The 57,671-nt window shown below is 70.6% G+C and carries 49 protein-coding genes, 1 tRNA gene and 1 pseudogene; 27 read left to right on the top strand and 24 right to left on the bottom strand.

Annotation, left to right across the window (positions count from 1 at the left end):
* Positions 1-15 precede the first annotated feature (15 nt).
* The 4 genes from eccCa (at position 16) to ACZ6TI_RS06965 (ending at position 6,332) form a co-directional block, all read left to right on the top strand.
* On the top strand, positions 16-3,969 hold the full coding sequence (eccCa, locus tag ACZ6TI_RS06980) for a type VII secretion protein EccCa (RefSeq protein ID WP_465344041.1): 3,954 nt from the start codon (positions 16-18) through the stop codon (positions 3,967-3,969).
* Between the two features lie 168 nt (positions 3,970-4,137).
* Entirely contained in the window at positions 4,138-5,415 is a 1,278-nt protein-coding gene (gene mycP / locus ACZ6TI_RS06975; protein ID WP_465344040.1) for a type VII secretion-associated serine protease mycosin, read from the top strand.
* A 66-nt stretch (positions 5,416-5,481) separates the two neighbouring features.
* Positions 5,482-6,069, top strand: coding sequence for a DUF2975 domain-containing protein (locus tag ACZ6TI_RS06970; protein WP_465344039.1), 588 nt, complete (start codon positions 5,482-5,484; stop codon positions 6,067-6,069).
* Positions 6,069-6,332 carry a helix-turn-helix domain-containing protein gene (locus tag ACZ6TI_RS06965; protein ID WP_465344038.1) on the top strand — a complete coding sequence of 88 codons (264 nt, stop codon included), beginning with the start codon at positions 6,069-6,071 and terminating at the stop codon, positions 6,330-6,332. Before ACZ6TI_RS06970 ends, ACZ6TI_RS06965 begins: the two co-directional genes overlap by 1 nt.
* Positions 6,333-6,499: 167 nt before the next feature.
* On the opposite strand, the gene ACZ6TI_RS06960 is transcribed toward ACZ6TI_RS06965, so the two are convergent.
* From ACZ6TI_RS06960 to ACZ6TI_RS06940, 5 genes are all read right to left on the bottom strand, one after another.
* The gene (locus tag ACZ6TI_RS06960; RefSeq protein WP_465344037.1) at positions 6,500-7,678 is read right to left on the bottom strand and encodes a MarP family serine protease; all 1,179 of its coding nucleotides are present in this window, start codon (positions 7,676-7,678) and stop codon (positions 6,500-6,502) included.
* A gap of 31 nt (positions 7,679-7,709) precedes the next feature.
* Positions 7,710-8,393, bottom strand: coding sequence for an NUDIX hydrolase (locus tag ACZ6TI_RS06955; RefSeq protein ID WP_465344036.1), 684 nt, complete (start codon positions 8,391-8,393; stop codon positions 7,710-7,712).
* On the bottom strand, positions 8,390-8,983 hold the full coding sequence (locus ACZ6TI_RS06950; RefSeq protein ID WP_465344035.1) for a TlpA family protein disulfide reductase: 594 nt from the start codon (positions 8,981-8,983) through the stop codon (positions 8,390-8,392). Before ACZ6TI_RS06950 ends, ACZ6TI_RS06955 begins: the two co-directional genes overlap by 4 nt.
* Positions 8,980-9,777, bottom strand: coding sequence for an endonuclease III (gene nth / locus ACZ6TI_RS06945; RefSeq protein WP_465344302.1), 798 nt, complete (start codon positions 9,775-9,777; stop codon positions 8,980-8,982). The genes ACZ6TI_RS06950 and nth overlap by 4 nt, the downstream gene beginning before the upstream one ends.
* A 67-nt stretch (positions 9,778-9,844) precedes the next feature.
* On the bottom strand, positions 9,845-11,038 hold the full coding sequence (locus ACZ6TI_RS06940) for a CapA family protein (RefSeq protein ID WP_465344034.1): 1,194 nt from the start codon (positions 11,036-11,038) through the stop codon (positions 9,845-9,847).
* Positions 11,039-11,241: 203 nt separating this feature from the next.
* On the opposite strand from ACZ6TI_RS06940, the gene ACZ6TI_RS06935 reads away from it, so the two are divergent.
* From ACZ6TI_RS06935 to ACZ6TI_RS06925, 3 genes are all read left to right on the top strand, one after another.
* Positions 11,242-11,919 carry a Crp/Fnr family transcriptional regulator gene (locus ACZ6TI_RS06935; RefSeq protein WP_285686067.1) on the top strand — a complete coding sequence of 226 codons (678 nt, stop codon included), beginning with the start codon at positions 11,242-11,244 and terminating at the stop codon, positions 11,917-11,919.
* A gap of 215 nt (positions 11,920-12,134) precedes the next feature.
* On the top strand, positions 12,135-13,571 hold the full coding sequence (locus tag ACZ6TI_RS06930; RefSeq protein ID WP_465344033.1) for a carboxyl transferase domain-containing protein: 1,437 nt from the start codon (positions 12,135-12,137) through the stop codon (positions 13,569-13,571).
* Between the two features lie 107 nt (positions 13,572-13,678).
* Positions 13,679-15,685, top strand: coding sequence for an acetyl/propionyl/methylcrotonyl-CoA carboxylase subunit alpha (locus ACZ6TI_RS06925; protein ID WP_465344032.1), 2,007 nt, complete (start codon positions 13,679-13,681; stop codon positions 15,683-15,685).
* Here the strand turns inward: ACZ6TI_RS06925 and ACZ6TI_RS06920 are convergent, their stop codons facing one another.
* From ACZ6TI_RS06920 to ACZ6TI_RS06900, 5 genes are all read right to left on the bottom strand, one after another.
* Positions 15,686-16,999, bottom strand: a complete 1,314-nt coding sequence (locus ACZ6TI_RS06920; protein ID WP_465344031.1) for a serine/threonine-protein kinase — start codon at positions 16,997-16,999, stop codon at positions 15,686-15,688.
* A 31-nt stretch (positions 17,000-17,030) separates the two neighbouring features.
* Positions 17,031-20,675 (bottom strand): adenylate/guanylate cyclase domain-containing protein, encoded by a 3,645-nt coding sequence (locus ACZ6TI_RS06915; RefSeq protein WP_465344030.1) that lies wholly within the window; start codon positions 20,673-20,675, stop codon positions 17,031-17,033.
* A complete protein-coding gene (locus ACZ6TI_RS06910; protein ID WP_465344301.1) occupies positions 20,672-21,466 on the bottom strand; it encodes an MBL fold metallo-hydrolase in 795 nt (264 codons plus the stop codon). Before ACZ6TI_RS06910 ends, ACZ6TI_RS06915 begins: the two co-directional genes overlap by 4 nt.
* 104 nt (positions 21,467-21,570) lie before the next feature.
* Complete coding sequence (locus ACZ6TI_RS06905; RefSeq protein WP_465344029.1) at positions 21,571-22,062, bottom strand: RidA family protein; 492 nt, start codon at positions 22,060-22,062, stop codon at positions 21,571-21,573.
* Positions 22,059-22,214, bottom strand: coding sequence for a DUF4177 domain-containing protein (locus ACZ6TI_RS06900; protein WP_185038204.1), 156 nt, complete (start codon positions 22,212-22,214; stop codon positions 22,059-22,061). Before ACZ6TI_RS06900 ends, ACZ6TI_RS06905 begins: the two co-directional genes overlap by 4 nt.
* A 111-nt stretch (positions 22,215-22,325) precedes the next feature.
* Between ACZ6TI_RS06900 and ACZ6TI_RS06895 the strand changes: the two genes are divergently transcribed.
* The 3 genes from ACZ6TI_RS06895 to bagB all read left to right on the top strand — a co-directional run bounded on the left by ACZ6TI_RS06895 (position 22,326) and on the right by bagB (position 25,753).
* Entirely contained in the window at positions 22,326-23,564 is a 1,239-nt protein-coding gene (locus tag ACZ6TI_RS06895) for an Rv0361 family membrane protein (protein ID WP_465344028.1), read from the top strand.
* 67 nt (positions 23,565-23,631) lie between these two features.
* Positions 23,632-24,591: an ATPase BagA gene (bagA, locus tag ACZ6TI_RS06890; protein ID WP_465344027.1), complete on the top strand. Its 960-nt coding sequence runs from the start codon at positions 23,632-23,634 to the stop codon at positions 24,589-24,591.
* Between the two features lie 25 nt (positions 24,592-24,616).
* Positions 24,617-25,753 carry an ATPase BagB gene (bagB, locus tag ACZ6TI_RS06885; protein WP_465344026.1) on the top strand — a complete coding sequence of 379 codons (1,137 nt, stop codon included), beginning with the start codon at positions 24,617-24,619 and terminating at the stop codon, positions 25,751-25,753.
* A 29-nt stretch (positions 25,754-25,782) separates the two neighbouring features.
* Here bagB and ACZ6TI_RS06880 read toward each other — a convergent pair whose 3' ends face one another.
* Positions 25,783-26,085: a WhiB family transcriptional regulator gene (locus ACZ6TI_RS06880; RefSeq protein ID WP_465344025.1), complete on the bottom strand. Its 303-nt coding sequence runs from the start codon at positions 26,083-26,085 to the stop codon at positions 25,783-25,785.
* 319 nt (positions 26,086-26,404) lie between these two features.
* On the opposite strand from ACZ6TI_RS06880, the gene ACZ6TI_RS06875 reads away from it, so the two are divergent.
* Entirely contained in the window at positions 26,405-28,819 is a 2,415-nt protein-coding gene (locus ACZ6TI_RS06875; RefSeq protein WP_465344300.1) for a penicillin-binding protein, read from the top strand.
* 52 nt (positions 28,820-28,871) lie between these two features.
* Here ACZ6TI_RS06875 and ACZ6TI_RS06870 read toward each other — a convergent pair whose 3' ends face one another.
* Positions 28,872-29,324 carry a GatB/YqeY domain-containing protein gene (locus ACZ6TI_RS06870; protein ID WP_465344024.1) on the bottom strand — a complete coding sequence of 151 codons (453 nt, stop codon included), beginning with the start codon at positions 29,322-29,324 and terminating at the stop codon, positions 28,872-28,874.
* Between the two features lie 25 nt (positions 29,325-29,349).
* On the opposite strand from ACZ6TI_RS06870, the gene ACZ6TI_RS06865 reads away from it, so the two are divergent.
* The 5 genes from ACZ6TI_RS06865 (at position 29,350) to cutA (ending at position 32,083) form a co-directional block, all read left to right on the top strand.
* Positions 29,350-30,243 (top strand): metallophosphoesterase, encoded by an 894-nt coding sequence (locus ACZ6TI_RS06865; RefSeq protein WP_465344023.1) that lies wholly within the window; start codon positions 29,350-29,352, stop codon positions 30,241-30,243.
* Positions 30,244-30,317: 74 nt separating this feature from the next.
* Positions 30,318-30,394: transfer RNA gene (locus ACZ6TI_RS06860), tRNA-Pro, on the top strand.
* 60 nt (positions 30,395-30,454) lie between these two features.
* Complete coding sequence (locus ACZ6TI_RS06855) at positions 30,455-30,868, top strand: pyridoxamine 5'-phosphate oxidase family protein (protein WP_465344022.1); 414 nt, start codon at positions 30,455-30,457, stop codon at positions 30,866-30,868.
* 371 nt (positions 30,869-31,239) lie between these two features.
* Positions 31,240-31,743, top strand: a complete 504-nt coding sequence (locus ACZ6TI_RS06850) for a hypothetical protein (protein ID WP_465344021.1) — start codon at positions 31,240-31,242, stop codon at positions 31,741-31,743.
* Between the two features lie 19 nt (positions 31,744-31,762).
* On the top strand, positions 31,763-32,083 hold the full coding sequence (gene cutA / locus ACZ6TI_RS06845) for a divalent-cation tolerance protein CutA (RefSeq protein WP_465344020.1): 321 nt from the start codon (positions 31,763-31,765) through the stop codon (positions 32,081-32,083).
* On the opposite strand, the gene pyrE is transcribed toward cutA, so the two are convergent.
* On the bottom strand, positions 32,073-32,600 hold the full coding sequence (gene pyrE, locus ACZ6TI_RS06840; RefSeq protein ID WP_465344019.1) for an orotate phosphoribosyltransferase: 528 nt from the start codon (positions 32,598-32,600) through the stop codon (positions 32,073-32,075). The two genes, cutA and pyrE, sit on opposite strands and share 11 nt — an antisense overlap.
* A gap of 71 nt (positions 32,601-32,671) precedes the next feature.
* Here pyrE and ACZ6TI_RS06835 point away from each other — a divergent pair, with 71 nt between their 5' ends.
* From ACZ6TI_RS06835 to ACZ6TI_RS06825, 3 genes are all read left to right on the top strand, one after another.
* Entirely contained in the window at positions 32,672-33,841 is a 1,170-nt protein-coding gene (locus ACZ6TI_RS06835) for an FIST signal transduction protein (protein ID WP_465344018.1), read from the top strand.
* A gap of 2 nt (positions 33,842-33,843) precedes the next feature.
* Positions 33,844-36,009: a putative bifunctional diguanylate cyclase/phosphodiesterase gene (locus ACZ6TI_RS06830; RefSeq protein ID WP_465344017.1), complete on the top strand. Its 2,166-nt coding sequence runs from the start codon at positions 33,844-33,846 to the stop codon at positions 36,007-36,009.
* A gap of 72 nt (positions 36,010-36,081) precedes the next feature.
* Positions 36,082-36,381: a hypothetical protein gene (locus ACZ6TI_RS06825; protein ID WP_465344016.1), complete on the top strand. Its 300-nt coding sequence runs from the start codon at positions 36,082-36,084 to the stop codon at positions 36,379-36,381.
* A 70-nt stretch (positions 36,382-36,451) separates the two neighbouring features.
* Here the strand turns inward: ACZ6TI_RS06825 and ACZ6TI_RS06820 are convergent, their stop codons facing one another.
* Positions 36,452-37,456: a glycoside hydrolase family 19 protein gene (locus ACZ6TI_RS06820; RefSeq protein WP_465344015.1), complete on the bottom strand. Its 1,005-nt coding sequence runs from the start codon at positions 37,454-37,456 to the stop codon at positions 36,452-36,454.
* A gap of 292 nt (positions 37,457-37,748) precedes the next feature.
* On the opposite strand from ACZ6TI_RS06820, the gene ACZ6TI_RS06815 reads away from it, so the two are divergent.
* Both ACZ6TI_RS06815 and ACZ6TI_RS06810 read left to right on the top strand, forming a co-directional pair.
* The gene (locus ACZ6TI_RS06815; RefSeq protein WP_465344014.1) at positions 37,749-39,038 is read left to right on the top strand and encodes a methyl-accepting chemotaxis protein; all 1,290 of its coding nucleotides are present in this window, start codon (positions 37,749-37,751) and stop codon (positions 39,036-39,038) included.
* 101 nt (positions 39,039-39,139) lie between these two features.
* On the top strand, positions 39,140-40,300 hold the full coding sequence (locus ACZ6TI_RS06810) for a hypothetical protein (RefSeq protein ID WP_465344013.1): 1,161 nt from the start codon (positions 39,140-39,142) through the stop codon (positions 40,298-40,300).
* Here ACZ6TI_RS06810 and ACZ6TI_RS06805 read toward each other — a convergent pair whose 3' ends face one another.
* Positions 40,301-41,362, bottom strand: a complete 1,062-nt coding sequence (locus ACZ6TI_RS06805; protein WP_465344012.1) for an aspartate-semialdehyde dehydrogenase — start codon at positions 41,360-41,362, stop codon at positions 40,301-40,303.
* Positions 41,363-41,408: 46 nt separating this feature from the next.
* Positions 41,409-42,674 carry an aspartate kinase gene (locus ACZ6TI_RS06800; RefSeq protein ID WP_465344011.1) on the bottom strand — a complete coding sequence of 422 codons (1,266 nt, stop codon included), beginning with the start codon at positions 42,672-42,674 and terminating at the stop codon, positions 41,409-41,411.
* 160 nt (positions 42,675-42,834) lie between these two features.
* On the opposite strand from ACZ6TI_RS06800, the gene ACZ6TI_RS06795 reads away from it, so the two are divergent.
* The 5 genes and pseudogenes from ACZ6TI_RS06795 to ACZ6TI_RS06775 all read left to right on the top strand — a co-directional run bounded on the left by ACZ6TI_RS06795 (position 42,835) and on the right by ACZ6TI_RS06775 (position 48,076).
* Positions 42,835-43,635, top strand: a complete 801-nt coding sequence (locus ACZ6TI_RS06795) for a hypothetical protein (protein WP_465344010.1) — start codon at positions 42,835-42,837, stop codon at positions 43,633-43,635.
* Between the two features lie 186 nt (positions 43,636-43,821).
* Positions 43,822-45,570, top strand: a complete 1,749-nt coding sequence (gene leuA / locus ACZ6TI_RS06790; protein WP_465344009.1) for a 2-isopropylmalate synthase — start codon at positions 43,822-43,824, stop codon at positions 45,568-45,570.
* A gap of 84 nt (positions 45,571-45,654) precedes the next feature.
* Positions 45,655-46,308 carry an HNH endonuclease family protein gene (locus ACZ6TI_RS06785; protein WP_465344008.1) on the top strand — a complete coding sequence of 218 codons (654 nt, stop codon included), beginning with the start codon at positions 45,655-45,657 and terminating at the stop codon, positions 46,306-46,308.
* Positions 46,309-46,313: 5 nt separating this feature from the next.
* Positions 46,314-46,544: pseudogene (locus ACZ6TI_RS06780) on the top strand (hypothetical protein); the annotation flags it as partial.
* A gap of 32 nt (positions 46,545-46,576) precedes the next feature.
* Positions 46,577-48,076, top strand: coding sequence for a family 20 glycosylhydrolase (locus ACZ6TI_RS06775; RefSeq protein WP_465344007.1), 1,500 nt, complete (start codon positions 46,577-46,579; stop codon positions 48,074-48,076).
* Here ACZ6TI_RS06775 and ACZ6TI_RS06770 read toward each other — a convergent pair.
* The 8 genes from ACZ6TI_RS06770 to ACZ6TI_RS06735 all read right to left on the bottom strand — a co-directional run bounded on the left by ACZ6TI_RS06770 (position 48,073) and on the right by ACZ6TI_RS06735 (position 56,884).
* Positions 48,073-49,119 carry an ABC transporter ATP-binding protein gene (locus ACZ6TI_RS06770; protein ID WP_465344006.1) on the bottom strand — a complete coding sequence of 349 codons (1,047 nt, stop codon included), beginning with the start codon at positions 49,117-49,119 and terminating at the stop codon, positions 48,073-48,075. The genes ACZ6TI_RS06775 and ACZ6TI_RS06770 overlap by 4 nt on opposite strands.
* Positions 49,119-50,171 (bottom strand): ABC transporter ATP-binding protein, encoded by a 1,053-nt coding sequence (locus ACZ6TI_RS06765; protein ID WP_465344005.1) that lies wholly within the window; start codon positions 50,169-50,171, stop codon positions 49,119-49,121. Before ACZ6TI_RS06765 ends, ACZ6TI_RS06770 begins: the two co-directional genes overlap by 1 nt.
* Positions 50,171-51,184 (bottom strand): ABC transporter permease, encoded by a 1,014-nt coding sequence (locus ACZ6TI_RS06760; protein ID WP_465344004.1) that lies wholly within the window; start codon positions 51,182-51,184, stop codon positions 50,171-50,173. The genes ACZ6TI_RS06765 and ACZ6TI_RS06760 overlap by 1 nt, the downstream gene beginning before the upstream one ends.
* A gap of 80 nt (positions 51,185-51,264) precedes the next feature.
* On the bottom strand, positions 51,265-53,019 hold the full coding sequence (locus tag ACZ6TI_RS06755; protein WP_465344003.1) for an ABC transporter substrate-binding protein: 1,755 nt from the start codon (positions 53,017-53,019) through the stop codon (positions 51,265-51,267).
* A 78-nt stretch (positions 53,020-53,097) separates the two neighbouring features.
* On the bottom strand, positions 53,098-54,099 hold the full coding sequence (locus ACZ6TI_RS06750) for an ABC transporter permease (RefSeq protein WP_465344002.1): 1,002 nt from the start codon (positions 54,097-54,099) through the stop codon (positions 53,098-53,100).
* A 381-nt stretch (positions 54,100-54,480) separates the two neighbouring features.
* Positions 54,481-55,074: a recombination mediator RecR gene (recR, locus tag ACZ6TI_RS06745; RefSeq protein WP_465344001.1), complete on the bottom strand. Its 594-nt coding sequence runs from the start codon at positions 55,072-55,074 to the stop codon at positions 54,481-54,483.
* Positions 55,075-55,078: 4 nt separating this feature from the next.
* Positions 55,079-55,402 (bottom strand): YbaB/EbfC family nucleoid-associated protein, encoded by a 324-nt coding sequence (locus tag ACZ6TI_RS06740; RefSeq protein ID WP_465344000.1) that lies wholly within the window; start codon positions 55,400-55,402, stop codon positions 55,079-55,081.
* A 54-nt stretch (positions 55,403-55,456) separates the two neighbouring features.
* Positions 55,457-56,884, bottom strand: a complete 1,428-nt coding sequence (locus tag ACZ6TI_RS06735; RefSeq protein ID WP_465343999.1) for an ankyrin repeat domain-containing protein — start codon at positions 56,882-56,884, stop codon at positions 55,457-55,459.
* 147 nt (positions 56,885-57,031) lie between these two features.
* On the opposite strand from ACZ6TI_RS06735, the gene ACZ6TI_RS06730 reads away from it, so the two are divergent.
* On the top strand, positions 57,032-57,628 hold the full coding sequence (locus ACZ6TI_RS06730; protein WP_465343998.1) for a hypothetical protein: 597 nt from the start codon (positions 57,032-57,034) through the stop codon (positions 57,626-57,628).
* Positions 57,629-57,671: the final 43 nt, after the last annotated feature.

Genomic DNA, 57,671 nt, shown 5'->3' with positions numbered 1-57,671 from the left:
AAGGGACAGCTTGTCATGAGTACGACCGTGATCAAGCGGTCCGCCCGTCGTCCGGCACCGGAAATTCCGGCCGGCGAGATCAACGTGGATCCACCACCGGAGATCCCGCAGGACGGTGGGCGGCGCTGGCAGCAGGCCGTGATGGTGCTGCCGATGCTCGGCGGCTCGGTGGCCATGGCGATGATGATGGGCCAGGGCCGCGGCGGCGCTTTCTCCTATGTGGTCGGCGGCCTGTTCGGCGTCTCGTCCCTGGCCATGCTGGCCACCTCGTTCGGCAGCAACGGCTCGCCCAAGAAGGCCGAGATGATGGCCGCCCGGCGGGAATACCTTCGGCATCTGGCCAACCTGCGGCGCCGCGTCCGTGAGACGGCGAGCAAGCAGCGGGTCGGCCTCTATTACCGGCATCCCGAGCCGGGCCAGCTCTGGTCCACCGCGAGCAGCCACCGGGTGTGGGAGCGCCGCCCGGTCGATCCGGACTTCGGGGTGGTCCGCCTCGCGGTCGGCCCGCAGAGCCTGGCCACGCCGCTGATCCCGCCGGTCACCCGGCCGCTGGAGGATCTCGAGCCGATGACCGCGGGGGCGCTGCGGCGGTTCCTGGACGCCTATTCGGTGGTGCCGGATCTGCCGGTCGCGGTGTCGCTGCGCGGCTTCGCGCGGGTCTTCATGCGCGGGCCGGAGGCCGATGCGCGGGCGCTGACCCGCGCGGTCCTGGCCCAGCTCGCGGTCTTCCACGCGCCGGACGATCTGATCATCGCGGTGTGCGCCGGCCCGGAGCGGCGAGCGTCCTGGGAGTGGGTCAAGTGGCTGCCGCACAACCACCACCCGAGTCGCGTCGACGCGCTCGGTCCGGTGCGGCTGGTGGCCAGCTCGGGCCCCGACCTGGAAAAGATGATCGAGGATGTGATCGGCAACCGCCCGCGGTTCAACCCGGCGGCGATCGGCACCAGCCAGCCGCACGTGATCATCGTGCTGGACGGCATCAATCTCGAGGGCGCCACCCAGCTGGACGACGGCATCGACGGCGTGACCGTGCTCGACCTGGACGAACAACCCCCCAAGCTGCTGGACCGCTCGCTGCTGGTGCTGGAGGTCAAGCACCACGGTGGCCGGCGTGACCTGCATACGTACGCGATGGAGCACGCGGCCGACGTCGGCACCCCGGACCGGCTGAGTGAGCCCGAGGCGGAGGCGATCGCGCGGCGGCTCGCCCCGCTCCGCCTCTCTGCCACGTCCAAGTCGCCGGACACCCCGCTGGCCACCGAGATGGGGCTGGGCGAGCTGCTCGGCATCGCGGATCTGGACACGTTCAGCGTGGCGCAGAGCTGGCTGCCACGGCCGAATCGCGACAAGCTGCGCGTACCCATCGGGGTTGGGGGTGATGGCGCACCTATTGAACTCGACCTGAAGGAGTCGGCGCAGGACGGCATGGGCCCGCACGGCCTGCTGATCGGCGCGACCGGCTCGGGCAAGTCCGAGTTGCTGCGCACGCTGGTGCTGGCGCTGGCCGCCACGCACTCGTCCGAGACGCTCAACTTCGTGCTGGTCGACTTCAAGGGTGGCGCGACCTTCTCGTCGCTCGACCGGCTGCCGCACACGGCCGCCGTGATCACCAACCTGGCGGACGAGTTGCCGCTGGTCGACCGCATGGTGGACGCGATCGACGGCGAGCTGTTGCGGCGTCAGGAGCTGCTGCGCAAGTCCGGCAACTTCGCCAGTCTGCGCGATTACGAGCGGGCCCGGCTGAGCGGGTCGGCACTGCCGCCGTTGCCGTCGCTGCTGGTGATCTGTGACGAGTTCTCCGAGCTGCTGACCGCGAAACCGGACTTCATCGACCTGTTCGTCCAGATCGGACGTCTGGGACGTTCGCTGGGTGTGCATCTGCTGCTGGCGTCGCAGCGGCTCGAGGAGGGCCGGCTGCGCGGGCTGGACACACACCTGTCCTACAGAGTCGGCCTGCGGACCTTCTCGGCGCTCGAGTCGCGCGCGGTGCTCGGCGTGCCGGACGCCTACGAGCTGCCGCGCTCGCCGGGGCACGGCTACCTGAAGTTCGGCACCGAGCCGCTGATCCGCTTCAAGGCGGCCTATGTCTCCGGCACCTATCGCAAGCCCGGCAGCCGCGGCGCCGGGGTGAGCGGCGACGGCGCGGAACCGCAGGTGCTGTCCTATTCCACGCACTACGTGCCGGTGCCCAAGCCGATCAAGCCGGTGCAGCCCAAGACGGAGGAGAACACCCCGGCCGGCGAAAGCATGATGGACGTGATGGTGGCCCGGCTGGCCGGTCAGGGCCCGCCGGCGCATCAGGTGTGGCTGCCGCCGCTCAACCAGTCGGTCGCTCTGGACGAGCTGCTCGGCCCGGTCGCCGTCGACCCGACCCGGGGCCTGGCCTTCGCCAACCCCGAGCTGCACGGCGCGCTGCAGGTGCCGATCGCGCTCATCGACAAGCCGCGCGAGCAGGTGCGCGACGTGATGTGGCTGCAGCTCGGCGGCGCGGCCGGGCACGTCGCGGTGGTCGGCTCCACGCAGAGCGGCAAGTCCACCGCGCTGCGGTCGCTGGTCTGCGGCCTGGCCCTCACGCACACCCCGGCCGAGGTGCAGATCTATTGTCTCGACTTCGGTGGCGGCGGTCTGACCGTGCTGCGGGACCTGCCGCACGTCGGCGGCGTCGCGGCCCGGCAGGACCACGCGCGGGTGCGGCGCACGGTCGGCGAGATCCAGACCCTGCTGGCCGAGCGCGAGCAGCGGTTCGCCGAGGCGGGCATCGAGTCGATGGCGTCTTATCGCCGGCGTCGCGCCAACCCGGCCGCGGTGGCCGCGGATCCGTTCGGCGACGTGTTCCTGGTGATCGACGGCTGGTCGTCGATCCGCAGCGAGTTCGACGAGCTCGAGCACGTCATCACCGACATCGCCACCCGCGGCCTGTCCTACGGCATCCACGTGGTGGCCGCGACCACCCGGTGGATGGACTTCCGGCCGGCCATCCGCGACCTGCTCGGCTCCAAGCTCGAGCTGCGGCTCGGCGATCCGAGCGACTCGACGATCAACCGGCGGGCCGCGATCAACGTGCCGGAACAGCCCGGCCGTGGTCTCGTCGAGCACCCGACGGACAACAAGAAGAGCCTTCATTTGCTGACGGTACGCCCGGAATTGAGCAGTCTCGACACCAGCGAGCTGGTCAAGGACATCGCCACCAACTGGCGTGGACCGCTCGCGCCGCGGGTGCGCATGCTGCCGCCGTCGTGGGCGTACACGGAAATGGATCTTGAAAAGAGCACGGGTCTCCGGCTGCCGATCGGGCTGTCCGAGCAGGATCTGTCGACGGTCGAGATCGACTTCTCCACGGACCCGCACTTCCTGCTCTTCGGCGACGCCGAGTGCGGCAAGTCGTCCTTCCTGCGCGCGCTGGCCAGCACCGTGATGCGGCGCTTCCAGCCGGAGGAGGCCCGGATCATCCTGGTCGACTACCGCCGCAGCCTGATGGACCTGCCGGAGACCGAGCACCGGATCGGCTACGGCATGCAGGCCGCCAAGACGCTGGAGCTGATGGAGTCGGTCGCGGGTTACATGGAACGCCGCCTGCCCGGCCCGGACGTGACCGCGCAGCAGCTGCGGGACCGCTCGTGGTGGACCGGCCCGGAGTTGTTCGTGCTGGTCGACGACTACGACCTGGTGGTCTCCGGCCCGACCAACCCGCTGCAGCCGCTGCTCGAATACCTCCCGCAGGCCCGCGACATCGGCCTGCACCTGGTGATCACGCGGCGGGCCGGTGGCGCCAGCCGATCGCTCTACGAGCCGGTGATCCAGCGGCTCCGCGAGCTCTCCTCACCCGGTCTGGTGATGTCCGGCCCGATCGACGAGGGCGCGCTGATCGGTCCGGTCAAACCGCTCCCGATGCCACCCGGCCGTGGTCGACTGCTCACCAGGCGTGAGGGAGTGCGCCTCATTCAACTGGCCCATCAGCCGCCCTACTAGGGCGAACGTACTTTGCGTGCGATCCGTCCGTACCGAGCCCGGCAACATCGCGTGGATTCGGAGTAATCTCCCTCCATCGACCGACCCCTTCACCAGATTGGCCCGTCGTCCAGTGAGCGCATTGACCAACTCCCCCGGGGGCATCGGTGCGTGCGGCGGTGCACGTTGGTGAAGGGTGGGCGGCTGGCCGTCCGGGCCACGTCCGTCGCGCTGGTCGGCCTCGTCGTCGCGGGTTTCTCGGCGGCGCCCGCGTTCGCCGCCCCGACCACGCCCGGGCCGCTGAAAGCGCTGGAGAAGGCTCCGCTGTCCGGCGACAGCGTGCGCAACGACCAGTGGCACCTCAAGACGCTCAACCTGTCGGCCGCCTGGACCGTGGCGAGCGGCGCCGGCGTCACGGTCGCGGTGATCGACTCCGGCGTGGACTCCAGCCACGTCGACCTGCAGGGCCAGGTGCTGGCCGGCCTCGACCTGGTCGACGCGAAGGGCGACGCGGACACCGACCTGGTCGGCCACGGCACCACGGTCTCGGCGATCATCGCCGGCAAGGACGACGACAACGGCGTGGTGGGCATCGCCCCCAAGGCAAAGATCCTTCCGGTACGCGTGCTCGACCAGGCCAACCGTTATGACGACGCGATGATCGTGGCCAAGGGCGTCCGGTGGGCGGTCGACCACGGCGCCCGGGTGATCAACCTGTCGCTGGGCGGCAGTGGCAGCAGCGCCGCCCTGGCCGCCGCGCTGGATTACGCGTTCGCCAAGGACGTGGTGATCGTCGCCTGCACCGGCAACACCAGCGCCTCGTCCTCGACGGGGGTCTGGTACCCGGCCCGCGAGCCCGGCGTGATCGCGGTGGCCGGCATGGAACGCTCCGGCGACGTGATCTGGGGCGGCTCGATCACCGGCGCCGAGACGGTGGTGACCGCCCCGGCGACCCAGCTCCTCGGCGCCAAGCCCGGCGGCTATTGGCGGGTGCAGGGCACCAGCTTCGCCGCCCCGATGGTCTCCGGCACGGCCGCGCTGATCCGGTCCCGCTGGCCGGACATGCCGGCCGGCGAGGTGGTCAACCGCATCATCAAGACGGCCCGCGACCGTGGCCCCCAGGGCCGCGACGACAAATACGGCTACGGCCTGATCGATCCGACCGGCGCGCTGACCGCCGAGATCCCGGCCGTGGCGAGCAACCCGCTGGACACCTCACCCCCGCCGGGCGTGGCACGACTGGGCAGCCCGCAGGTGTCGGGCCAGGCGCAGTCGGCGCCGAACAAGCTGGGCGCCGCCCAGCGCGGCACCCCCGCGGTGCCGGGCAAAAATGCCGGCAGCGCGGTGACCGCGGGCTCCCAACCCGAGCCGGCGCCGTCGAACAGCTGGTGGGCCGCGGCGATGCTGTTCGGCCTCTCGGCCGGCCTCGCCGTCGTGGTGATCCGCCGCTTCGCGCACGTCAACTGACACCCACCTTGACAACCCGGTCTACCTTATCGATTATCAATGCATCGATATTCGATAAGGAGCGGAATGTTGAGATCAGTTCGCCCGCTGCAGCAGATCCGGCGGCTGCTCACCCTGATGCTGTGGCTCGACGCTCTGCTCGTCGTCAGCGTGCTGTTCCGGTTCGACGGCCCTGGCACGCGACGGTTCGAGGTGTTGCCGTCGGTGGTCCTCGGCCCGCAGCCGCGGTTGCTCCAGCAGGACAATCCGCAGCTGCGGATCGAGACGATCGGTGTGTCCCTGCCCGATCCGACGCTCTGGCAGACGGTGCTCGACGCGTTCAGCCACGGCCTGCCGTGGGCGCTGGCCACCGTGCCGATGCTGCTCATGGCCCGGCGGCTGGTGGACCACGCCGTCGCCACGCACCCGTTCACCGAGGCGACCGCCCGCGGTGTGCGCCGGCTGGGCGTCGTCGTGCTGGTCGGCGGGGCAGCCGCCGAGGCGGTCCGCATCCTGGCGTTCTTCCTGCTCGTCGCGAATGCGGCGCCGGGCGCGTTCGCCCTGGTCGGTGAGATCCAGTTCTGGTGGCTGTTCGTCGGCCTGCTGCTCTTCGGCTTCGCCCAGATCCTCGATCACGGCCGCGGGCTGCGGGCCGAGCTCGACGAGGTGGTCTGATGCCACCCGAGGAGCACCACCGCGTCGTGCTGCACCTGGACGACCTGCTGGCCGACCGCGGGCTCACCCTGACCGAGCTGGCCGACCGGGTCGGCCTGACCCTGGCCAACCTGTCGATCCTGAAGAACGGCCGGGCCAAGGCGATCCGCTTCAGCACCCTGACCGCGCTCTGCGACGTGCTGCACTGCCAGCCAGGCGATCTCCTCGAGGTGCAGCCGCGCTCAGGCCACACCGCGGAGCCTTCCGTCCACCGACCGGTCTGATCGTGCGGGCGATGCTCGCCGGGGGCGACGCGCCGCGGCCGCGAAAGCTGACCGCCAAAGCCGCGCCGCGGCCGCGGCCGCCGACCACCAAAGCCGCGCCGCGGCCGCGGCCGCCGACCACCAAAGCCGCGCCGCGGCCGCGGCCGCCGAAGCCGCGCCTGCGAAAGCTAAGCGCAGTCGCCCGTGCGGACGCCGCGGGTGCGCTCCCTGCCCTGATTCGCGGTGCCGGCGGCCTCGCGGGCGGTCAGCGCGAAGCCGACGTTCCGATCGTCCTGGGCCGCCGCGAAGATCACGCCGAGCACCTTGCCGTTGGGCGTGACCAGCGGACCGCCCGAGTTTCCGCTGCGCACCAGCGCCCGGATCGTGTAGATCTCGCGGTTGACCTCGCCGGAGTCGTAGATGTCCGGGCCCGGGATGTTGCCCACCTCGCTGACCCGGGCGGACTGCGCGTCATAAGGCCCGTCCAGCGGGTAACCCAGCACGATCGCGCTCGCCCCGGAGGCGGCCTGCTTGTCCACGAAGGACATCTGCGGCGCGCGCAGCCCGGGCACATAGATCACCGCCAGGTCGCGCTTGGGGTCGTAGACCACCACGGTGCCGTCGAGCCGGCCGTTGGTGGTCTCCACCTGCACCTCGCGGGTGCCGGCGACCACGTGCGCGTTGGTCATCACCCGCTCGCGGGCATAGACGAAGCCGGAGCCCTCGATGCGCCGCGAACAGCTCGGCGCGGTGCCCAGCACCTTGATCACCGATTTCTTGCTGTTGATCACGACCTGCGATTTGGCCAGCGCCGGGTCGGGGGCAGCCACCTCGCGAGCGTTGGTCGGGGTGAGTCCGCTGAAGACCTCGGGGAAGCCGTTGGTGTCGAGTGTGGTGCGCAGCGCCGAGGACAGCGCCTGGGCCTGCGCGGGCATCAGCTGGTTGATGCCGTCGAGCACCGCGCTGCTGCGCACCTCGCGGTTGAGCCAGGGCAGCGAGGTCGACTTCAGCGGGATGGCGACCAGCCAGGCCACCAGCAGCACCGCGATCAGCGACACGAGCGCGCCGCCGGCGTCGTCCACCCGCTGCAGCGGCCGGCTGGTGATCGATCGGCGCAGCTTGGTGCCGAACCAGCCGGCCAGCGTCTGCCCGAGCACGGCCAGCGCGAAGATCGTCACCAGCGACACCACCACTCGGACCGCGCCATCCGCGAACTGGTTCGCGATCAGCGGGCCCACCTGAAGACCGATGAGCGCGCCGCTGAAGAAGCCGCCGAAGGACAGGGCGCCGATGACGAACCCCTGCCGATATCCGCTGATCGCGAAGACAAGCATGAGCAGGATCAGGATGCCATCGACCACGTGCACCAACTCAGCGTAGAAGTGACGGACCACCGGCTCACGGGACCACCTCGTCGGGCGCGCCGCCGGACGTGGCGGGCACCGGCGCCGAGGCCTCGGGCAACCCCTCGACCCGCTCAGGATCCCAGGGCCGGCTCCACCCGGCCAGGTCCAGAAGGGTGGAGATGACGCCGGCGGTGAAACCCCAGACGAGCATGCCGCGGACCCGGAACGCCGGGCCGATCCAGCCGGTGGGGTGGCGGATCCGCAGGCGGTTGGCCGGGTCGACCAGCTCGGCCACCGGCAGCCGCTCGACCCGGGCCACCTCGGCCGGCTGGCACGGGTGCACCGGGTGCGGCGCGTGCCACCAGGCCAGCACCGGGGTGACGACGAACGAGCTGACCGGGATGAACAGCTCCGGCAGCGTGGTCAGCACGGTGGCGCTGGCCGGATCGAGGCCGACCTCCTCGCCGGCCTCACGCAGGGCGGTGGCCGCCGCGTCGGCGTCGGTCGGGTCGGCCGCGCCGCCGGGGAAGGCAGGCTGTCCGGCGTGGTTGCGCATGGAGGCGGCCCGCTGCAGGACCAGGATGTCCGGCTCGCCCGGCCGCTCCTCGCCGAGCAGGACCAGCACGGCGCTGCGTCGCCCGACGCCTTTCGGCGCGCGCAGGGTGGTGAAGTCTTCGGTGCGCAGGGAAGGCACCCGCCCCAAGAGGGGCTGCCACCACTCCGGCAGATCGCTCACGGCGTCACCGTCACACCGGTGTGCGTGCGCACCAGCGACGACAGCTCGCGCGCGTCCACCGGCACCGGATGCACGAACCCACGACCGGCCGAGTCGACGAAGACGGTGACCGGCAGCGTGACCGCGCCCAGGGCGGCGAGCAGCTGCCGATCGCGGTCATAGAGCACCGGCATGGTCACCTGACGCGCCGCCGCGAAGGACGCCGCGGCCTCCCGGCTGTCGCCCACGTCCACCCCGAGCACCGCGACCCGGCCGTCGGCCCGGTCGGCCAACGCCTGCACCACCGGCAGCTCCTCGCGGCACGGCCCGCACCAGGACGCCCACAGATTGATCACGGCCGGCCCGCGCAGGCTCGGCAGCGCGACCGACTGCCCGCCGGTGAAGCACGGCAGGGTCAGATCGGGCAGCGCCACCTGGCCCTCGGTCAGGGCCGGAACGGGCGCCGGCGAAGCGGAGGCGACGAGGGTCGCGCAGTCGTCGAACGGCGAGGGCGTCTCGGCCTCGGCCGCTGGTGGCGACGTGGACTCGGCCGTGCAGGCGGCCAGCAGCAGCACGAACGGCAGGAGGAGCCACAACGGGCGAGCCCTCACGGCGCCTCCGGCGAGCGGACGGCCGCCGCGGGCACCAACGCGGGATCAACCCCCGCGTGCGCCGCCAGGTCGCGTGCCCGCGGGCCCTTCAGCAGCTTTGCCGCACCGGCCGCGTCGGTCGGGCCGGTGCCGTAGGACGGGCACATCGGCGCCAGCGTGCACGCGCCGCAGGCCGGTTTGCGCGCGTGGCAGACCCGCCGCCCGTGGAAGATCACCCGATGCGACAGCATCGTCCAGTCGCGCTTCTCGATCAGATCCGCCACCTGGAATTCGATCTTGACCGGGTCTTCCTCGTGCACCCAGCCGAAGCGGTTGACCAGCCGCCGGAAGTGCGTGTCGACGGTGAGCCCGGGCACCCCGAACGCGTTGCCGAGCACCACGTTTGCCGTCTTGCGCCCGATGCCCGGCAGGGTGACCAGGTCGTCGAGGGTGGCCGGCAGCTCGGAGTCGAAACGATCGACGAGCGCCTGGCCGAGCTTGATCAGCGAGTCGGTCTTGGCCCGGAAGAAGCCGGTCGGCCGCAGCACCGCCTCCATCTCCTCGCGGTCGGCCGACGCGTAGTCCGCCGGCGTGATCCAGCGCTTGAAGACGGTCGGGGTGACCTCGTTGACCCGCACGTCGGTGGTCTGCGCGGACAGGATGGTGGCGACCGCCAGCTGCAGCGGCGTCTCGAAATCGAGCTCGCAGTGCGCGTCCGGATGCGTCTCGGCGAGCTCGCGGGCCATCTTGCGGGCGCGGCGCTTGCGACCGATCGGCGTCTCCCCGGCGAAACGCCTGGCCGCACGGGCGAGCACGGTCGCGGCGGTCGCGGCAGCGGGCGGAGTCACCGGTAAAGAGTACGTCGCAGGTGCGACAGCCCGGTCAGCGTGGCGGACGGATCGATCCGTCGTCGCCGATCCGCGCCGCGGAGCTGCCGAAGTCGTCCTCGGACAGGTCGGCGATCAGCTTGCGGCCGCGCTCCTGCTCGTCGTCCCGGGTCGGCACCCCCACCGCGTTCATGTAGGTGGAAAGCACCTTGCCGCCCCGGAACGACCCGTCCGGCGCCAACTCCACGTGCAGGATCGCGCCGTATTTCAACACGCCCGTGCTGGACAGCGTCTTGCCGCCGCCGGCGAAGTTGCCGAGGCTGTAGGCGATCAACTTGCCCTGGTAGAACTCCATGCCGCGCAGCACGTGCGGACCATGCCCGATCACCACGTCGGCGCCCGCGTCGATCACCGCGTGCGAGAACTCGATCGGGTCGCCCCGGTTCTCCCCGAAGAACAGCTCGTTGCCCGGCTTGACGTGCGTCTTGTCCGAGCCCTCGGCGCCCATGTGCACCTGCACCACGACGAGGTCGGCCTCGCCGGTCGCCTTCTTCACCACCGAGCGCGCCTGGTCGAGGTCGTTCAGCTTGTTCGCGCCCTCGTACGACGAAAAGCCGACCACCGCGACCTTGACCCCGTTGGTCTCCACTACGGTGACCTGGTCCTGGGCGCCGGTGTGCTCGAGCCCCTCGGCCTCGAGCGCCTTGACCGTGTTGCGGTAGCCCTGCGACCCGAAGTCCTTCGAGTGGTTGTTGGCCGTGTTCAGCAGCTGGAAACCGGCGTCCTTGAGGTGCTTGGCATAGGAGGTCGGCGAGCGGAACGCGAAACAATTGGCGCGCGGCGGCGACCCGCACTTGGAGGTGCCGGTGTCGCCGGTGAGCGGCTGCTCGAGGTTGCCCATCACCAGATCGGACTTCAGCCCCTCGGCCACCGAGTCGAAGAAGCCCGCACCACCGTTGGCCGGCAGCTTGTTGGGCGCGCTGCCCATGATGATGTCGCCGGTCGCGGACATCTTGATCGACTCGACGCCGGCCGACTCCTCCCGCGGCGCGGCCGACTTCACGGACGGCGCCGCGGATGAAGGGGCAGACTCCCACTGCGCCGACCGGTCCGTCTTGTCGCGATTTGTGGCCAGGGCGACCCCGCCGACACCCATGCCGAGCAGCGCCGCGACCACGACGGTGGCGGTGGCGGTGAGCAGGGGGTGGCCGAACAGGCCGCGACGCGCGGGCGGGGGGTGGGCATTCATCGACGGCGACGATACCGTCGGGTGGCAACCGCGGACGACGGTCGTTCGGCCCATCACAGCTCACCGAGAGCGACGAAATTCGCGGCCGTCACAGCCGCAGCGATTACGCTGCGGGACTTGGATCAAGGGGTGCCCGCCCGATTCCGGCCCGCGTGCGCCTAGACTGATCGAGCGCGGGTAGACGCGCAGGTGGAGGTGCGGCGATGGATGAGGTGCTGGCGCGCAGCGGGATCTTCCAGGGCGTTGACCCGGAGGCCGCGGAGGCGCTCGCCAAGGAGATGGACACGATCGAGGTCCGCAAGGGCGACATCGTCTTCAATGAGGGTGAAGCCGGCGACAGCCTTTATATCGTGCTCTCCGGGAAGATCAAGCTGGGACGCCGGGCGGCCGACGGCCGGCAGAACCTCGTCTCGATCATGGGCCCGTCCGACATGCTCGGCGAGCTCTCCCTGTTCGACCCGGGCCCACGGACGGCGACCGCCACCGCGGTCACCGACACCCGGCTGGCCCGGCTGAAGAAATCGTCCCTGCGGCCGTGGCTGAACAACCGGCCGGAGATCGCCGAGCAGTTACTGCGCGTGTTGGCACGACGGTTGCGCCGGACGAACGACGCACTGGCCGACCTGATCTTCACCGACGTGCCCGGCCGGGTGGCGAAAAACCTGCTGCAGATGGCCGGCCGGTTCGGCACCCGCGACGGCGGCGTGCTGCGGGTGACCCACGACCTCACCCAGGAGGAGCTCGCCCAGCTGGTCGGCGCCTCCCGCGAAACGGTGAACAAGGCACTCGCCGACTTCGCCTCGCGCGCATGGCTGCGGCTCGACGGCAAGAGCGTCATCATCCTCGACCCGGAGCGGCTGGCGCGCAGAGCGCGGGTCTGACCGACTGAACGCATCGACAGGGGCCGTCCGATCTGGGCGGCCCCTGAGTCGTGCGCGAAACACAAGGTCCAGCCACCTGATTGAAGGACGCCAAGATCCGTGTCGCACCCGGTCAGCCACTCGTTGTGGAGGTGGTCGAGAGGCACGACATCTCAGCGAGAGGGCGCGGACTTGAGCAAGGCAGGGGCCGGCGGGCTGCGCAGCGGGGTGACGACATGACCGTCCTCGACAGCGCGATCGACCCGCGCACCCCCGCCTATCTGCAGAGTCGCAGCAGCATGCTGGAGCGGCTGGCCGAGCTCGAGGTGGCGCTGGACCAGGCCCGGGCGGGCGGCGGCGAGAAGTGGGTGACGCGGCACCACGCCCGCGGCAAGCTGCTGCCACGCGAGCGGGTCGAGATGCTGCTCGACCAGGACAGTCCGTTCCTCGAGCTGTCCCCGGTGGCGGCCTGGGGCTCGAGCTATCCGGTCGGCGCCAGCGTGGTCACCGGCATCGGGGTGGTCGAGGGCGTCGAGTGCGTGGTGATCGCCAACGACCCGACGGTGGACGGGGGCGCGGTCAACCCGTACACGGTGGAGAAGATCCGGCGGGCCGCGCGCATCGCGGCGGTGAACCGCCTGCCACTGGTCAATCTGGTCGAATCGACCGGGGCCGCGGCCCCGACCGGGCCGCCGCCGGGCGGCGCCATCGCCCGCGACCTCAGCCAGCTCACCGCGGACCGGGTGCCGACCGTGTGCGTGGTGTTCGGCGCGACCACCGGCGACGCGGCCTACCTGCCCGCGCTCTCCGACTACACGATCATGGTGCGGGGGCACGCCAAGGTGCTCACCATCCACCCCCAACCGGTACGCGCCACCGCGAACGGCAGCGGCCCCGAGGTGCGCAGCGCCCCGACCGTGCCGGCCGGCGTGACCGGGCCGGCCGACCAGCTGGCCGAGGACGAGCGCGACGGACTGCGGCTGGCCCGCCAGTGCGTACGCCGCTTCAACTGGCGCAAGCGCGGTCCGGCACCCCGCACCGTCCCGCCCCCGGCCCCGCGCTACGACGCGGAAGCCCTGCTCACGATGGCCGGCGCCGAGGTCTTCGACCCGCGTGAGGTGCTGGCCCGGATCCTGGACGACAGCGACTTCGACGAGTTCAAGCCGACCCAGGGCACCGCGCTGGTGACCGGCTGGGGCGAGCTGCACGGCTACCCGCTCGGCGTGGTCGCCAACCTCGGCGGCACCTTCACCCCGGCGGAGACACAGAAGGCGGTGCACTTCATCCAGCTCGCCAACGCCACCGACACCACCCTGCTGTTCGTGCAGTACACCGGCAACGCCACTGTCGAGGACCGGGAGGCGGCCGACGTGCGGCACGGCGCGCCGCTGGTGCACGCGGTCGCCAAGTCGACGGTGCCGCACCTGACGCTGATGATCGGCGGCACCCCGGCGCAGGAGATGGGCGGCATCTACGGCCGCGCGTACGAGCCGCGGTTCCTCTTCAGCTGGCCGGTGGAGCGGCCGGCCGAGGAGCCGGATCAGCGGCGCAAACTTCCCGACGACGGGGTCATCGACCCGCGCGACACCCGTACCGTGCTGGGCCTTTGCCTTTCCGCAGTGCATAGCGCGACCGTCCAGGGCGCCGAGCACGTGGGCGTCTTCAGACCCTGATTCGCCTAAGCCGCGCCCCTCAGCCGGCTTTCGCCGCACCAGCTTGGAAAGAGGGCCGCGCTCCCCTGAGCGGCTCCACCGCACTGCAAAGTGAAGAGGACAGAGAAGTGATCCGACGTCTTCTGGTGGCCCACCGTGGTGAGATCGCCCGCCGGGTGTTCGCCACCTGCCGCCTGGTCGGCATCGAGACCGTAGCCGTCTACTCCGACGCCGATGCCGACGCGCCGCACGTCACGGAGGCCGACTACGCCGTCCATCTGCCCGGCAACGCGCCGTCGGCGACCTACCTGCGCGGCGACCTGATCATCGCGGCGGCCAAGCGGGCCGGCGCCAACGCGGTGCACCCGGGCAACGGCGTGATGGCCGAGGACCCGGACTTCGCGGCGGCGGTCGCGGACGCGGGGATGATCTGGGTCGGCCCGCCGGCGAAGACGCTGGGCGCTCTGCACAACAAGATCGAGAGCAAGATCAGGGTCTCCGAGGCCGGGGTACGCGTGCTCCCGACGTACACCGACCCGGAGAAGGTCAGCCGGTTCCCGGTGCTGATCAAGCCGGCCATCGGCGAGGGCGGCGCGGGCATGCGCGTGGTCCGCGACAAGGTCACGCTGGCCGAGGCGGTCGCCTCCACCCGCCAGGAGGTCGGCTCGGACGTCTTCTGCGAGCCCTATGTGGAGGATGCCCGGCACATCGAGGTGCCGATCCTGGCCGACGCGCAGGGCGCCGTGGTGCCGTTCGGCGAGCGCGAATGCTCGGTGCAGCGCCGCTACCAGAAGATCGTCGAGGAGACCCCGTCCCCGGCGGTGGACCCGGGCCTGCGCGAGGAACTGTGCCGCGCGGCCATCATCAGCGTCCGGGCGCTCGGCTTCGTCGGCGTCGGCACGGTCGAGTTCCTGCTCGACCCGGCCGGCGACTTCCACTTCCTCGAGCTGACCCCGAGCCTGCAGGTCGAGCACGCGATCACCGAGTGCGTCTCCGGCTATGACCTGGTCCGCCTGCAACTGCTGGTGGCCGAGGGCGGCAGCCTGCCGATGCCCGGCCCGCCGCCGATCCGCGGGCACGCCATCGAGGTGCGGATCTGCGCGGAGGACCCGGCGTACGCCTGGCTGCCCGCGGCCGGCACCCTGCACCGGTTCGAGGTGCCCGACGTGGCCGGCTCGTTCCGCCCGCTGCCACAACCCGGCCTGCGCCTCGACTCCGGCGTCACGGACGGCTCGGTGGTCGGCGTGCACCACGACCCGATGCTGGCCAAGCTGGTGGCCTGGGCCCCGACCCGGCCGGAGGCGGCCCGGATGCTCGCCTCCGCGCTGGCCCGAGCCCGGCTGCACGGCGTGGTCACGAACCGCGACCTGCTGGTCCGCGTGCTGCGCCACCCGTCGTTCCGGATGGGCGAGGTGGACACCGGCTTCCTGGACCGGCACCCCGAGGTGTTCGCGCCACTGCTGTCCTCGGTGGACGCCGTCCGCATCTCCTGCCTGGCCGCGGCCCTGGCCGGCGCCGCATCGCGCCGCTCGTCGGCCCGGGTGCTGGCGTCGCTGCCCAGCGGCTGGCGCAACGTCCCGTCCGGCTCGCAGACCGCGGTCTACGACGGCCCGGCCGGCCCGGTCGAGGTGGGCTACCGGATGAACCGGCACGGCGAGCTGGCCGGCTGGTGGGTGCGCGCGGTGGACCCGGAGGAGCTGGACCTGGCCGGGCTGGGCCAGGAGCCGACCATCGACGACCACCCGCCGACCACGGTGGTGCACGCGGCCGCCGACCGGGTGGTGCTGGACGTGAGCGGCATCCGGCTGACCTTCGGTGTGCACCGGGTCGGCGAGGTCTCCTACGTGGACAGTCCAGAGGGGTCGGTCACGCTGCGCGAGCTGTCCCGCTTCCCGTTGCCCGCGCCGGAGGCCGCCGAGGGCTCCCTGATCGCACCGCTGCCGGGCGCGGTGCGGCGGGTGCTGGTGGTGCCGGGCCAGCGGGTCCGGGCCGGCGAGCTGCTGCTCACTCTCGAGGCGATGAAGCTCGAACACCCGGTGCACGCGCCGTCCGCGGGCGTGGTGGCCTCGCTGCCGGTGCACCCGGGCGCCGAGGTCGACACCGGCGAGTTGCTGGCGGTGCTCGACCCGGAGTAGCTACCGGGTCGGGGCCGCGAGGCAGCGGAAGGTGCGGTCGTCCCCGGTCGACGGCTGCACCGAGAAGGACCACCCGTCCAGGTCCTCGACCGAGGTGGCCCGCCGGAACGACCGCACGCTGCACACCTGCCGGACCGTCTCGTCGCTGGTCACGGCGTCCCGATCCAGCGGGTCCACGGACGCCGGCAGCGTGCCGGTCGCGAACACCCGCCACCCCAGCGGCGATGTCGACGCCACCGGCATCCGCAGCTTGCCCGCGATCGACCGCACCGCGGGCCGCTGCGCCGAGACCAGCCAGGCGCCGCCCAGCGAGGCGGTGAGCAGCAGGAACACGCCGAACCCGCCGAGGAACCACTTCCGCTTCTTACGCTCGGTGTGCACCGTGGGCGTGTCGTCGGACCGCGTCGGCGTGGCCGGCGGCACCGGCCGCGGCTGGGTGAAGCTGGCCGAGCGATAGAGCGACGGCGGCGGAGGCGGCGGCCCGCCCGGCGCCAGCTGCAGGCCGCCGAGCATCTCGCGCAACTGCTCGGCGGTCGGCCGGGCGCGCGGGTCGTTGGCCATGCCGTAACGCAGCACCTCGGTCAGCGAGTACGGCACGTGCGGCAGGTCCGGGATCGGCCGGTCGAAGAGCTCCATCAGGGTGATCAGGCTGGGGCTGCGGTCGGTCTCCCAGCGCGGCGGGTGCCCGCGCATCACCGCGTAGAGCGTCGCGCAGAGCGCGTACACATCGACCGCGCCGGACGGCGCGTCGTGCCGGAACATCTCCGGCGGCGCGTACGCCGGGGTCAGCACCTCGAGCGTGACCGAGGAATCGCGCATCTCGCCCAGCACGGCCAGCCCGAAGTCGGCCAGCACCGCCGGGTTGAAGTGCGAGTAGAGGATGTTCGCCGGCTTCACGTCGCGGTGCAGCACCCCGTTCGCGTGCGAGTGCACCAGCGCGTCGGCGATCTTCACGCCCAGATCGCGCGCCTCGACCGCGCCGAGCGGCGAGATGCGCATCCGATCCAGGTACGACCCGTCGCACAACTCCATGATCAGGTAGGGGTGCTGATCCACGGTGACGCCGACGTCGAACAGGTCGACCACGTGCGGGTGCGACGACATCCGGCCGGCGGCCCGTGCCTCGCGCAGGAATCGCGCCTGGTCACGAGGATTTTCCAGGGTTCTGTTCTCGACCTTGATGGCCACTTCACGGCCGACCGAGTCCTGTGTCGCCTTGTACACAGTGGCGTACCCACCGCGGGCCATGACCGACAAGCCGGACATGCCTGGCACGTAGGGTGTGGGCAGAGCGCCAGGCGAGGTGTCCGTCACGGTTATGAAAATACGCCAGGCGAGGAAGAGATCATCCCGGCACGTCAGACGCGTACGCGACAGTTTGCGCGGCAGGCGTGATCTGGAGCGCCAGCGCGTCCCGCAACTCCTCCGCCGCCGGCCGTTCACCCGCCTGTTGCGTCGAGTGGGCGAGCCGCACCGCTTCCTCCGCGGCGGCCCGCGCGTCGTCCATGCAGCCGGTCGCGGCCAGCACCCGGGCCAGCACCCCGGCGGTCACCACGCAACTGCGCACGTCCTCGGCCGGCGCGTCCTCGGCCCGCCGGATCCAGGCCAGCGCGGCGTCCGGCCGGCCGTCGGCGAGCAGCGCCGAGGCATAGGAGGCCAGCGCGTGCCGCCGCGAGAAGAGCAGCGACGGCGAGCCGGTGTCGCTGGCGATCGGCGCGAGCAGACCGACCGCGGTGGACGGGTCGCCCGCCCGCAGCCGCGCCTCGGCCAGCAGCACCCGCGGCCCGACCTGGGCCGGCGCCAGCGGGTTGTGCGGCTCGACCGCGGTCATCACCCGGCGGGCATCCGCCTCCGCCGCGGCCACGTCGCCCTGCTGCAGCGACACGAAGCCGCGGATCGTGCCGGCCATGCCGAGCAGCAGCGGGTGCCCGGTGCGGTCGGCGAAGCCCAGCGCGTCGGTGAGCAGGTCGTGCGCGTGGTCCCACTCGCCGAGCCCGCGCGCGATCGCGCCGCGCACCACCAGCGCCAGGCCCCGGCCCCAGTCGTCGGAGACCGCGGCGAACTCACGGAACGCCTGCCGAGCCTCCGCGTCCGCTTCGGCCAGGTCACCCTGCTCCGAGGCCGCGTACGCCTCGACCGCGCGCAGCGTGCCCACCGCCCAGCCTTCACCGACCCGCTCACCGAAAGGCAGGAAGATCCGGGCCAGCCGGCGCGCCTCGGCCAGGCGGCCGGAGAGCAGCCGGGCGAACGCGGTGGTGCCGCGCAGCCAGGAGCGCCCGACCGGATCGCCCAGCTCGGCGAAGAGCCGCGCGGCCCGGCCGAGCACCGCGTCGGTGCCGGCGAAGTCGCCGCGAGTGGTGGTCACCCAGGCCAGGTTCTGCAGCGCCCAGGCCTGCCCGTGGCGATCACCGGCGGCCAGCGTCACCTGATATGCCGCGGCGAACCGGCTGCTCGCCTGGCTGAGCTTGCCGGAAAGGAAGTCGGCCATGCCGAGGCGGCGCATCGCGTTGGCCCGCTCCGGCGCCAGCTCGGCGTCGGTGGCCACCTCCAGCGCCTCCTGCCAGGCCGCGACCGCGCGTGGCAGGTCGCCCAGCGCCTCGTGCGCCCGGCCGGCCACGAGCAGCGCCTCGGCCCGGGCCACCGGCTCGTTCGCCGGGTTGCCGCCGATCTTCTCGCCGTAGGCCAGCGCCTCGTCGGCCCGGCCCAGGCGCAGCAGCGCGCGGGCGTGCACCAGCTGGTCCGGCAGTGGCAGGTCGCCCTTGGCCAGGGCGGCGGCGCGGTCGCCGTATTCGATCGCGGCGGCCGGCTCCACGCTGGCCAGCGACCGCCGGGCCAGCCGGCCCAGCGCGTTGATGCCCAGCTTGCCCACCTCGCGGGCCGGCGCGTCGGTGCGCAGCCGCACCTGGTCGGCCAGTTCCACCGCGCACTCGGCGTGGGTGGCGACGAACATGTCCCGTTCGTTCTCGGTCAGCGCCAGCCGCCCGGCGGCGTCGTAGCCCAGCTCGGTCACGCTCTCCGGGGCCGCCCACCGGGCCAGGTAGGCGTGCTTGTCGGCCAGGTCCGCCCGGCCGATCCCGGAGTAGGACGCCTCGCGCATCAGCGGCGTGCTGAACGCGAACCCACCCCGCACGCGGTGCAGCATGCGGCGTTGCAGCAGCTCGTCGACGGCCCGTTCGAGCTCGACCGCCGCCACCGCGCCGGGCCGCGCGTCACTGCTCGCCCGGCGCTCGCGCAGCGCTTCGATCACACCGGTCGGCACCGTGTCGCCGACCACCGCCGCGTCCCGCAGCACCGAGCGGGGCTCGGCGGGCAGCGCGTCGATGCGGGCGGCCAGCACCGCGGCCAGGTCGCGGGAGAGCAGCTGACTGCCCAGCGACCCGTCGGCGAGTTGCCAGCGCCCGGCCGCGTTCGCGCCCACCGCCGGGGTCAGCGCGCCGCGTTCCATCAGCAGCGTGACCAGCTCGGCCAGATAGAACGGGTTGCCCTGCGCGGTGGCCAGCAGCCGGTCCGCGTCGGCCTGCGCCAGCTTGCCGCCGTTCAGATAGGAGTTGAGCAGCCGGGAGGCGTCCGCACCGCGCAGCGGCGGCAGCGTGTGCACCTCGGCGTCGGCCAGCCGGGTCAGCGCGCCCGCGGTGCGCACCAGTTCGGGCCGGCCGAGCAGCAGCACCACGACCGGGCCGTCCAGCCGGGAGAGCGTGCTGCCCAGCGCGTCCACCGTGGTGGCGGTGGCGTCGTGCAGGTCGTCCACGATGACCACCAGCGGCGCTTCCTGGGAGAGCGCGCTGAGCAGGTCGGCGACCGCGATCGAGATGGCCTCGGCATCGGTGCGCTTGCCGCTGGGCTGCCAGTCGGCGGTCGCGTTCGGGCCGACCGGCGTGGTCGGCGCCTCGCCGTAGCCCAGCAGCCCGAGCAGCCGGTCGATGTCCACCTTCGGTGGCTCGCCGTCCCGGCCCAGGCGATTGATCAGCTTGCGCAGCCGCTCCTCGACCACCGGCCGGGTGATCGTCGCGGTCACGTCCTTGGGCAGACCGGCCGACTTACGGACCAGGTCGGCCAGCGGCGCGAAGCGGCGGCGCTCACCGAACGCGCGGCACCGCACCCGCAGCACCCGTGCCCCGGTGTGCGCGGCGAACCGCCCGTTGCCCAGGTCGTAGCCGGCCGCCATGCGCTTGACCTCGCCGGCGAACCGGGTCTTGCCGATGCCCGCCTCGGCGGTCATCACCAGGATCCGCGGGGTGCCGGTGTCGATCACCTCGGCCAGCCGGCCGGAGACCCGCCCCAGCTCGCTCTCCCGGCCCACGAACGGCGCCTCGTCGCCCAGACCCGAGCGGGTGCCGGGCGCGTCGTGCAGGCCGAGCAGCTCGAACGCGGGCACCGGCTCGCGCTTGCCCTTGAGCCGCAGCGGGCGCAACTGCCGCCAGGAGGCGACGTGCCGAGTGCCGCCGCTGGTGCGGGAGCCGGCATAGATGGTGCCGACCGCGGCGGCGTCGGCCAGCCGGGCGGCGGTGTTCACGGTGTCGCCGATGACGGTGTATTCGATCGCGGCCTGGATGCCGGCCACCACCTCGCCGGTGTTCAGCCCGACCCGTAGGCCGAGCGGGGCGCCGCCGCCGCGTTCGTCGTCCAGCACCCGGCGGACCGCGCGCTGCATGCTCAGCGCGGCGCGGACCGCCCGCTCGGCGTCGTCCTCGTGGGCCACCGGCGCGCCGAAGACCGCCATGATCCCGTCGCCGGTGAGCTTGTCGACGTGCCCGCCGAAGGTCTTCACGGCGCCGGCCAGGGCCGCCAGCACGCGGTCGGTGACCGCGCCGACGCGCTCCGGGTCGAGGTCCTCGGACCAGGAGGTGAAGTCGGAGAGGTCGCCGAAGAGCACGGTCACGATGCGCCGCTCGGCGGCCGGGAGGGTGGCCGCGGCCGGAAGGGCCGCGCCGCAGTTGTGGCAGAAACGGGCGCCCGGCACGGCGACGGTTCCACACACGGGACAGGTCACAGCGGGTCCAACTGTTCCGGCCCGGGTTGTGATTCCCGCCTCAGGTAGTCCAGTTGCGCCGCGGCGGACCATTCTGCCGCGAAGCGCACCCGCGGGTCGATGTCTGGATACACAGCGTCAACAATCGCCTCCGGAGTGTCCGCACCGGCCGCCATCGCGGCGCGCACCTGCGTCAGCCGCTCGCGCCGATGCGCGAGATAGGTCCGTGCGGCGGCGGCGCAGTCGGCCCCCGCCGGGCCGTGCCCGGGCAACAACATCCTCGGGTACGAGCTGAGCACCTCGAGACTGGCCAGGTACGCACCGAGATCGCCGTCCGGATGAGCCACCACGGTGGTCCCGCGGCCGAGAATGGTGTCCCCGGTGAACACGGCCTCGGGTGTCACGAAGCAGACCGAGTCGGCGGTGTGCCCGGGTGTGGCCAGCACCTCGAGCCGCAGTCCGGCCTCGGTCAGCCGGCCGGCCCGCAACGGCGGCGAGTCGACGCAGTGCTGCGGGTCGGCCGCGCGCACCGGCACCCCGCTGAGCAGCCGGGACAGCTTGGCGGCCCCCTCGACGTGGTCGTGGTGGCCGTGCGTGATCAAAATGGCGCTCACCGGCGCATGCGCGGCGATCGCCGCCAGGTGCAGGTCGTCACGTGGCCCGGGGTCGATCACCAGGGCGCCGGCCGACCGCGAGGCACGCAGCACCCAGCTGTTCGTGCCGTCCAGCGTCATCGGCCCCGGATTGGGCGCGCGCACCAGCGTCACCCCTGCCGGCAGCCCGCCGTCCGCAGCACCCCCCACGTACCGGATGTTACGTCGCTCGGGGCCACCTGGCAGAGACTGGATGTGCGATCCGGTCACTTTCGGTCACGAATCGCGCATGAACTCACAGACAAGCCACGTCGCTGAACGGATCAAACGACCTCGGCGATGACCTCCACCTCGACCGGGGCGCCGAGCGGAAGCTCCGCGACACCGACCGCGCTGCGAGCGTGCCGGCCGAGCTCGCCGAGCACCGCGCCGAACAGCTCGGAGGCGCCGTTGACCACCGCCGGCTGGCCGGTGAAACCGGGCGCGGAAGCGACGAAACCGGTGATCTTCACAATCTTCACCACCCGCCCCAGGCCCACCAGAGCGTCGATCGCGGCCAACGCGTTCAGCGCGCAGGTGCGGGCCAGGTCGGCGGCCTGCTCGGGCTCGACCTCGGCGCCGACCTTGCCGGTGGCGATGAGTTTGCCCTCCACCATCGGCAGCTGACCGGAGACGTAGACATGGTTGCCCGACTGCACGGCCGGCAGGTAGGCCGCCAGCGGCGGGACCACCTGCGGCAGGGTCAGGCCCAGCTCGGCCAGCTTGGCGTAGATCGCCGCGCCGCCGTCCCCGCTGACCGGCGTCGGGGTGGTCACGACTTGGGCCGCTTCATGTACGCCACCAGCTGCTCCGGGTTCGGACCGGGCACCACCTGCACCAGTTCCCAGCCGTCCTCACCCCAGTTGTCGAGGATCTGCTTGGTCGCGTGGACCAGCAGGGGCACGGTGACGTACTCCCATTTCTGCATGCGGTTCAGTGCTCCTTCATTCGGGTACCGCGACAGCTTAGGGCTCGCGCGGGCCCGCATTTCGTTAGGCTGAGTCCGATGTCACCAACGGGAAAGGATGGAGGACAGCCGATGACAGCACCGTCCGGTCATCCCGAGCCCGAACCGGTCCCGACGCCCGAGCCGGATCATCCGCAACCGATCCCGCCGCCCGAGCCGGTGCCCGTTCCGGAACCGCCACACGAGTCCGCCTCAGCCTCTGAGGCGGACTCGGCCTCTGAGGCGGATCCAGTCTCCGGGGCGGACTCGGCCGCCGAGACCGTTTCGGCTTCCGCGGACTTCATCGACGCCGGTCCGGTCACGTCCGAGGTGGCGTTCCCGCCGGCCGGCGCCTTCGCCGACGAGCGATCCGCGCCGACCGCCGACATCTCCGCGCCGCCGACCGAGCAGATGGGCCTGGTGCCCAACCTCTCCGCGCCGCCGACCGAGCAGATGGGGCTCGTGCCCAACCTCTCCGCGCCGCCGACCGAGCAGATCGGGCCCGTGCCCGAGGCGCCGAAGCCGCTGCCCGACGACTTTTCGGAGCCGACCGGCGAGTTCGCCGCCGTGTCCGATTTGTCAGCATCGACCGACGAAATCCCCCGCGTTGCCGACCAGACCGAGCAGATGCCCGCCGTGCCCGGTGGGTCCGCGGCCACCGAGGAGATCGCGCCGGTCCGCGAGCGGCCCCCGGCGAGCTGGCAGCAGCCGGTGGCGAGCGAGCCGTTCCACGCCCGGCACGAGAAGCCCGGCGAGTGGCAGTACGACCCGCCCGAGCACCTCGCCTTTCAGCACTCACCGCCGGCCGAGGTGCAGGACCCGGCCCAGCTCGTGCGTGCGGCGCCGCATCCACCCTGGGAGGTGCCGCTCACCGCGGACGACGCCGACCGCCGGCGGCGTACCGGTCTTTGGATCTCGGTTGCCTTGACCACCACGTTGCTGCTCTGCGGTGGGGGCGCCGCCTCGGCCTATCTGCTGCTGCGGGACGCGGACTCGACCGGCGCGCCCGATCCGGCCACCGCGGTGAACGAGTTCATGACCGCCGTCTACACCCGTCACGACCCGGCCGCGGCCGGTGAGCTCGTCTGTCGCGAGGCCCGCGACCCGGACCGGCTGGCCGCCCGCGTCGAGCAGGTCAAGGGCTATGCCGCGGAGTACGACGCACCGAGCTTCCGCTGGGACGAGCCGGCCGTCGACTCGCAGGGCGAGGAGCGCGCCACGGTCTCGGTGCAGCTGACCATGTCGACCGAGGACGAGAAGACGGCCCAGCAGCAGCTCACTTTCACCACCGTCCGCAAATCGGGCTGGTTGGTCTGCGAGATCACGGGCTGACTGAGCTGACTGGCTCCGCTTCGCTCCGCGGCGATTGCCTTGTAACCGGCGCCGTACTCTCGAAGTCATGGGTGAGCAACAGCGGACCTCGCGCTGGCCGGCGCGTCTCCACGTGGTGACCGGCAAGGGCGGCACCGGCAAGACCAGCGTCGCGGCCGCGCTGGCCCTCGGTCTCGCCGAGGGCGGGCGGCGCACCCTGCTGGTCGAGGTCGAGGGACGGCAGGGCATCGCGCAGCTCTTCGACGTCGAGCCGCTGCCCTACAAGGAGCTGCGGATCGCCGCGCTGCCGGGCGGCGGCGAGGTGCGTGCGCTGGCTGTCGACCCCGAGGAAGCGCTGCTCGAATACCTCGAGATGTTCTACAAGATGGGTGCCGCCGGGCGGGCGCTGCGCAAGGTCGGCGCGATCGACTTCGCCACCACCATCGCCCCGGGGCTGCGCGACGTGCTGCTCACCGGCAAGGTCAAGGAGTCCACCACCCGGTCCCGCGACGGTCGCCGGGTCTATGACGCCGTCGTGCTGGACGCGCCGCCGACCGGCCGGATCGGGCGTTTCCTGAACGTCACGGCGGAGACCGCGCGGCTCGCCAAGATGGGCCCGATCAAGACCCAGAGCGAGGGCGTCGCATCCCTGCTGCGGTCCCCGATCACCTCGGTGCACGTGGTGACCCTGCTCGAGGAGATGCCGGTGCAGGAGAGCCTGGACGCGATCGCCGAGCTGCGCGCGCTGGACATCTCGGTGGGCCGGATCATCGTGAACGCCGCCCGGCCGCCGCTGCTGAGTGAGGGCAAGGTCACCAAGGCCGAGCTGAGGCGGGGTCTGACCGCGGCCGGACTGCCCGCCGACACCGGCACCGTGGCGCTGCTGCAGGACGAGGCCAAGGCCCATCTCACCCGGCGTGGCCTGGAGGAATCGTTGCGCGCCGAGCTGACCGAGCTGGGTGTGCCGATGGTCGAGCTGCCGCTGCTGCCGCAGGGCGTGGACCGGGCCGGCCTGGACGAGCTCGCGGATCTGTTGCTCGGTGTCTGACGACCGGACTCGTTACGCTCGGGTAGTGACCGCTCCGCGCCTCGACCTCGACGCGATGCTGGCCGACCCAGTCACCAAGATCGTCGTCTGTTGCGGCTCGGGCGGCGTCGGCAAGACCACCACCGCCGCGGCGCTCGGTCTGCGCGCCGCCGAGGTGCACGGCCGGCGCACCGTGGTGCTGACCATCGACCCGGCCCGCCGGCTCGCCCAGTCCATGGGCCTGACCGAGCTGGACAACACGCCGCGGCAGGTCAAGGGCATCGACACCGAGGCCACCGGCGGCGAGCTGCACGCCATGATGCTGGACATGAAGCGCACCTTCGACGAGGTGGTGCAGGCGCACACCACGCCGCAGCGAGCCGCGGAGATCTTCGCGAACCCCTTCTATCAGGCGATGAGCTCGACCTTCTCGGGCACGCAGGAATACATGGCGATGGAGAAGCTGGGCCAGCTCCGGGCCGGCGGCGAGTGGGACCTGATCGTGGTCGACACGCCGCCGTCGCGGTCCGCGCTCGACTTCCTGGACGCGCCGGCGCGGCTCTCCCGCTTCCTCGACGGCCGCATGCTGCGGATGCTGCTGGCCCCGGCCCGGACCGGTGGTCGCAGCATGTTCTCGCTGGTCACCGCCTCGTTCGGGCTGTTCTCACGGGCGGTGCAAAAGATCCTCGGCGCCCAGTTGCTGACCGATCTGTCGGGCTTCGTGGCGGCACTCGACTCGATGTTCGGCGGGTTCCGGCAGCGCGCCGACGAGACGTACCGCATCCTGCAGGACCCGCAGACGTCGTTCGTGCTGGTCGCCGCGCCGGAGCGCGACGCGGTGCGGGAGGCGGCCTACTTCGCGGAGCGGCTGGTCGCCGAGCGCATGCCGCTGGCCGGGCTGGTGCTCAACCGGGTGCACCGCTCGGCGCTGAGCGCGCTGTCCGCGGCGGACAGCGAGGCGGCCGCGGCCGCCCTCGACGAGGCCGGCGACCACCAGGTCACCGCGGAGGCGTTGCGGATCCATGCCGGGTTGCTCCGGCAGACCGATCGAGAGGTACGCGTCGCCGCGGCCTTCACCGACGCGTTCCCGGCCGTGCCGACGGTGGCGGTGTCCGCACAGCCCGCCGACGTGCACGACGTCGACGGGCTGCGGACGATCGGCGCCGCTCTGGCCGGCGCTTGATGATCTTTCCCTGGAGGGATGTCTACTGCTCAGCGGGCCGAGACGAGCACCTTGTCGGCGTTCTTGTCCTTGAGCGCGGCCTCGAACATCTTCCGCCAGCTCGCCACGTGTGGGTGCCGGCGCAGCAGGGCGCGGCGCTCCCGCTCGGTCATCCCGCCCCAGACCCCGAACTCGATGCGGTTGTCCAGGGCATCCGCGAGGCACTCGTAGCGAACCGGGCAGCTGCGGCAGATTCTCTTCGCCACGTTCTGCTCGGCTCCCTGCACGAACAGCGCGTCGGGATCTCCGCTCTGACACGCCGCCATGCTGGGCCAGTCGCTGATCATTCCCATCTGTACACGTCCCCCCTTGCCTTTACCCCCTGACGTCGGCGGGCTCATGTCCCCCAAGCCGTGCAGACGTCGTGCGATAGCTCGCCGGACCATCATGCTCCGTAGTCGGGCGATTACGCAACGTTGTCCATCAAAATCGGCATAGGTGGGCACACTCGGGCATAGCGGGTCAGCCGATCGCACCATGTGGGGGAGCAATTTTCGGGAAAACGGCCCGCGGTCGCGGGTCAGAGGGCAGGATCACTCTCGGCGAACCGTGACCTGCTTGATGAGCAGGTCCATGCGGCCGTCGGGTAACTTGCATGTCGTGAGTTCCTGGATGCGCCGACGAGATCACAACATCTTCGCCAACGCGACCTCGCTCCTGATCTGCGGATTACTCGCGGGAGTGGTGGTTGCCGCTGCCGCGTTCCCCGCGGTGGCGATGTCCGGTCTGGCCGCGAAGGCCGGCGGGGAAACCTTCGCTCAGCTGCCCAGTGAGCTCAAGCAGGCGACCGCCCCTCAGGTCACCCGCATCTTCGCCAACGACGGGCGCACCCAGCTCGCGGTGATGTATGACGAGTTCCGCAGCGACGTGCCGCTGAAGGACATCTCGCAGAACATGCAGGACGCCATCGTCGCGGCCGAGGACCACCAGTTCTTCGAGCACAACGGCGTGGACGTCAAGGGCGTGGCGCGCGCGTTCGTCAACAACAACAGCGGCAAGCAGCAGCAGGGCGCATCCACCCTGACCATGCAATATGTGCGGATGTCGCTGGCCTACTCGGCGACCAACCCGCAGGAGGTCGTGGACGCCACCAAGGACACGCCCAAGCGCAAGATCACCGAGATGAAGTACGCGCTCCAGATCGAGAAGGAGCTGTCCAAGCAGCAGATCCTCGAGCGCTACCTGAACACGGCGCCGTTCGGCGGCGGGGCATACGGCGTCTTCGCGGCCAGCCAGGTCTACTTCGGCAAGAAGCCCAAGGACCTCAACGTGGCCGAGGCGGCTCTGCTGGCCGGCCAGGTGAAGGCGCCGTCGGCGTTCGACCCCACCACCGAGACCGGTTACCCGCAGGCCAAGGACCGCCGCACCTGGGTGCTCGGCAACATGCGCGACCTCGCCTTCATCACTCCGAAGGAGTACACGGAGGCGCAGGCGGTCAAGATCCCGCGGGAGATCAAGCGGGTCGGCAACGGCTGCGTCTCGGTCGCCAAGAACGCCTGGGGCTTCTTCTGCGACTACTTCTACCGCTGGTGGAACAGCCAGCCCACGTTCGGCGTGAACCAGTACGACCGCGAGCGCCAGCTGAAGAGCGGCGGCTACCGCATCGTCACCTCGCTGGACATCAAGGCGCAGGACGCGGCCCGCAAGCGGATCACCTCGAAGATCAAGGACGGCAACCAGAACGCGGTGCTGCTGGCCGGCATCGAGCCCGGCACCGGCCGGGTCCGGATGCTCGCGGCGAACCGGAAATACAAGATCGACGACCCGAAGAACCCGCAGAACAAGATCTCCTCGGACCCGAAGAAGGCCAAGAAGAAGATCAAGGGCACCTACCCGAACACGACGAACCCGCTGCTCACCGGTGGTGGTGACATCACCGGTTACCAGGCCGGGTCGGTGTTCAAGATCTTCACGGTGATCGCGGCCCTGGAAAAGGGCTACCCGCTGAGCTACACGATCAAGGCCGAGAAACAGGCCAAGACCAACTACATCGTGCAGTACGGCAGCCCTGCGGCCTGCCCGGGAACGAACAAGTACTGCCCGGAGAACTCGGGTGGCGGCGGCGCCGGGGTCTACAACATGTGGACCGGGTTCGGTAAGTCGATCAACACCTTCTTCGTGCCCCTCGAGGAGCGGGTCGGCGCGGAAAACGTGGTCGACGTGGCCAAGCGGTTCGGAGTCCAGTTCCGGGCATCGAACGACGCCCGGATCGCCAACGACAAGGACGCCGCCCACCAGTGGGGTGCGTTCACCCTGGGCGTCTCCTCGTCCACGCCGCTGGAGATGGCGAACGCCTATGCCACGCTGGCCGGCGACGGCATGTACTGCGAGCCGACCCCGGTGCAGGAGATCAAGACCCAGAAGGGCGAGAAGATCGACGTCGGGAAGCCGCACTGCACGCGGGCGACCTCGGTCGACGTGGCCCGCGCGGCGCTGGACGCGGCCCGCTGCCCGACCGGTGACCAGTCGAACTACGGCAAGTGCAACGGCGCCACCGCCCGCGACGCGCACGCCACGATCAAGCACCCGACCTTCGGCAAGTCCGGCACCACGGACAAGGACAAGACCGCGTCGCTGATCATCGGCACCACGGAGATCGTGGTGGCGGGCTACATGGTCAACCCCGACTGGGCCGATCACAACGACCGGATGCAGCACCCGATCGTGAACCCGGCGGTCTATCAGACGGTCGCGGACTACATGAAGGGCAAGCCGAAGAAGGAGTTCAAGAAACCGGGAAGCCGGAAGATCACCTTCGGTGAGCAACGCTCGATTCCGGGCGTGGAGTGCGCCTCGCTCGGCGATGCACGCTCGCGCATCTCGGGCGCCGGCTTCGAGGTCTCGGTGCAGAGCATCCCGGTGGACTCGAAGTGCCCGGCGGGCACGGCGGCCGGCACCAACCCGAGTGGCCGCACGATCAAGAACGGCGTCGTGGTGATCGAGGTCAGCAACGGCAAGGGCGCCGACAAACCGGATCAACCGGGACCGGGGACGCCACAGATACCCGGGTTCCCACCCAGACGTTAGCGATCGGCGAGGGCCGGACTTCCAAGTCCGGCCCTCGTCGTTTCGGTGTCAGCTATCCGAGCTGCCTGCGGACCTCGGCGGCGACCCGGCCGCCTTCGGCGCGACCCGCGACCGCGGCCTGGGCGGCCTTCATGGCCGGGCCCATCTGCCCCTTGCCGGTGAAGCCGCCGGCCGCCAGCGCACCCTTGACCAGCTCGGCGATCTCGTCGTCGGTGAGCTGCTTGGGCAGGTAACGCTCCAGAATGTCGCCCTCGGCGCGCTCCTTGGCCGCCTGCTCGTCCCGGCCGGCCCCCTCGAAGGCGGTCGCGGCCTCGCGGCGCTTCTTCGCCTCCTTGGTCAGCACGCTCGTGACCTCGTCATCGGAGAGATCCCGGGCGGCCGTTCCGGAAACCTCCGCATTGCGTACGGCGGACAGCGCCATCCGCAACGTCGAGAGGGTGAGCTCGTCCCGCCCCTTCATGGCGGTGCGCAGGTCCTCGTTCAGGCGGTCCTTCAGCGTTCCCATGGACGGAGAAACTACTCTTGCCGTCATGCGGAAGCGCACCGTTATCTCACTGGCCGCCGGGCTGACCGCCGCGGGCGGCGCCACCTTCGCCTACGCGTCCCTGGTGGAACGCAACATGTTCACGCTGCGACGCTTCGATGTGCCGGTCCTCGAGCCGGACGCCGAGCCGTTGCGCATCCTGCACGTCTCGGACCTGCACATGATGCCCGACCAGCGGCGCAAGCAGGCCTGGGTGGCCGCCCTGGGTGGCACGGATCCGGACCTGGTGGTGGTGACCGGCGACAACCTTTCGTCGCCGGACGGCGTTCCGGGCGTACTCAAAGCATTGGATCCGTTCTTCGACGTGCCCGGCGCGTTCGTCTTCGGCAGCAACGACTACAAGGGCCCGCTCTGGAAGAACCCGCTGCGCTACCTGGCCGGCGACCGCGAATATGTGCAGGGCGTCGACCTGCCGTGGCAGGACCTGCGCGCCGCCTTCGCGGACGCGGGCTGGACCGACCTGAACAACGCCCGCACCCTGATCAAGGCGGGCGGCCGCTCGATCGAACTGGCCGGCGTGGACGACCCGCACGTCAACCGCGACGACTACGACGCGGTGGCGGGCCCGGTCTCCCGCGACGCCGACCTGCACATCGGAGTGACCCACACCCCCGCGAGCCGGGTCCTCTCCCGGATGGCCCAGGACGGCTTCAGCCTGCTGCTGGCCGGCCACACCCACGGCGGCCAGGTGCGGGTCCCCGGCTACGGCGCGCTGACCACGAACTGCGACCTCCCGCACGCCATGGCGCGCGGCCTGCACCGCTGGCCAGGCACCGACAGCTGGCTGCACGTCTCGGCCGGCCTGGGCACCCACCCCACCGCACCGATCCGCTTCGCCTGCCGCCCGGAGGCCACGATTCTCACCCTGATACCGCGCTGACCTGCGCTTACGGCGTTGCCGGTATACCGATTTCGCGGGTCCCACGGCATCGGATACTATTGCTCAGCACGCCGCGGGGTGTGGCGCAGCTTGGTAGCGCGCTTCGTTCGGGACGAAGAGGCCGTCGGTTCAAATCCGGCCACCCCGACCACGTGAGGGCCGGTTCTCCACAATTGGGGGCCGGTCTTTTCGCTCTCGTAGGCTGGCCCTCATGTTCCACGACGACGATCTCGCGCTGCTCGGCCGGCCGCTCTATGCCTTTCTCACCGTCGCGCCGCGCGGGGAGCGCTGGCCGGCGCCCCGCCCGGTGTGGTTCGAGGTGGCCGAGGACGGCAGCCTGCAGATGTTTTCCAGCCCGGGCGCGCCGAAGCTCGACCGCCTGCGGGAGCAGCCGCGGGCGTCCGTCGTCGTCGCGGCGCCGGTCGGCGAGCCGGAGCACTGGGTGGCGGTCGAGGGCCCGGTCACCCTCCACGACGAGGGCGGCCTCGAGCTGGCGATGCGGCTGGCCGGGCGCTACTACGACGCGATCGACGCGACCCGCCAGGCCTTCATCGACGACTGGCATGAGTCCGGAGTGGTGCGCATCGTCCTGCACCCGGACAAGGTGAACCGCTTCTCCGCCTGACGCCGGCCAGTCCGATCGTGGTCGCGGAGCGCGGGGCCAACCCGATCTTCGTCGTGGTCTGGGTGGCCTTCATTTTGATCATCCGCGGCAGCCAGTTGTGGGCGGCCTTCGCACCGCGACGCTGACCACTACACTCCCGCGGATGGGTGCGATAAAGCCGTGGCATTTGATCGTGTGTCTGATCGTGGTCGCGATCATCGTCGTCGGCCTGCTGGCCTCGATCGTCGCCGGACGCAAGAAGCGTTAGCCGGCCTCCGGCGGGTCGATGATGTCGCCGAAATGCCGCACCGTCATCGGGCGAAAGAAGCTCAGGTAGCGCGGGCGCGAGTCGATGGATAGGGCCGCACAGGCGAGACCCTAGGAGACTTTCGATGGTTTGCCCGCACTGCGGCACCGCCCCCGCCGCGACCGACACCGCCTGCCCGACCTGCGGCGCGCCGGTCGCCGCCCGATCCGTGCCGGGCGCCTACGCCGCGGTGACCACGCCGGCCCACGCCGACCCGACGGGTTTCACTCCGCCGGCCTGCAACCCGGCGCCCGCACCCCACACAGCCTGGCCGCAGCCACCCGCGCCGCAGATGCAGCCGGGCGGATACCCGCCGCCCGGCCACGGGCAATATCCGACCTACCCGGGCATCAACCAATACGGCTTCCCCACCGCGCCCAGGAAGACCGCCAACAACTACAGCATCGCCGCCATCGCCCTTGGCTGCGTCGCTGTGCTGGTCAGCCCGATCATGCTGGGCCCGGCCGCGATCGTCCTGGCCGCCGTCGCCAAGAAGCAAGGCGAACCCCGCGGCACCCTCGCCCTGATCATCGCCATCGCCGGAACCGTGGTCGGCCTGGCCTTCTCAGCACTGATCGCGCTTCTCTGAGACGTGGTAGACAACGGCCGTGGAGATCTGTGAGGTCGTGATCACGGCCGCTGATGCCGGCTGGCTGGCGGAGTTCACCAAGCGGCTCGTCGCCGACCGGCTGGCGGCCTGCGGGCATCAGACGGCGAGCATCCGGTCGATCTATCGCTGGGACGGTGCGGTGCAGGACGAGCCGGAGGCCCGCGTCGCCCTGCACACCCGCACCGCCCTGGTCGAGCGGATCGTCGCCCGCGCGAACGATGAGCATCCCTACGACGTGCCCTGCGTGATCGCCCTGCCGGTGGTCGCCGGCAATCCCGCCTATCTGCGGTGGGTGGAGGCCGAGACGCTCAGCCCTTGAACGCGTCCAGGTCGGCCCGGGACAGCAACGCCCGCAGCTGGATGCCGGCCGCGGACAGGGTCTCCGCTCCACCCTCCTGGCGGTCGATGACGCACAGCGCGTGGTCCACGTGCGCGCCCAGCTTGCGCAGCTCGCCGGTGGAGATGACCACCTGGCCGCCGGAGGTCACCACGTCCTCGACCACCAGCACCCGGCGGCCGGCTACCTCGGCGCCTTCGCACAGCCGGGCCGTGCCGTACTTCTTGGCCTCCTTGCGGACGAACGCGCAGGGCAGCCGGGCGTGCCGGCCCAGGGCGGTGACCACCGCGATGCCGCCCATCTCCAGGCCGGCCAGCACCTCGGTGCCCTCCGGGATGAGCATCGCCATCTGCTCGGCGAGCGCGTCCAGCAGCGCCGGGTCGGCCTCGAACTGGTATTTGTCGAAGTACTCGGTGGCAGTGCGGCCGGAGCGCAGGGTGAAGGTGCCGGTGAGCCGGGCGACGCCGTTGACCTGGCGGGCGAGGGAAGAGTCAGTCACAAACGCACAGCCTAAACAGCACCCCGACCGCACCCACTCAGCTACCGCCCAGGCCCGCCGAACAGAGGATCATGCAAACACCGCACCGGTGGTTCGGCGCCGGGCACAGCACCGCCGCGGACAGCGCCAAAGCGGGCGCCGAGGCGGCCACGTCGGCGATCCACGGGCGTACCCCGGAAGTGGTCTTTGTCTTCGCCTCGATCCAGCATGACCTGACGGCGCTGCTGCTCGCCGTGCGGGAAGAGGCGGGTGGGACCGCGCAGATCGTCGGCGCCACCACCTTCGGCGAGCTCGCCAACGACGGTGCGAGCGTCGGCGGGGTGTCGGTGGCCGCGCTGGGCGGTGAGGGTTTCACGGTGCGCACCCGGGTGGCGCACATCGGCGACGTCGGTCACCGCCAGGCCGGCGCCGAGGCCGCCGAGGCGATGTCCGACCTGCCGCACTCGAAGGGCCGCAACAGCGTCCTCGTCCTGCTCGCCGACGGCCTCTCCGGCAACCCGCACGAGGTGGTCCGGGGCGCCTATTCGGTGCTCGGCGCCGCGGTCCCGCTGGTCGGCGGCTTCGCGGGCGGCGGCACCGAGCGGATCCGCACCTTCCAGTTCCACGACGACACGCTCTATGAGAACGCCGTCGTGGGCGTCGCGCTGGCCTCCGACGCCCCGATCGGGATCGGCATCGCGCACGGCTGGCACCGCCTCGAGCCGCCGATGATCGTGACCCGCAGTTCCGGCGGCACGATCTTCGAGCTGGACGACGAGCCGGCGCTGGACGTGCTGCTGCGGCGCAACGACATGGCCGGCGGCACCACTGAGGACCTGTTCCGCGACAAGGAGCACTTCCAGGCGCTCGGGCTGTCCCGGCGCAACGGCGAGGACGTCCGGGTGATCGACGACGCGGACGACGCCGAGCGTTCGGTCCGGAGTTCCGTGGACGTGCCGCAGGGTGCGCTCTGCTGGCTGCTGGAGGGCCCCGCGCCGGCGTTGATCGCCGGCGCCGGCGAGTCCTGTGCGGAGGCGGTGGAGGGGCTGGGCGGCAAGGTTCCGCTCGGCGTGCTGGCCTTCGACTGCGGCGGGCGGCGGATGCGGCTGGGGCCGGAGGGCATGGCCGAGGAGATGGCCGCGATGCGGGCCGCGCTGGGCAGCACGCCGTACGCGGGCTTCTACACCGCCGCGGAGATCGCCCGGGTGCGCGGCGCCCTCGGCACCCACCAGCTCACCCTCGTCACGCTGGCCCTGGCCTGATCATGTCCAACTGGTCGACGCACCAGCTCACCGAGTACTTCTCCGCGGTCACCGCGGCGCCCGACGAGGCACAGGCCATCTCCGCCGCGACCGAGCGGGCCGCCGAGCTGGTCGAGGCCGAGGTCGCCGCCGTGGTGATGGACGACAACGTCCACGGCGCGTGGGGCTTCGGCCCGAACGTGCCGGTCACCGGCCTGGTCCGGGCCGACCGGCGGCTCGGCGTTCCGGGCCTGGGCGCCCTGCACACCAGCTACAACGCGCTCGGCGACAACGTGTCGGGCGCGCTGATGGTGGGCCGGCTGCACGACCAGTTCAGCCCCGAGGAACGGCAGATGCTGCAGGGCATGGCCCAGGTGCTGGGCCTGGCACTGCGCAGCGTGCGGGTGCTGGCCGGCGAACGCAGGCTGCGGGCCGACGCGCAGACCCGGCAGCACCTGGTCGAGACCCTGCTGACCATCCAGCGGGCGATCTCGAACCGGCGGCCGCTGCCGGAGATACTGGACGCGGTCACCGGCGGCGCGGCGGCGCTGCTGGGTGGCGCGTCGGTGGCGCTGATGCTGGCCGAGGAGGGTCGTGCGCGACGCCTGACGGTGGCGTCTACGGCCGGCGAGACCGACGCCGCGGCGCACGAGGCGGAGGCCCGGGAGGCGATGGCCACCGGGTCGGTGCTGATCCGGCCGCTCGCCTCGGGCGCGCTGGTCGCGGTGCCGGTGCAGGTCACCGGCGAGATGGCCGGGAGTCTGGTGGCCCGGCTGCCGGGCGCCGCCGCGCGGCACACCGAGCAGTTGGACCAGCTGGCCGCGTTCGCCCAGCAGGTGAGCCTGGCTCTGAGCGACGCCCGTACGGTCGAGGCGGTGCACGATGCACACCATGACCCGATCACCGGGCTGCCGAATCGCGGCCTGTTCCTGAAGATCTTCAACCGGGTGCTCGCCTCGCGGGACGGGCCCGACCCGACCAGCGTGCTCTTCGTCGACCTCGACCGGTTCAAGGCGGTGAACGACAGCCTGGGCCACGAGGCCGGTGACCAGTTGCTGGCCGCGGTGGCCGGCCGGATCCGCAGTTGCGTGCGGGCCAGCGACACCGCCGCGCGGCTGGGCGGCGACGAGTTCGCGGTGCTGCTGATCGACTCCCCGATGGACGCGGCCACCTCGGTCGCCGAGCGGATCATCGACGCGGTGAAGGAGCCGTTCCGGCTGGTCGGGCGGGACATCTTCATCGGGGCGAGCGTCGGCGTGGCCATCTCGCGGGACCGGGACGAGCCGTCGGAGATCCTGCTCGACCACGCGGACGTGGCGATGTACCGGGCCAAGAAGGAGGGTCCCGGCAAGGTGGTGGTGTTCGAGCCGTACATGCACACCGAGGCGCTGGACTATCTGAGCCTGCGTGGCGACCTGCAGAAGGCGCTGGACGGTGGCGAGTTCCGGCTGCAGTACCAGCCGCTGGTCCAGCTCGACTCGGGCGAGACGATCGGCGTGGAGGCGCTGATCCGCTGGCACAGCCCGAGTCGCGGGATGGTGTCGCCGGTCGACTTCATCCCGATCGCCGAGGAGTCCGGGCTGATCGTGGAGATCGGCCAGTGGGTGCTGGAGACCGCGGCGGTGCGGGTGGCGGCGTGGCGGCGCGCGTACCCGGATCTCACTTTGAATGTGAACGTGTCGGGGCATCAGCTGACGCATCCACGGTTCGCCGACGATGTGATGCGGGCCCTGGCGGTGGCCGGCCTGCCGTCCAGCGCGGTCACCCTCGAGCTGACCGAGTCGGTGCTGATGAGTGAGCCGGACCTGGCCGTGGCCGCGCTGAGCGCGTTGCGGACGCTCGGCGTGCAGCTCTCCATCGACGACTTCGGCACCGGTTACTCCTCGCTGGCCTACCTGCGGGAACTGCCGGTGGACGAGCTGAAGGTGGACCGCGTCTTCATCGCGCGGGCCGAGCTGACCCAGGAAGACCTGGCTCTGGTACGCGTGATCGTGCAGCTCGGGCAGATCCTGGGCCTGCGGGTGGTCGCCGAGGGCATCGAGAACGTGGCCCAGTTGCAGGCGTTGCAGGCGCTCGGCTGCGGGCTCGGCCAGGGTTACCACCTGTGCCGCCCGGCCGACGCGGAGGATCTCCCGGGGTTTCTCGAGAAGACCGCGCGGCGTCACCCGAACGCGTCACTCATCTCATAGTTACGGCCCGTTCTGTCGGGTTTCGAGTATTTTGCACCCAATGGGAGATCCACTGCCCCGAGAGGACTGACCGTGACACCCTTCGCCCTGCTGTTCCTCCTGGCCCTGGCCGGGTCCTCCTGCTTTGCCATCGGGCGGGCGCTCGGCCGCGGCGAACGTTACGAGAAGGGCTACCGCGAGGGCTTCCGGGACGGCGAGACCGGGTCGCTGGCTCGGGCCGCGCGGCTGATCTCGCTCAACGAGCGCCCCGCGACGGCCCCCGCGATCGAGTCGATGCTGGTCCCGTCCTACTCGGTGCCGCACCAGCTGCCACCGCGCACGGCCGCGCCGGCCGTGGTCGGCATCCCGGCCCGTCCCCAGCTCGCCCTCTAGAACCGAGGCCCTTCACGAACGAAGCGAGGGGGTACGGCCGCCGCCCGGCCGTACCCCCTCGACCCCTCTTTCAGCAGTAAAGATTGCCGCCCGGGTCGACCCCGAGAATCTGTGCGAAGCGCTGGTACGTGCTCACCCGGTTCTGCACCGTCGCCGGGTTCCGCCCGTCGCACTCCAGGGAACCGTTGATGCTGCGGATCGTCCCGCCGAAGCCCTGCGAGAAGAGCGCCTGGTGGGCGGGCATCGAGTTGGGCCCGTTCACCGTCATCCAGTACCAGACCGCGGTCTGGTAGGCGACCGACGCGTTGTTCTTCACCATGTCGGGGTGGTGCAGCAGGTCGATGCCGAGCGCGTCGCCCGCCGTCTTGTAGTTGAAGTTCCAGCTCAGCTGGATCGGCCCGCGACCGTGGTAGGCCGACTGACCGGCCGGGCAGCCGTAGGGACGGGAGGCGTCGCAGTAGAGCGGCCAGTTCGCCTGGTTCTGCTCCTCGACGTACCGCAGCTGGCCGGACTCGTGGTCGATGTTCGCCAGGAACGCCGCCGCCTCACGCTTGCGGGCCGTGTTGTCGCCGCCGGCGAAGGCCGGGTACTTGCGGGCCGCGTCGACCAGTCCGGCGTACGTGTAGAAGTCGATGCGCGCCGGGAACATCTGGTTGAACTGGGCCTCGGTGACCGGGAAGCCACCGGTCTCCGGCGGCGGAGTGGTGCCGCCGCAGGTGAACGGGTTCCAGAACCAGTGGCTTTCGACCGGGTCGTAGCCGGGGTTCGCGTGCTCGGCGATGTAGTAGCCGCCGTCCGTGTATTTCACGATCGCGCCGACCGCGTACCAGGTGCCGGCCGCCCAGTTCGGGTAGTTGCAGGTGCCGCCGCCGGGCGGGGGCTGGGTGCCGCCGCCACCGCCGCACTCTCCGTTGTCGGTCCACACCAGGGAGCCGCCGGTGCTGGGCGGCTCGTTCTGCGTCCACCACTTCGCCGTCCAGTTCCGGCTCTGGTAGGAAACGCGCTGACCACCGGTGTAGACGGTGCCGTTGTTGTAGGCCGCCGCACAAACCTCGGCCGCGCCCGCCCCGGACATCGGGATTACCGCCGCTGCGCCGCCGGCGATCACTACGCTGAGCGTTGCGAGGAGGGCGAGAAATCGCTTTCTGGGCACGGTTCGAGCTTTTTTGAGCATGGCGGGGCCGCCTTCCGGCGTGTGGGGAACCGCGTGGGGATACATCGACTCAACCCGATGTGTGCACTCGCGTCAACTACTGTTAGGAAAGTTCAAGGATTAAAAAAGGCATCCGAGTTACACCCCGCCGCACGCGCCACTGGGGGCTCCACGATCCGAAATGACCGTGGAACCCCTCCCGAAAGGTGCAGTGATGACCGCGATCGGCCGCCTGATCCCTGCTGTGGAACTCTCCGAGCAGGCCTTCGCCGCGAGGCACCGGGTGCTGCGCCTGCTGCTCTGGGCGCACGTGCCGGTGATCCTGGTGCTGGGTTACTTCACCGGCCAGCTCAGCCCCGGCCACCACGCGCCGCTGCTGCTCACGGTCCTCGGCGGCGTCATGGTCTGTGGCGTGCTGGGCGGCACGTCCACCTCGCAGCGCGGCCGGGCGATCTCCACGAGCGTCGGCTTCCTGCTCGCCTCGGACGCGGTCGTGCACGCCGGCGGCGGCATGATCGACCTGCACTTCCACTTCTTCGTGATGATCGCGCTGATCGGCCTCTATCAGAACTGGGTGGCGTTCGCGCTTGCCGTCGTGCTGGTCGCGGCGCACCACTTCGGGATCGGCATGCTCGCACCGGACCTGGTCTTCGGCGGGCACGTCGGGCACACCACCGGCAACATCCTGGGCCGCGCGCTGCTGCACGCCGCCTTCGTGCTGGGCATGGCGGCCGCGCAGGTCACATACTGGCACTTCGACGCCGCGGTGCGCCGGGAGAACGACGAGCGCCAGGCCGAGATCGCCGATGAGGGCGCCACCCAGCTGCGGGAGGCGGCCGGGGACGCGGCCCGCCGCGAAGAGGACGCCCGCGTCGAGGCGCAGGCTCAGCTCGACCGCGCCGAGCAGATGGCGGTACGCCTGGAGGACGTCCTGCAGCGCACCAGCGCCACCGGCGCCCGCCTGCGCACCGACGCCGACGAGGCGCTCAGCGGCTTCGAGTCGGCCCTGTCCGACGTGACCAAGACCGTGACGCACGCCAGCGACCAGGTCACCACCACGCTCGCCGACGCGGACACCGCGCTGAAGTCGCTGGAGGAGCTGCGCTCTTCGGTGGCCGACATCGCCGCGATCGCCGGCCTGATCCAGGCGGTCGCCGACCAGACCAACCTGCTCGCCCTGAACGCGACCATCGAGGCCGCCCGGGCCGGCGAGGTCGGCAAGGGCTTCGCGGTGGTGGCCGGCGAGGTCAAGCAGCTGGCCGGCCAGACCGCGACGGCGACCGCCCGGATCGAGGCGACGGTGGCCGAGGTGACCACCGGCGCGGCCGCGGTGGGCGCGGCGGTCTCCGGGATGACCAGCCGGCTCGGCGCGGTGGCGGACGCCCAGCGCCTCGCAGCCGCGGTGATGGACGAGCAGGTGTCCCTGGCCGGCCAGACCCGCGGCCTGGTCACCACCGCCGCCGACGAGGTGGCGAACTCCGCCTCGGCGGCTGCCCTGCGGTAAGCCGCACACGGCCGCGATCGCTCGAAGTGGTAGCCGGGTCCGTGGCCCGGATACCGCGGTGGGTTGACTCCAACGAGACTTCGCTGTGCTGGGATTCATCGATGACCTCGCGACGGGTGGCGGCCACCCTCCTCCTCCTCGCCGGCGCCCTCGCCGGGTGCGACGGCGGCGAGAAGATCGTCGAACCGGCGGACGGCCTGGCCGCCCTCCTGCGGGTGCACGACGCCCTCGCCGTCGCGGGGGGCTGGGACGACACCGAGCTGTCCCGGCTGTCGATCGAGCGGCGCGCCTGCGCGAACGGCGACGGGCTCACGGTGACGGTGGAATGGGTGGGCCCGGCCTCCGATCCGGACGACGCGCTGCGGGCGCCGTCGGCGACGCCGGCCCCGGATCTGCCCGGTGTGCCGCCGGCGTCCGACCGGGTGCGCCACTCGATGCGGGACGCCCTGAACGTGCTCGAGCCCGGTGACGGGCACATCGGCGACGACGTGTGGCTGCTCGGCGTGCACGCCGAGTTCGACGATCAGGCGAATCGGGTGCACGTGCTGGACAGCGTCTCGACCACCGTCGTCTCGTCGGTCTGGACCACGCTGCAGAGCCCCTGTCTGCGCGCCGTCCGCCCAATCGAGCCGGACGGCGCGGTCGACCCGGTGGCCTTGCTCGCCGCCCTGCGCCGCGATCACGCGATGCCGGCCGAGGGCTGGCGCGCCGGCCGGGAGCACACCGGCACCGGGCCGGTCGGACCGGACGAGGCGCTCGCCCGGGTCGACGGACTGCTCTCCACCGTGTCCGACACGCTGCGCGAGGGCAGCGCGCCGACCGGCACGCGGGCGCCGGCGCTGCCGTCCCGCCAGGCTTGGCTGGACAGTGGCGCCTCCCGTGAGTTCGACCGCACGAAGGTGGCGCGGGCCCTCGACCGCACCGGTTGCTCCGGGGACGGCCTGGCCCGGGTGGTGGCCTCGGCGTCGCTGACCAGGTCGCCCTTCGCGTACTCCACCGAGCCGGCCGTGGTGGACGCCTGGCGGGACGTGCCGCACGCGCCCTGGAATCTGCCCTCCTGGATCGAAGACGAGCCCGCGTTCCCCGGCCCGAACCCGCCCGCCACCAGCACGCCGGACGGCCCGCCGATCCTGCTGGGCGGCGTCGATCCGCGCGGCGGCGTGCTGGTGCGCGGCACGGCGAAGGACACGGTCGTGCAGATCGTCAGCCCGTGCGCGAAGTTCGCGACCGACCCGGTGCTGGCGGCCGCGCTGGGCGTTTGATCAGCCCTTGGCGAACTCGGCGGCCAGGATCTCCGCGATCTGGACCGTGTTCAGCGCCGCGCCCTTGCGCATGTTGTCGCCGGTGATGAAGAGATCGAGGGCGCGCGGGTCGTCCATCGCCCGGCGGATGCGGCCCACCCAGGACGGATCGGTGCCGACCGCGTCGATCGGCATCGGGAACTCGCCGGCCGCCGGGTCGTCGACCAGGATCACGCCGGGAGCGTTGCGCAGCACGCCGCGGGCGTCCTCGGCGGTGAGCTCCGAGCCGAAGACCGCGTGCACCGCGATCGAGTGCCCGGTCACCACCGGCACCCGGACACACGTCGCGGAGACCTTCAGGTCGGGCAGCCCGAGGATCTTGCGCGACTCGTTGCGCATCTTCAGCTCCTCCGACGACCAGCCGTCCGCGGCCAGCTCGCCGGACCAGGGCACCACGTTGAGCGCCATCGGCGCCGGGAACGGGCCCAGGTCGTCGCCGACCGCCTGCCGCACGTTGCCCGGCCGGGAACCCAGCGTGCGGTCGCCGGCCACCTTCATCAGCTGGTCGTGCAGGGTGTCGACACCGAACTGACCGGCGCCGGAGACGGCCTGGTAGGACGCCAGCACCAGCTCGCGCAGACCGTATTCGATGTGCAGCGGCGCGATCGCCATGATCATCGCCATCGTGGTGCAGTTCGCGTTGCTGATGATGCCGCGCGGACGGCGGCGCATCGCCTCGCCGTTGACCTCGGGCACCACCAGCGGCACGTCGCGGTCCATCCGGAAGGCAGCGGAGTTGTCCACCACTGTCGCGCCGCGCTCGACGGCGACCGGCGCCCAGGCCAGCGACACGTCGTCCGGCACGTCGAACATCGCCACGTCGACGCCGTCGAAGACCTCCGCGGTCAGCTCGTGCACCGGCAGGTCGACGCCGCGACAGGGCAGCGTCCGGCCGGCCGAGCGCGCCGACGCGATCAGCCGGATCTCGCCCCAGACGTCGCGCCGCGAGGAGAGCAGCTCACGCATGACGGTGCCGACGGAGCCGGTGGCTCCAACGACGGCGAGCGTGGGCTGCTGCGTCACCAGAACGGCTCTGCCGGGGTGTGGGAGAAGACGGTCATCGTGGCGGTTACCGCCCGGTGCCGGCGTAGACCACGGCCTGCTCGGTGCCGCCGAGCTCGAACTGCTCGTGCACGGCCCGCACCGCGGTGTCGAGGTCGCTGTCGCGGCACACCACCGAGACCCGGATCTCCGACGTGGAGATCATCTCGATGTTGACCCCGGCCTCACCGATGCAGGCGAAGAACGACGCCGCCACGCCCGGGTGCGAGCGCATGCCGGCCCCGATCAGCGAGACCTTGCCCACGTGGTCGTCGAAGAGCAGGCTCTTGAACTTGATCTGCTCCTGGATCTTGTTGAGCGCCGCCATCGCGGTCGGGCCGTCGGCCTTGGGCAGCGTGAACGAGATGTCGGTGCGGCCGGTGCCCTCGGTCGACACGTTCTGCACGATCATGTCGATGTTGATCTCGGCGGACGCGACGGTCTCGAAGATGCGGCCCGCGGCGCCCGGCTCGTCGGGCACCCCGACGATGGTGATCTTGGCTTCGCTGCGGTCGTGGGCGACCCCGGTGATCAGCGCCTGTTCCACGGAAGGGTCCTCCATCGATCCGGTGACCATGGTGCCGGGCTTGTTCGTGTACGAGGAGCGTACGTGGATCGGGACGCCGAAGCGCCGGGCGTATTCCACACAGCGCAGCATGAGCACCTTGGCACCACCGGCCGCGAGCTCGAGCATCTCCTCATAGGTGATCGTCTTGATGTGCCGCGCGTTGGGCACGATGCGCGGATCGGCGGTGAATACGCCGTCGACGTCGGTGTAGATCTCGCACACGTCGGCGCGCAACGCCGCGGCCAGCGCCACCGCGGTGGTGTCCGACCCGCCGCGGCCCAGCGTGGTGATGTCCTTGGTGTCCTGGCTGACGCCCTGGAAGCCGGCCACGATCGCGATCGCGCCCTCGTCGAGCGCGGTGCGCAGCCGGCCCGGCGTGACGTCGATGATCCGCGCCTTGCCGTGCACCGAGGTGGTCAGCACGCCGGCCTGCGAACCCGTGTAGGACCGGGCCTCGTAACCCAGGTTGTGGATCGCCATCGCCAGCAGCGCCATCGAGATGCGCTCGCCCGCGGTGAGCAGCATGTCGAGCTCGCGGCCGGGCGGCAGCGGGGAGACCTGGTTGGCCAGGTCCATCAGCTCGTCGGTGGTGTCGCCCATCGCGGACACCACCACCACGACGTCGTCGCCGGACTTGCGCGCCGCGACGATGCGCTCCGCCACCCGCTTGATGCGCTCGGCTGTGGCGACCGACGAGCCGCCGTATTTCTGCACCACCAGCGCCACGGCAGACGACTTCCTCTCGAACGGGGGCGGGATCGAACGCCGTTCAGCCTAGCCGCGGGGTCCCGGAGAGCCGTCAACCGATCCCAGATTCCGGCCTGTGCATCGCGACACGCCCACGCCGGACACGACCGATCTGTGGCGCAGAGGCGAGAATGTCTCGGTGCGTCCTCGCCTCGTACCCATCGTGCTGCTCACCACCATGCTGGCGGGCTGCGGTGGCGGGACACCGGCCGCCGAGCCGCCGCCCACCACGGACGCTTCGATCCCGCCGGACACCAGCGCGGCCCGCAGCGACCTGGCGGCCCGCGCCGCCCTGGCCAAAGACGTGCGCTACTCGGCGCTCTACGACTTCGACGCGCAGGACGGGCAGGGCGTGCGGTCGGTGGTGGCCACGGTCGCCAACGACGGCAGCTGGCGGGTGGACGTGCCCGGTGGCGCGCTGGGCGGCACGGTGGACGTCTCGATCGTGCAGACCGCGGAGGGCGTCTTCCAGTGCACGCTGCCGACCGTGGCGAACCCGGTCAGCCCCTCGTGCGTACGCGTCGCGGAGACCGGCAAGCGGGTGCCGAAGGAGTACGACCCCAAGGTGCAGCGGGTCTTCCGGCAGTGGTTGAGCGTCTTCCAGGACCGTCAGGCGCCGCTGTCCGTGGTGGCGGCGCAGCCCCTGCCCGGCGCCGCCGCGGGAGTGCCGCAAGGCAGCTGCTATTCGATCGACACCATCTCCGCCTCGATGAAGGCGCCGGTGGACATCGGCATCTACTGCTATGCGGACACCGGCATGCTCACCGCGGCGCGAGTCGGCTTCGGCACGTTGACGCTGATCAGCGTGGCCGCCGCGCCGGCCCGCATCGACCTGCCCGGCCCGGTCACCGGCAGCCCGGCGCTGGAGACCAAGAGTCCGCCGCCCCCGCCCGAGCCGTCCGTCGAGCCGTCCACGAACGTGTCCGGCGCGGCCGGCTGAACCCCTGGTCATCCCACGATCCGGGCGTAGAGTTAGCACCGTCCCAAAAGATCACGTAGGGTGACGTTCGATATGTGGCAGGCACTCCTTCTTCGCTGCCGCGACGAGGCCCCATCCCAGGCCGGCACCTCGTCGCGGAGTTGACGCGCGCCGCCTCCCAGGTCTCGCCCGTTCAGGAGTAACCGCATGTCCATCACCGATGACGCCATCGCGCGTCAACGTCCGTCCTCGATGCCCTTTCAGCGCTACCAGGCGTACCAGTCGCAGTTTGCCGTTGATCTGCCTGATCGGCAGTGGCCGAGCCGGCGGATCGAGAGTGCGCCGCGCTGGTGTGCCGTCGATCTGCGGGACGGCAACCAGGCCCTGATCGACCCGATGTCTCCCGAGCGCAAGCGGCGCATGTTCATGCTGCTGGTGCAGCTGGGCTACAAGGAGATCGAGGTCGGCTTCCCGGCGGCCAGCCAGACCGATTTCGACTTCGTCCGCCAGCTGATCGAGCAGGACCTGATCCCGGACGACGTCACGATCCAGGTCCTGGTGCAGTGCCGCGAGCACCTGATCGACCGCACCTTCGAGTCGATCCGCGGCGCCAAGCGCGCCATCGTGCACTTCTACAACTCGACCTCGACGCTGCAGCGCCGGGTGGTCTTCGGCCTGGACCGCGACGGCATCACCGACATCGCGACCACCGGCGCGCGGCTCTGCCAGAAGTACGCGGAGATCCACACCCCGGACACCGAGATCTTCTACGAGTACAGCCCGGAGTCCTACACCGGCACCGAGCTGGACTACGCGCTGGAGATCTGCTCGGCCGTGATCGACGTGATCGACCCGACGCCGGACCGGCCGCTGATCATCAATCTGCCGGCCACCGTCGAGATGGCCACGCCGAACGTCTATGCGGACTCGATCGAGTGGATGCACCGCCACCTGCCGCGCCGCGAGTCGGTGATCCTGAGCCTGCACCCGCACAACGACCGCGGCACCGCGGTGGCCGCCGCCGAGCTGGGCGTGCTGGCCGGCGCCGACCGCGTCGAGGGCTGCCTGTTCGGCAACGGCGAGCGCACCGGCAACGTCGACCTGGTCACGCTGGGGCTCAACCTGTTCTCGCAGGGCGTCGACCCGATGATCGATTTCTCGGACATCGACGAGATCAAGCGCGCGGTGGAATATTGCAACCAGCTGCCGGTGCACGAGCGGCATCCCTATGTGGGCGATCTGGTCTACACGGCGTTCTCCGGCTCGCACCAGGACGCGATCAACAAGGGCCTGAGCGCGCTGGCCAAGGACGCCGACGAGGCCGGCACCGAGGTGGACGCGTTCACCTGGGGCGTGCCCTATCTGCCGATCGACCCCAAGGACGTGGGCCGCACCTATGAGGCCGTGATCCGGGTCAACTCGCAGTCCGGCAAGGGCGGCGTGGCATACATCATGAAGGAGGAGCACAAGCTCGACCTGCCGCGACGGCTGCAGATCGAGTTCTCCGGCGTGGTGCAGCGGGTGACCGACGCCGAGGGCGGCGAGGTCGGCCCGTCGGCGATGTGGGACATCTTCGCGGCGGAGTACCTGATCGACCACCAGGCGTTCGCCCGGCTCGGATTCACCCGCTACTCGACCGCCACAGTGGACGGCAAGGTCGAGATCGAGGCCGAGGTGGTCTCGCAGGGCCAGGACTCGCCGGGCCGGCCCAAGACGATCACCGGGGTAGGCAACGGCCCGATCGACGCGTACGTGCAGGCGCTGCAGCCGCTCGGCATCCAGGTGCGGGTGCTGGACTATGCGGAGCACGCGCTCACCTCGGGGCACGACGCGCAGGCGGCCGCCTATGTGGAGTGTGAGGTCGGCGACACCACGGTGTGGGGTGTGGGCCTGGACGCGAACATCGTCACCGCCTCCATCAAGGCCCTGACCAGCGCGGTTAACCGGGCGCGCTGAGCCCTCGGCCGCCGAAATGCGGCACGAAACGGACATGAGGGACGCCCAGCTAACAACCGGGCGTCCCTCGCTTACGCTGAGTTCGTGCGTATCCCTCGTTGGTCCCTGGTCCTGGTCCTGGTTTTCGCGCTGGCAGGGTGCGAGGTCGTGCCGATCGAGCCGCAGCCCGCGCCGACCGACAGGGGCGGCAACGCGGGCGGCTCCGGCAAGCAGACCGCCGGCCCGGCCGCGCTGCTGGCGAAGCTGACGGTCGCCAAGGCCGGGTCGATGCGTGGCTACGACCGCGACAAGTTCCCGCACTGGCGCCGCACCGGCGACAACTGCGACGTCCGCGACGCGGTGCTCAAGCGGGACGGCAAGAAGGTCAAGTACTCGGGGTGCAACGTGGTGGCCGGCACCTGGCTCAGCATCTATGACGGCCGGACGCTGGACTCACCGACCAAGGTGGACATCGACCACGTCGTGCCGCTGGCGAACTCCTGGCGCTCCGGCGCGTCCGGGTGGACCGACGACAAGCGCTCGGATTTCGCCAACGATCTCGACCGCCCGCAGTTGGTCGCGGTGTCGCAGACCTCGAACCGGGGCAAGGGTGACCAGGACCCGTCGCAGTGGAAGCCCTCGGTGCGGTCCGAGTGGTGTGCGTATGCGTCCGACTGGATCACCGTGAAGAGCTACTGGAAGCTGACCGTGACCAGTGCGGAGAAGAAGTCGCTGGTCCAGATGCTCGAGGAGTGCTGATGGCTGTTTCCGACGTGAACGCGCCCGGCGGCGTGATGACCGACGAGGTGGGCGTGGTGACCGGCGAGCTCACGGTGCAGACCGAGCTTTCCGGCGTCCAGGTCACCATCCAGGTGCAATACAAGGACGCCGAGGAGTGGTACCAGGTGACCGGCGGGAAGTTCGCGCTCAAGGATCCGGCCGATCTCGACGTGGTGCACCAGCTGGTGGTAAATCTTCTTAACCGTCCGGAGTAGATTGATCGACGCCACTCGATGTAGCTTCGGTTATGGCGTTCACCATCTTCAGCGTTGCCCTGCTGGCGCTGCCCGTCGCGCCCGCCGCGTCGACGACCAGCGCTCTGGACCAGGTCATCCCCGTGCCGGCGCAGGTCAGCGCCACCGGCCGCGACTTCCACCTGACCCGGGGCACGGTGATCCAGACCCGCGTCCCGGCGGTGGGCGACCCGCTCGCCGCGGATCTCCGGGCGGCCACCGGGCTCGAGCTGCCGGTCGTGCCGGCCGCCGCGCCGGCCGCGCCGAAGATCTCGCTGCGGATCGAGGCCGGGCACGGCGACGAGGGCTACCGGCTGACCGTCGATCGCGCCGCCACGGAGATCCGGGCCAGCACGCCGGCCGGCCTCTTCGCCGGCACCCAGACACTGCTGCAGACCCGCACCGGGCGCGCCCTCGCCGGCGGCTCGATCACCGACCGGCCGCGCTTCGGCTATCGCGGCGTGCACCTCGACCTGGCCCGGCACTTCCACACGCCGGACGAGGTCAAGCGCTACATCGACGAGGTCCGCCGCCTCAAGATCAATTACCTGCACCTGCACCTCAGCGACGACCAGGGCTGGCGCATCCAGATCGACAGCTGGCCCCGCCTGACCACGGTCGGTGGCGCGCCGGGCACCGGTGTGGACGGCGTCGGTGGCGGCTTCCTCACCAAAGATCAATATCAAGACCTCATCCGGTACGCGGCCGCGCGCTTCGTGACGATCGTGCCGGAGATCGACATGCCGGGGCACGTCAACGCGGCCCAGGTCGCCTATCCCGAGCTCACCTGCGACGGGGTCGCGCCGCCGCCACGCACCGACACCGCGGTCGGCTACAGCTCGCTGTGCATCTCGTCGGAGACCACCTATCGGTTCGTCGAGGACGTGATCCGGGAGCTGGCCGCGATCACCCCGGGGCCCTACATCCACATCGGCGGGGACGAAGCGCATGCCACACCGCCGGCCGACTACGTGGCGTTCCAGAACCGCGTGATCCCGATGGTGGCGCGCTACGGCAAGATCGCCTACGGCTGGAACGAGATCGCCCAGTCCCCGGCGTCCTACGGTTCCGTGGCACAGTTCTGGGGCACCACCACCTCGAACCCCACGCTCGCGAACGCGGTGTCACACGGCATGCGCGTGGTGATGTCGCCGGCCAACAAGTCCTATCTGGACATGAAGTACGACCGGAACACGCCGATCGGGCTGTCCTGGGCGGGCTTCATCGAGGTGCGGACCGCCTATGACTGGGACCCGGGGACGCATGTGTCCGGCGTACCGGAGTCATCGGTGTTGGGGGTGGAAGCCCCGCTCTGGTCGGAGACACTGCGAAACCTGGACCACATCGAGTTCATGGCCTTCCCCCGGCTCGCGGCGATCGCCGAGCTGGGCTGGTCACCGGCCTCGACCCACGACTGGGAGTCGTTCCGGACCCGCCTCGCCGCCTACGGCCCCTCGTGGACCGCACGCGACGTCGACTTCTACCGCTCCCCGCAGATCGACTGGACTTCCTAAGCGCTGACGGGGGCCGGTTTGCGGCCCTCGACGGCCTCGCCTTCCAGGATCGGGAAGTGGCACGCGGTCTGGTGGGAGGCGGGGTCGTCGCCGCGCGGCACCAGCGGTGGCTCCTCGGTCGCGCAGATGTCCTGCGCCTTCCAGCAGCGGGTGCGGAACCGGCAGCCGGACGGCGGATTGATCGGGCTGGGCACATCGCCGGTCAGCAGCACGCGCTCGCGCTGCGCGCTGTCGCGGCGGCGCGGGTCCGGCACCGGCACGGCGGACAGCAGCGCCACCGTGTACGGGTGCCTGGGGCTCGTATAGAGCGTGTCCCGCTCGGCGATCTCCACGACCTTGCCGAGGTACATCACCGCGACCCGGTCCGAGATGTGCCGCACCACGGACAGGTCGTGCGCGATGAACACGTAGGTCAGGCCGAGCTCATTTTGCAGGTCGTCGAGCAGGTTCACCACCTGCGCCTGGATCGACACGTCCAGCGCGGACACCGGCTCGTCGGCGACGATCATCTTGGGCCGCAGCGCCAGCGTGCGGGCGATGCCGATGCGCTGCCGCTGACCGCCGGAGAACTCGTGCGGGTAGCGGTTGTAGTGCTCCGGGTTGAGACCGACCAGCTTGAGCAGGTCCTGCACCGCGCGCTTGACGCCGTGCTCGGTGTGCACCTTCTGGATCCGGAACGGCGCACCCACGATGGTGCCCACGGTGTGCCGGGGGTTCAGCGAGGAGAACGGGTCCTGGAAGATCATCTGCATGTCGCGCCGCATCGGCCGGATCCGGCCCTGCCGCATGTGCGTGATGTCCCGGCCCTCGAACGTCACCGAACCGCCGGTCGGCTCGAGCAGCCGGGTCAGCAGCCGGCCGGTGGTCGACTTGCCGCAGCCGGACTCGCCGACCAGGCCGAGCGTCTCACCCTTGAACACGTCGAAGTCGATGCCGTCCACCGCGCGGACCGCGCCGATCTTGCGGCGCAGAATGCCCTTGGTGATCGGGAAGTGCTTCTCCAGGCCCCGCACCGACAGGAGGGCGTCCTTGTTCTCGCTCATCACGCCTCCAGCTTCGGCTTGATCTCTTGCGTCCAGATCCGCTGCCGCTCCTCGGTGGGCAGATGGCAGCGCACCAGATGATTGCTGCCGCCGGCCCGGTTCAGCTCGGGCGGCACCGTGGTGCCCAGCCCGCCGGTCTGCTTCTCATAGGCGCAGCGAGGGTGGAAGGAGCAGCCGGACGGCAGGTTGATCAGCGACGGCGGCAGACCCGGGATGGGCACCAGCCGGTCGACATTGGGACGGTCCATGCGGGGCATGGACCCCAGCAGACCCCAGGTGTACGGGTGCTCCGGCCGGTCGAACACCGTGGTGGCGCTGGCGAACTCGACGCATTTGCCGCCGTACATGACCAGCACGTCGTCGGCGAGCTCCGCCACCACGCCCAGGTCATGGGTGATCACGATCAGCGCGGAGTTGAACTCACGCTGAAGGTCGTGCATCAGGTCCAGGATCTGCGCCTGCACGGTCACGTCCAACGCCGTGGTCGGCTCGTCGGCGATCAGCAGCTGCGGGTCGTTGACCAACGACATCGCGATCATCGCGCGCTGCCGCATGCCGCCGGAGAACTGGTGCGGGTAGTCGTCCACCCGGCGGTCCGGCTGCGGGATGCCGACCCGGCCCAGCATGTCCACCGCGTGCTTGCGGGCGACCTGCTTGGAAACCCGGTGGTGGACCCGGTACGCCTCCATGATCTGCTTGCCGACCGAGTAGTACGGGTGCATCGAGGACAGCGGGTCCTGGAAGATCATGGCGAGCTTGTTGCCGCGCAGCTTGCGGACCGTCTCGCTGCCGGCGCTGACGATCTCGTCGCCGTCCAGCCAGATCTGGCCGGAGATCTCGCTGTTCCGCTTGTTGTACAGCCCCATGATGCCCAGGCTGGTCACCGACTTGCCGGAGCCTGACTCGCCGACGATGCCCAGCGTGCGGCCGCGCTCGAGGGAGAAGGTCAGCCCGTCGACGCTCTTCACCACGCCGTCGTCGGTCTTGAAGTGGATCTTCAGGTCTTTGACGTCGAGGAACTTCTCGCCCTGCGGGCGTCCCGGGTCCGCCATCAGCCGATCCTCACTCTCGGGTCGACGACCGCATAGAGCAGGTCCACCACCAGGTTCGCGATGACCACGAAGAACGCCGCCATCAGCGTCACGCCGAGCACCTTGGGCAGGTCGTTGTTGGTGATCGCGTCGACCGCGTACTTGCCCAGGCCGGGCAGGGAGAAGACCTGTTCGGTGAGGACCGCGCCGCCGAGCAGCAGGCCGAAGTCCAGGCCGAAGATGGTGAGGATCGGGGTCAGCGCGGCGCGCAGGCCGTGCTTGACGTCCACGTCGCGTTCTCGCAGACCCTTCGCCCGGGCGGTGCGGATGTAGTCCTCGCTCATCGTTTCGAGCATGCCGGCGCGGGTCAGACGCGCGTATTGCGCGGAGAACTGCAGGGCCAGCACGAACCAGGGCAGCAACAACGCATAGAACCAGTCGCCCGGACCCTCGGTGAACGGTGTGTACGTGCCGCCGGGCGCGGTCCACTGCAGTTTGTAGCTGAAGAGCAGGAGGCCGACCATGCCGGTGAAGAAGATCGGCAGCGAGACGCCGGCGAGCGAGAAGCTCATCGCCGCGCGGTCCAGCAGCGAGCCGCGGCGCAGCGCGGACACCACACCGGTGGAGATGCCGAAGAGCAGCCAGAGGATCGCCGCGCCGATCGCCAGGGACAGCGTGACCGGGAGCCGGTCGAGCAGGTCCGGCCAGACCGGCTGGCGGGTGATGAAGGAGTAGCCGAAGCAGGGCGCCGGGCACTGCTCGACACCGTTGCCGTAGTTGAACTCGGAGCCGACGAAGATGCCCTTGACCCAGCGGCCGTACTGCAGCCAGACCGGGTCGTAGAAGCCCAGCCGGTGCGCGATGAGGTTCACCGTCTCGGGGGTCGCCGCGCGGCCCACATATCTGGTGGCCAGTGTCTCCGGGGTGGACCCGACGAGACGCGGCACCAGATAGAAGATCGCGAAGGTGGCGGCGCTGACGATGAACAGCAGCACCACGGCCGCGAAGAGACGCCTGATGATGTACGTGATCACTGGAGTTTGTCCACGTCTTCCCTCGGCTCAGACGGCCGGTCCGGGTCGCCCCGGACCGGCCGTCCTGCTGCGAACTGTGATCAGGCCACGCCGAGCGACGTGTAGTCGTACATCGAGTAGGCCTCGCTGACGAACACGTTGGTCAGCTTCTTCGGCCGGATGAGCAGCGACTTCGCGTGAACGCCCGGGAGGATGAACGCGTCCTCCATGACCTTCTTGTCGATCGCGGCCCAGGCCGTCTCACGTGCGGCGGCGTCGGTGTTCGCGATCGCCGCGTCCAGCATCGAGTCGACCTCGGGGTCCCGGACGCTCGTGTTGGACGAGCCACCGGTCTCCCGGATGACCCGGCTGTCCACGATCTGCGACAGGAAGCCGAAGCCGTCGTTCCAGTCGGCGCCCCAGCCGTTGGTGGCCAGGCCGATCTTGTTGTTCTTCACGAACGGCGGGTTGCCGGCGTACTGCGAGAAGTAGTCACCCTGCGGGTACGGCTTCAGCGTGAGCTTGATGCCGACCCGGGCCAGCGACTGCTGCAGCGACTCGGCGGTCGCCTTCTCCTTGGGCCGCTCGGCCCGGTAGGCGATGTTCGTCTCGAAGCCGTTCGGCTGCCCACAGGCGGCCAGCGCCTCCTTGGCCTTGGCCACGTCACCGGTGCCGTCGGCCGAGGGGTAGAGGTCGTACTTCTGGTAGCCCGGGATCTGCGGCGGCATGATCGTCGACGCGATGTCGCCACCGGCCAGCGGGCCGCCGTACGCGGCCTGGTAGCCGGTCTTGTCGGCGGCGAACTCGATCGCCTTGCGGCAGTCGATCTTGTCCAGCGGCGCGACCGTGCCGTTGATCGAGGTGTACCAGAGCCGGGACAGGACCGGGTTGTCGGTCGAAGCCTTCAGCGTCGGGTCACCCACCACGCGGCCCAGGGCGGCCGGCTGCACGCCGGTGCCCACCACGTCGAGGTCCAGGTCACCGGAGAGCAGACGGTTGTCGATGTCGTCCGCGTTGACGTTCAGCGAGACCTCGAAGCGGTCCGGCAGCGCCTTGCGGATCGGGTCCGACGCGGCGTCCCAGTTCGGGTTCCGCTTCAGCGAGAAGTCCTTGCCCAGGTTGTTCGTGTCGAACATGTACGGGCCGGAGGACACCACGTGCTGCTTGTAGTTGGCGCCGGTGTCCTTGGCCTCCGGAACCGGAACCGTCTGGGACAGCGTGGCCAGGTAGTCGAAGCCACCGAACGCCGACTTCAGGTGGAAGACGATCGTGGTGTCGTCGGGGGTGGTGATCGCCGAGTCGGTGTTCACACCCTTCGACTTGTACGGGCCCTTGTAGCCCTCGGGCAGGTTCAGGAACTGCTCGAAGTACGCGGGACCGTTCGGGAACGTCTCCTTGTCGATCGAGCGCAGCACCGCGTACTTGACGTCGGCCGACTTGACGACCGTGCCGTCCTCGTACTTGATGCCGGCCCGGATCTTGTACGTCCAGGTCTTGCCGCCGTCCGACGGCACACCGACGCCCTCGGCGAGGTCAGGGGTGACCTCGTTGCTGGCCGCACCCGGCACCACCTTGAAGGTGAGCAGGCTCCGGCCGTAAAGGCGGAGGAAGTTCCACGAGTAGCCGTAATAGGTCTCGCCCGGGTCGAGGGTGTCCCAGTCACCGGAGTTGGCGAGCTTGATCGTGCCGCCCTTCTTGTCGGAAGGGTTGAACACCTTGGTCATCGCAGCGTTGAACTCGGCCTTGGCCGCGTCGGTGCTGGTCTCGGGACTGTCGTCGCCGCCGCCACAGGCGGCGGTCAATGAGAGTGCCAGGACGGCCGTCGCGGCCGCCAGCACCCTGTTCTTTCGGATCACTTGTAGCAACCTCCCTGGTGGAACGGCCCGGATTCGGGCCGCCTGGCTGGAGTGGAAGTCTTTGTCGGGCGCACGTGGTCAGCGCCTGCCCTTCGGGTCCAGGGCGTCCCGCAGGCCGTCACCGAAGAGGTTGAAGGCAAGGACCGTGATGAAGATGGCCATGCCCGGGAAGAACATGAAGTGCCAGATCGTGTAGAACCGCGCCGCCTCGGAGAGCATCCCGCCCCAGCTCGCCGTCGGCGGCCGGATGCCCACGCCGAGGAACGACAGCGCGGCCTCGAAGAGGATGTTCGTCGGGATCAGCAGGGTCGCGTAGATCAGGATCGGCGCCACCAGGTTGGGCAGCATCTCCTTGAAGATGATGTAGGGCCCGCGCGCGCCCAGGCTGCGGGCGGCGTCGACGAACTCCCGCTCACGCAGCGACAGCGTCTGCCCCCGCACGATGCGACCGATGTACGGCCAGCTGAAGAACCCGATGATGAAGATCAGCAGGGCGATCCGCAGCGCGTCGCCGGAGAGCCCGAAGGCCGTGTCCGGGATGACGCCGGCCAGCGCGATCGAGAAGACCAGCAGCGGGAACGCCAGGAAGACGTCCATCGCGCGGCTGATGATCGTGTCCACCCAGCCGCCGAAGAAGCCCGCCACCACGCCCAGGGTCGCGCCGATGACCACCGACAGCATGGTGGCCAGGAACGCGATCAGCAGCGAGATGCGGGCGCCGTAGACCACCCGGCTGAAGATGTCGCGGCCGTTCAGTGGCTCGACGCCGAAAAGGTGGTCACCGCTGATGCCGGTGCCACCGATGGGAGCGAGCGTGTTGGGGTCGATCAGTTTCTGGTGGAACTCGTTCGGCGGCGAGCCGAGGAAGCCGACGATCACCGGCGCGAAGATCGCCACCAGGATCAGGAAGATGACCACGTATCCGCCGGCCATCGCCACCCGGTCGCGCTTCAACCGGTTCCAGGCGATCCGGCCCAGGGAGCGACCCTCGATCGCCTTGGTCACGCCGGAGCCGACGCCGGGTGTGGGATCCGGCGCGAGCGGGACCTGGTCTGAGACCGTGCCGGGCCCAACGACCATGGAGCGTCCGGTCCTCTCCCCGGCGACCGTGCCACGGCGCCACTGCCCGACCGCGGCGTGTGCCACGAGATCGGACCGGCCCCGCAGCGCCGGCAACCGATCGGTTGTCGCGTACGTGGGTTGGTGCGGTCCGTGCCGGCAAACGGGTGGTCGCCGGTGCGGACACGAACCAGCGGACGGATCAGGCCGCCGCCGTGAGAGGAACGCTCACGTAATCCCGCGCAGCGGTCAATAGGCTTTGAGACCCTTTACCGTTTCACGGCCGCGTCGTGATTCGAGCGTGACAAAGCCCTCCGCGTACGCAACGTAACGCACCCGCCGACCCCAAGGTGCCGGTTTCACCCAACATGCACCCCTGGCATCAGAGGCCTCACCTGCGACTCAGACCGCCCGGCGCCCCTCGAAGGCCCGGCCCAAAGTGATCTCGTCGGCATACTCCAAGTCACCACCGACCGGCAAACCACTGGCCAATCGGGTGACTGCTATCCCCATGGGTTTGACCATTAAGGCGAGGTAGGTCGCGGTGGCCTCGCCCTCGGTGTTCGGGTCGGTGGCGAGGATCAGCTCGCGGACCTCGCCAGTGCCGAGCCGCATCAGAAGCTCGCGGATCCGCAGGTTGTCGGGGCCGATGCCCTCGAGCGGATTGATCGCACCGCCCAGCACGTGGTAGCGCCCCCGGAACTCGCCGGTGCGCTCGATCGCGACCACGTCCTTGGGCTCCTCGACCACGCACAGCACCTCGTTGGTGCGGCGGGTGTCGCGACAGATCCGGCACTGGTCGGACTCGGCCACGTTGAAGCAGGTCGTGCAGAAGCGGACCAGCTCCTTGACCTTGGTCAGGGCGGTCGCGAGCCGTTTGACGTCGGCCGGGTCGGTGGAGAGGACGTGGAAGGCGATGCGCTGGGCGGACTTCGGGCCCACGCCCGGGAGCCGGCCCAGCTCGTCGATCAGGTCCTGGATGGCGCCTTCGTACACGGAGTCAGAACCCCGGCAGGGTCATTCCGCCGGTGGCGGGCCCCATCTTCTGCTCGGTGAGCTCGCGCTGCGCCTCGGCGGCATTGTGGATCGCGGCGAGCACCAGGTCCTCGAGGGTCTCGATGTCATCCGCGTCGACGGCCTTGGGGTCGATCTTCACCGACTTGAACTCACCCAGCCCGGTCACGACCACGGTCACCAGCCCACCGCCGGCGGTGCCGGTCAGCTCGGCCTCGGCCAGCTCGGCCTGCGCCTGGGCGACCTGCTGTTGCATCTTCTGCGCCTGCTTCATGATCTGCTGCATGTTCGGCTGTCCACCGGGGCGCATAGCACCGCTCCTCGTCGTAGTCGGTTTCGCACCTGAAGAGTAGTCGCCCGCTTCTCACTCCAGACGGCGCGCTGCCTCGTGCTGACCTTCGTGGCGGGCCCAGTCCAGCGGCGTGGCGTCGAATCGCGCATCCCGCAGCGTCCGATCGGCGCCCAACGACAGCAACAGGTCGATCATCGCCAGGTCGCCGCTCGCGGCCGCCTCGTGCAGCCCGGTCTGCCACTCCTGCTCGACCGGCACGTCACCGCGGCCCCGGGCGTTCACGTCCCAGCCGAGTCCGGCCAGCACCGCCACCACGTCGTTTCTTCCGCGCGCCGCCGCCCAGACGATCAAGCCGGGCCGCCTGCGTCGCGCCTCTTCGACCGGCCCTCTTTTCATTGCCCGGCCGTCGAAAAGGTCCGCGATCAAGCGGTCCACCTCGTCGAGCCGAGGTCGTGGCGCTCCCGCTACCGTCAAGATCTCGGCGATCTCGCGGCCGGCGCCGAGCCGGGCCAGATCGACCGGTGTGCGCCCGTCCGGATAGGCCGCGACCACATCCACGCCATGTGCCACGAGCAGGCGCACCCGGTCGGTCATCCCGTGCTCCACCGCCCAGCGCAGCTGATCGCGCAGCAGCTCGGCCGGACTGCCGACCTGATCACCGAGCCGACGCCGCCACGGTCCGCCGTCACCGCGGCCGAGCCCGTGCTCGAAGAGCAGCCGCAGATGGCTGTCGTCGGTGGCGAACATCCGGTTGTAAAGCGTCTGGCTGTCGTTGGCATCGGCCCCGGCGTCGAGCACCAGGCGAGCGAGCGCGGCGCCGTGCGGGTGCTCCGGCTGTCGCTGCCGGCCCTGCTCACCGTGCCCGAAGAGCCCGGTCAGCACCGTGAAGGGAAACGGCTGCCCGTTCCACAGATGCCCTTCGCCGGGGTCCGCGCCGGCCGCCAGCAGCGCCCGCACCGCATCGGTCGTCTCCTCCCGAGACCCGGCAACCGCCCGCGAATAGGCCAGATAACAAAGCGGACCCCACTGGTACGGGCCTCCGGCCGCGCGCGCGAGCCCGGGTTCGCGCCGGAGTGCCGTGCGGACGGCATCGCCGAGCCCCGCTGCCGCGGCGGCCCAGATGTCCCCCGCGATCCGCTCGGGATGCTCGGCCAGGATCGCTTCGGCCCGCCGCCATCGTTCGGGTCCCTCCCCGGGTGCATAGGTGAGGCAGGCCCACCGGCAGAAGGCGACCTCCGGGCTTTCCGTGGTCCGCGGCTCGGCGAGTGGTTGCCAGCCGTGCTCGGTGGCCAGGTCGACATAGCGCTTGAGCCGCGCCCAGCTGGCGAACCCATAACTCCGGGCAACCACGAGCTGAGCCAGGTGCAGCGGAAAAGCACCCGGCCCGGCCACATTCTTGACTCGTGCGAGAGCGGCGGGATCGCCGGCGCGGGCCGCGCGCTGCAGCTCGCGCGCCTGCCGGCGGAGGTGATCGAGATCGGGGTTGTCAGGCAGCGACATGGGTCGCGACCTCCTTTCGAGAGCCCGCTGTCCGCGTGACGGGCCGAAAGGAGGACGAATGCCACCTTGCGCGTGTGACCAGGCGGGCTGAGCCCTTCCCGCGGACCGGGGGCGCCCTGGAAGCCATCTGAATACTAGCTTTGCCGGGTGAGCTTCGGGACCTACGAGCGCAAGGTGCGTGACACGGCTCTGCCCTACGGTCGCCGGATCATCGCGCTGAACAGATGCGTCGAGCACTTCCAGCCGATCGGATATCACGACACGTTCGGCTACCTGTCCCACCTCGCGGGCGACTTCCGCCGCGACGAGGCGGCGCTGCTGCGGGCCGTGGACGCCTTGGTGGCGTGCCGGGACCTGTGGCTGATCGATCTGCGTGCCTATGCCGCCCGCCGCACGGAGGCCAAGCGTCAGGGCCGGCGCACTCCCCGCCCCGGCGACCCGAACCTGAGCTATCCGCCGCGCTGGTACGGCGACGCCCGCAACGCGGCCCTGCACGTCCTCAACTCGAAGAGCGAGAGGGGTCGCACCCGCGCGACGGACCCGGACGTGCTCCGGCTGGCCGCGATCTGTGTGCGGACCGGAAGGGTCGACCACGCCGAGCTGGAAAGTCTCCGCACCAGGTTCAAGCGCCTGCAGGAGGTCTCCGGCTGGCCGCACACCCATTGGCCGAACTGGAACCGAGCCAACGACTCCCTCTGGATCCTCCACAACATCGCCAACGCCGCGATCCGTGAACCGAACTGATCAGGCCGGCGCTTCTGACCAAGCCCGCGCTTCTGACCAAGCC

Source organism: Actinoplanes sp. NPDC051388, assembly GCF_055586225.1.
The sequence above is the reverse complement of the archived record's forward strand: the minus strand, read 5'-3'. Positions and strand labels throughout refer to the sequence as shown.

Bases quoted from the DNA above. Each gene is read 5' to 3' on its own strand.
- ACZ6TI_RS06735 (WP_465343999.1), bottom strand. From the start codon at position 56,884: ATGTCGCTGCCTGACAACCCCGATCTCGATCACCTCCGCCGGCAGGCG.
- bagA (WP_465344027.1), top strand. From the start codon at position 23,632: ATGGGTGAGCAACAGCGGACCTCGCGCTGGCCGGCGCGTCTCCACGTG.
- ACZ6TI_RS06830 (WP_465344017.1), top strand. From the start codon at position 33,844: ATGTCCAACTGGTCGACGCACCAGCTCACCGAGTACTTCTCCGCGGTC.
- eccCa (WP_465344041.1), top strand. From the start codon at position 16: ATGAGTACGACCGTGATCAAGCGGTCCGCCCGTCGTCCGGCACCGGAA.
- ACZ6TI_RS06895 (WP_465344028.1), top strand. From the start codon at position 22,326: ATGACAGCACCGTCCGGTCATCCCGAGCCCGAACCGGTCCCGACGCCC.
- ACZ6TI_RS06965 (WP_465344038.1), top strand. From the start codon at position 6,069: ATGCCACCCGAGGAGCACCACCGCGTCGTGCTGCACCTGGACGACCTG.
- ACZ6TI_RS06850 (WP_465344021.1), top strand. From the start codon at position 31,240: ATGGTTTGCCCGCACTGCGGCACCGCCCCCGCCGCGACCGACACCGCC.
- ACZ6TI_RS06935 (WP_285686067.1), top strand. From the start codon at position 11,242: ATGGATGAGGTGCTGGCGCGCAGCGGGATCTTCCAGGGCGTTGACCCG.
- ACZ6TI_RS06875 (WP_465344300.1), top strand. From the start codon at position 26,405: ATGCGCCGACGAGATCACAACATCTTCGCCAACGCGACCTCGCTCCTG.
- ACZ6TI_RS06820 (WP_465344015.1), bottom strand. From the start codon at position 37,456: ATGTCCGGGGCGGGCGCGGCCGAGGTTTGTGCGGCGGCCTACAACAAC.
- ACZ6TI_RS06770 (WP_465344006.1), bottom strand. From the start codon at position 49,119: ATGAGCGAGAACAAGGACGCCCTCCTGTCGGTGCGGGGCCTGGAGAAG.
- leuA (WP_465344009.1), top strand. From the start codon at position 43,822: ATGTCCATCACCGATGACGCCATCGCGCGTCAACGTCCGTCCTCGATG.
- ACZ6TI_RS06970 (WP_465344039.1), top strand. From the start codon at position 5,482: ATGTTGAGATCAGTTCGCCCGCTGCAGCAGATCCGGCGGCTGCTCACC.
- ACZ6TI_RS06810 (WP_465344013.1), top strand. From the start codon at position 39,140: ATGACCTCGCGACGGGTGGCGGCCACCCTCCTCCTCCTCGCCGGCGCC.
- ACZ6TI_RS06880 (WP_465344025.1), bottom strand. From the start codon at position 26,085: ATGGGAATGATCAGCGACTGGCCCAGCATGGCGGCGTGTCAGAGCGGA.
- ACZ6TI_RS06775 (WP_465344007.1), top strand. From the start codon at position 46,577: ATGGCGTTCACCATCTTCAGCGTTGCCCTGCTGGCGCTGCCCGTCGCG.
- ACZ6TI_RS06855 (WP_465344022.1), top strand. From the start codon at position 30,455: ATGTTCCACGACGACGATCTCGCGCTGCTCGGCCGGCCGCTCTATGCC.
- ACZ6TI_RS06940 (WP_465344034.1), bottom strand. From the start codon at position 11,038: ATGAATGCCCACCCCCCGCCCGCGCGTCGCGGCCTGTTCGGCCACCCC.
- ACZ6TI_RS06740 (WP_465344000.1), bottom strand. From the start codon at position 55,402: ATGCGCCCCGGTGGACAGCCGAACATGCAGCAGATCATGAAGCAGGCG.
- ACZ6TI_RS06865 (WP_465344023.1), top strand. From the start codon at position 29,350: ATGCGGAAGCGCACCGTTATCTCACTGGCCGCCGGGCTGACCGCCGCG.
- ACZ6TI_RS06870 (WP_465344024.1), bottom strand. From the start codon at position 29,324: ATGGGAACGCTGAAGGACCGCCTGAACGAGGACCTGCGCACCGCCATG.
- ACZ6TI_RS06835 (WP_465344018.1), top strand. From the start codon at position 32,672: ATGCAAACACCGCACCGGTGGTTCGGCGCCGGGCACAGCACCGCCGCG.
- ACZ6TI_RS06765 (WP_465344005.1), bottom strand. From the start codon at position 50,171: ATGGCGGACCCGGGACGCCCGCAGGGCGAGAAGTTCCTCGACGTCAAA.
- ACZ6TI_RS06815 (WP_465344014.1), top strand. From the start codon at position 37,749: ATGACCGCGATCGGCCGCCTGATCCCTGCTGTGGAACTCTCCGAGCAG.
- ACZ6TI_RS06900 (WP_185038204.1), bottom strand. From the start codon at position 22,214: ATGCAGAAATGGGAGTACGTCACCGTGCCCCTGCTGGTCCACGCGACC.
- ACZ6TI_RS06750 (WP_465344002.1), bottom strand. From the start codon at position 54,099: ATGGTCGTTGGGCCCGGCACGGTCTCAGACCAGGTCCCGCTCGCGCCG.
- ACZ6TI_RS06930 (WP_465344033.1), top strand. From the start codon at position 12,135: ATGACCGTCCTCGACAGCGCGATCGACCCGCGCACCCCCGCCTATCTG.